The sequence below is a fragment of the Pseudomonas sp. DWP2-2 genome (assembly GCF_049897065.1).
Taxonomy (GTDB): domain Bacteria; phylum Pseudomonadota; class Gammaproteobacteria; order Pseudomonadales; family Pseudomonadaceae; genus Aquipseudomonas; species Aquipseudomonas paracarnis.
This window is the reverse complement of sequence record NZ_JAFCVN010000006.1, coordinates 285,654-341,404: the sequence shown is the minus strand read 5'-3', so window position 1 is coordinate 341,404 and position 55,751 is coordinate 285,654. Positions and strand designations below refer to the sequence as shown.

At 60.1% G+C, this 55,751-nt stretch carries 55 protein-coding genes and 2 pseudogenes (2 of these 57 cut by a window edge); 36 read left to right on the top strand and 21 right to left on the bottom strand.

What is annotated here, in order from left to right; translation table 11 throughout:
* From ACP7CZ_RS16540 to ACP7CZ_RS16525, 4 genes are all read left to right on the top strand, one after another.
* Positions 1-153 carry the final stretch of a sulfite exporter TauE/SafE family protein gene (locus ACP7CZ_RS16540; RefSeq protein ID WP_089042345.1) on the top strand. 612 nt of this gene lie to the left of the window's left edge, so only the last 153 of its 765 coding nucleotides appear in the window; its start codon lies beyond the left edge, outside the window; the stop codon is at positions 151-153.
* A gap of 42 nt (positions 154-195) precedes the next feature.
* The gene (locus ACP7CZ_RS16535; RefSeq protein ID WP_072447259.1) at positions 196-1,092 is read left to right on the top strand and encodes a LysR family transcriptional regulator; all 897 of its coding nucleotides are present in this window, start codon (positions 196-198) and stop codon (positions 1,090-1,092) included.
* A gap of 103 nt (positions 1,093-1,195) precedes the next feature.
* Positions 1,196-2,089: an NAD-dependent epimerase/dehydratase family protein gene (locus ACP7CZ_RS16530; RefSeq protein WP_072447257.1), complete on the top strand. Its 894-nt coding sequence runs from the start codon at positions 1,196-1,198 to the stop codon at positions 2,087-2,089.
* Between the two features lie 197 nt (positions 2,090-2,286).
* The gene (locus ACP7CZ_RS16525; protein ID WP_072447255.1) at positions 2,287-3,732 is read left to right on the top strand and encodes a SulP family inorganic anion transporter; all 1,446 of its coding nucleotides are present in this window, start codon (positions 2,287-2,289) and stop codon (positions 3,730-3,732) included.
* A 121-nt stretch (positions 3,733-3,853) separates the two neighbouring features.
* On the opposite strand, the gene ACP7CZ_RS16520 is transcribed toward ACP7CZ_RS16525, so the two are convergent.
* Positions 3,854-4,228, bottom strand: a complete 375-nt coding sequence (locus tag ACP7CZ_RS16520) for a lysozyme inhibitor LprI family protein (protein ID WP_294166102.1) — start codon at positions 4,226-4,228, stop codon at positions 3,854-3,856.
* A 189-nt stretch (positions 4,229-4,417) separates the two neighbouring features.
* Between ACP7CZ_RS16520 and ACP7CZ_RS16515 the strand changes: the two genes are divergently transcribed.
* The 5 genes from ACP7CZ_RS16515 (at position 4,418) to ACP7CZ_RS16495 (ending at position 11,188) form a co-directional block, all read left to right on the top strand.
* Positions 4,418-5,821 (top strand): gluconate:H+ symporter, encoded by a 1,404-nt coding sequence (locus ACP7CZ_RS16515; RefSeq protein WP_057975041.1) that lies wholly within the window; start codon positions 4,418-4,420, stop codon positions 5,819-5,821.
* Between the two features lie 20 nt (positions 5,822-5,841).
* On the top strand, positions 5,842-6,702 hold the full coding sequence (locus ACP7CZ_RS16510; RefSeq protein WP_034128758.1) for a MurR/RpiR family transcriptional regulator: 861 nt from the start codon (positions 5,842-5,844) through the stop codon (positions 6,700-6,702).
* 1 nt (position 6,703) lies between these two features.
* Complete coding sequence (locus ACP7CZ_RS16505) at positions 6,704-8,182, top strand: N-acyl-D-amino-acid deacylase family protein (RefSeq protein WP_294166109.1); 1,479 nt, start codon at positions 6,704-6,706, stop codon at positions 8,180-8,182.
* Between the two features lie 113 nt (positions 8,183-8,295).
* Entirely contained in the window at positions 8,296-10,743 is a 2,448-nt protein-coding gene (locus tag ACP7CZ_RS16500; RefSeq protein WP_054896980.1) for a dermonecrotic toxin domain-containing protein, read from the top strand.
* 76 nt (positions 10,744-10,819) lie between these two features.
* Positions 10,820-11,188 (top strand): glyoxalase superfamily protein, encoded by a 369-nt coding sequence (locus ACP7CZ_RS16495; RefSeq protein ID WP_054896979.1) that lies wholly within the window; start codon positions 10,820-10,822, stop codon positions 11,186-11,188.
* A gap of 75 nt (positions 11,189-11,263) precedes the next feature.
* Here ACP7CZ_RS16495 and ACP7CZ_RS16490 read toward each other — a convergent pair.
* Positions 11,264-11,860, bottom strand: a pseudogene (locus ACP7CZ_RS16490) (methyl-accepting chemotaxis protein); the annotation flags it as partial.
* Positions 11,861-12,166: 306 nt separating this feature from the next.
* Positions 12,167-13,183 (bottom strand): annotated as a pseudogene (locus ACP7CZ_RS16485) (methyl-accepting chemotaxis protein); the annotation flags it as partial.
* Between the two features lie 255 nt (positions 13,184-13,438).
* Here ACP7CZ_RS16485 and ACP7CZ_RS16480 point away from each other — a divergent pair.
* Entirely contained in the window at positions 13,439-14,056 is a 618-nt protein-coding gene (locus tag ACP7CZ_RS16480; protein ID WP_034128752.1) for an FKBP-type peptidyl-prolyl cis-trans isomerase, read from the top strand.
* Positions 14,057-14,116: 60 nt separating this feature from the next.
* Here ACP7CZ_RS16480 and ACP7CZ_RS16475 read toward each other — a convergent pair whose 3' ends face one another.
* The 3 genes from ACP7CZ_RS16475 to ACP7CZ_RS16465 form a co-directional block, all read right to left on the bottom strand.
* Positions 14,117-14,374 carry a hypothetical protein gene (locus tag ACP7CZ_RS16475; RefSeq protein ID WP_005791321.1) on the bottom strand — a complete coding sequence of 86 codons (258 nt, stop codon included), beginning with the start codon at positions 14,372-14,374 and terminating at the stop codon, positions 14,117-14,119.
* A gap of 160 nt (positions 14,375-14,534) precedes the next feature.
* Entirely contained in the window at positions 14,535-14,876 is a 342-nt protein-coding gene (locus tag ACP7CZ_RS16470; protein ID WP_034128750.1) for a zinc ribbon domain-containing protein YjdM, read from the bottom strand.
* Positions 14,877-15,046: 170 nt separating this feature from the next.
* Positions 15,047-16,015, bottom strand: coding sequence for a polyprenyl synthetase family protein (locus ACP7CZ_RS16465; RefSeq protein WP_003194086.1), 969 nt, complete (start codon positions 16,013-16,015; stop codon positions 15,047-15,049).
* Positions 16,016-16,254: 239 nt separating this feature from the next.
* Here ACP7CZ_RS16465 and rplU point away from each other — a divergent pair, with 239 nt between their 5' ends.
* The 7 genes from rplU (at position 16,255) to ACP7CZ_RS16430 (ending at position 21,868) form a co-directional block, all read left to right on the top strand.
* Positions 16,255-16,569 (top strand): 50S ribosomal protein L21, encoded by a 315-nt coding sequence (gene rplU / locus ACP7CZ_RS16460; RefSeq protein WP_007950961.1) that lies wholly within the window; start codon positions 16,255-16,257, stop codon positions 16,567-16,569.
* A gap of 34 nt (positions 16,570-16,603) precedes the next feature.
* Entirely contained in the window at positions 16,604-16,861 is a 258-nt protein-coding gene (gene rpmA / locus ACP7CZ_RS16455; RefSeq protein ID WP_003176049.1) for a 50S ribosomal protein L27, read from the top strand.
* A gap of 192 nt (positions 16,862-17,053) precedes the next feature.
* Complete coding sequence (gene cgtA, locus ACP7CZ_RS16450; protein WP_003194084.1) at positions 17,054-18,277, top strand: Obg family GTPase CgtA; 1,224 nt, start codon at positions 17,054-17,056, stop codon at positions 18,275-18,277.
* Positions 18,278-18,386: 109 nt separating this feature from the next.
* Positions 18,387-19,505 carry a glutamate 5-kinase gene (gene proB, locus ACP7CZ_RS16445; RefSeq protein ID WP_019817476.1) on the top strand — a complete coding sequence of 373 codons (1,119 nt, stop codon included), beginning with the start codon at positions 18,387-18,389 and terminating at the stop codon, positions 19,503-19,505.
* A 16-nt stretch (positions 19,506-19,521) separates the two neighbouring features.
* The gene (locus tag ACP7CZ_RS16440; protein WP_089042353.1) at positions 19,522-19,986 is read left to right on the top strand and encodes a CreA family protein; all 465 of its coding nucleotides are present in this window, start codon (positions 19,522-19,524) and stop codon (positions 19,984-19,986) included.
* Between the two features lie 102 nt (positions 19,987-20,088).
* The gene (locus ACP7CZ_RS16435; RefSeq protein ID WP_054896977.1) at positions 20,089-20,571 is read left to right on the top strand and encodes a glutathione peroxidase; all 483 of its coding nucleotides are present in this window, start codon (positions 20,089-20,091) and stop codon (positions 20,569-20,571) included.
* Between the two features lie 193 nt (positions 20,572-20,764).
* Entirely contained in the window at positions 20,765-21,868 is a 1,104-nt protein-coding gene (locus tag ACP7CZ_RS16430) for an NADH:flavin oxidoreductase (RefSeq protein WP_034128747.1), read from the top strand.
* Here the strand turns inward: ACP7CZ_RS16430 and ACP7CZ_RS16425 are convergent.
* Positions 21,837-23,039, bottom strand: coding sequence for a glycosyltransferase family 4 protein (locus tag ACP7CZ_RS16425; protein WP_294166299.1), 1,203 nt, complete (start codon positions 23,037-23,039; stop codon positions 21,837-21,839). The two genes, ACP7CZ_RS16430 and ACP7CZ_RS16425, sit on opposite strands and share 32 nt — an antisense overlap.
* 54 nt (positions 23,040-23,093) lie before the next feature.
* The gene (cysZ, locus tag ACP7CZ_RS16420; protein ID WP_070415418.1) at positions 23,094-23,858 is read right to left on the bottom strand and encodes a sulfate transporter CysZ; all 765 of its coding nucleotides are present in this window, start codon (positions 23,856-23,858) and stop codon (positions 23,094-23,096) included.
* Between the two features lie 294 nt (positions 23,859-24,152).
* Between cysZ and trxB the strand changes: the two genes are divergently transcribed.
* Positions 24,153-25,115, top strand: coding sequence for a thioredoxin-disulfide reductase (gene trxB / locus ACP7CZ_RS16415; protein ID WP_294166302.1), 963 nt, complete (start codon positions 24,153-24,155; stop codon positions 25,113-25,115).
* Positions 25,116-25,283: 168 nt separating this feature from the next.
* Here the strand turns inward: trxB and ACP7CZ_RS16410 are convergent, their stop codons facing one another.
* Genes ACP7CZ_RS16410 through ACP7CZ_RS16385 form a run of 6 tightly spaced genes read right to left on the bottom strand, consistent with a single transcriptional unit; the run spans position 25,284 to position 28,207 of the window.
* Positions 25,284-25,622 carry a HopJ type III effector protein gene (locus ACP7CZ_RS16410; protein ID WP_294166304.1) on the bottom strand — a complete coding sequence of 113 codons (339 nt, stop codon included), beginning with the start codon at positions 25,620-25,622 and terminating at the stop codon, positions 25,284-25,286.
* Positions 25,615-25,911 carry a DUF1244 domain-containing protein gene (locus tag ACP7CZ_RS16405; RefSeq protein ID WP_127881028.1) on the bottom strand — a complete coding sequence of 99 codons (297 nt, stop codon included), beginning with the start codon at positions 25,909-25,911 and terminating at the stop codon, positions 25,615-25,617. Before ACP7CZ_RS16405 ends, ACP7CZ_RS16410 begins: the two co-directional genes overlap by 8 nt.
* A gap of 15 nt (positions 25,912-25,926) precedes the next feature.
* Positions 25,927-26,298: a dihydroneopterin triphosphate 2'-epimerase gene (gene folX, locus ACP7CZ_RS16400; protein ID WP_003194073.1), complete on the bottom strand. Its 372-nt coding sequence runs from the start codon at positions 26,296-26,298 to the stop codon at positions 25,927-25,929.
* A 2-nt stretch (positions 26,299-26,300) separates the two neighbouring features.
* Positions 26,301-26,861, bottom strand: a complete 561-nt coding sequence (folE, locus tag ACP7CZ_RS16395) for a GTP cyclohydrolase I FolE (protein WP_003194072.1) — start codon at positions 26,859-26,861, stop codon at positions 26,301-26,303.
* Positions 26,862-26,881: 20 nt separating this feature from the next.
* Positions 26,882-27,592: a dihydromonapterin reductase gene (folM, locus tag ACP7CZ_RS16390; protein WP_294166316.1), complete on the bottom strand. Its 711-nt coding sequence runs from the start codon at positions 27,590-27,592 to the stop codon at positions 26,882-26,884.
* 57 nt (positions 27,593-27,649) lie between these two features.
* On the bottom strand, positions 27,650-28,207 hold the full coding sequence (locus tag ACP7CZ_RS16385; RefSeq protein WP_034128740.1) for an antibiotic biosynthesis monooxygenase: 558 nt from the start codon (positions 28,205-28,207) through the stop codon (positions 27,650-27,652).
* A 213-nt stretch (positions 28,208-28,420) separates the two neighbouring features.
* On the opposite strand from ACP7CZ_RS16385, the gene ACP7CZ_RS16380 reads away from it, so the two are divergent.
* Positions 28,421-29,383, top strand: a complete 963-nt coding sequence (locus ACP7CZ_RS16380; RefSeq protein ID WP_294166320.1) for a MerR family transcriptional regulator — start codon at positions 28,421-28,423, stop codon at positions 29,381-29,383.
* On the opposite strand, the gene ACP7CZ_RS16375 is transcribed toward ACP7CZ_RS16380, so the two are convergent.
* Both ACP7CZ_RS16375 and ACP7CZ_RS16370 read right to left on the bottom strand, forming a co-directional pair.
* Complete coding sequence (locus tag ACP7CZ_RS16375) at positions 29,374-29,979, bottom strand: hypothetical protein (RefSeq protein ID WP_054921549.1); 606 nt, start codon at positions 29,977-29,979, stop codon at positions 29,374-29,376. The genes ACP7CZ_RS16380 and ACP7CZ_RS16375 overlap by 10 nt on opposite strands.
* A gap of 58 nt (positions 29,980-30,037) precedes the next feature.
* Positions 30,038-30,505 carry a PAS domain-containing protein gene (locus tag ACP7CZ_RS16370; RefSeq protein ID WP_034128737.1) on the bottom strand — a complete coding sequence of 156 codons (468 nt, stop codon included), beginning with the start codon at positions 30,503-30,505 and terminating at the stop codon, positions 30,038-30,040.
* A 129-nt stretch (positions 30,506-30,634) separates the two neighbouring features.
* Between ACP7CZ_RS16370 and ACP7CZ_RS16365 the strand changes: the two genes are divergently transcribed.
* From ACP7CZ_RS16365 to ACP7CZ_RS16350, 4 genes are all read left to right on the top strand, one after another.
* On the top strand, positions 30,635-31,090 hold the full coding sequence (locus ACP7CZ_RS16365) for a flavodoxin (protein ID WP_014719876.1): 456 nt from the start codon (positions 30,635-30,637) through the stop codon (positions 31,088-31,090).
* 175 nt (positions 31,091-31,265) lie between these two features.
* Positions 31,266-32,048: a class II aldolase/adducin family protein gene (locus ACP7CZ_RS16360; RefSeq protein ID WP_294166322.1), complete on the top strand. Its 783-nt coding sequence runs from the start codon at positions 31,266-31,268 to the stop codon at positions 32,046-32,048.
* The gene (locus ACP7CZ_RS16355; RefSeq protein WP_054921550.1) at positions 32,048-32,950 is read left to right on the top strand and encodes an alpha/beta fold hydrolase; all 903 of its coding nucleotides are present in this window, start codon (positions 32,048-32,050) and stop codon (positions 32,948-32,950) included. Before ACP7CZ_RS16360 ends, ACP7CZ_RS16355 begins: the two co-directional genes overlap by 1 nt.
* Positions 32,951-33,068: 118 nt before the next feature.
* Positions 33,069-33,980: an SDR family oxidoreductase gene (locus tag ACP7CZ_RS16350; protein ID WP_034128734.1), complete on the top strand. Its 912-nt coding sequence runs from the start codon at positions 33,069-33,071 to the stop codon at positions 33,978-33,980.
* Positions 33,981-34,156: 176 nt separating this feature from the next.
* Here the strand turns inward: ACP7CZ_RS16350 and ACP7CZ_RS16345 are convergent, their stop codons facing one another.
* Positions 34,157-34,381 (bottom strand): hypothetical protein, encoded by a 225-nt coding sequence (locus ACP7CZ_RS16345; protein ID WP_143129381.1) that lies wholly within the window; start codon positions 34,379-34,381, stop codon positions 34,157-34,159.
* Positions 34,382-34,460: 79 nt separating this feature from the next.
* On the opposite strand from ACP7CZ_RS16345, the gene ACP7CZ_RS16340 reads away from it, so the two are divergent.
* From ACP7CZ_RS16340 to ACP7CZ_RS16330, 3 genes are all read left to right on the top strand, one after another.
* Positions 34,461-36,251 (top strand): DUF1302 domain-containing protein, encoded by a 1,791-nt coding sequence (locus ACP7CZ_RS16340; RefSeq protein WP_014719872.1) that lies wholly within the window; start codon positions 34,461-34,463, stop codon positions 36,249-36,251.
* Positions 36,252-36,278: 27 nt separating this feature from the next.
* A complete protein-coding gene (locus tag ACP7CZ_RS16335; protein ID WP_034128732.1) occupies positions 36,279-37,637 on the top strand; it encodes a DUF1329 domain-containing protein in 1,359 nt (452 codons plus the stop codon).
* A 697-nt stretch (positions 37,638-38,334) separates the two neighbouring features.
* Complete coding sequence (locus ACP7CZ_RS16330; RefSeq protein WP_106118438.1) at positions 38,335-40,830, top strand: LuxR C-terminal-related transcriptional regulator; 2,496 nt, start codon at positions 38,335-38,337, stop codon at positions 40,828-40,830.
* Here ACP7CZ_RS16330 and ACP7CZ_RS16325 read toward each other — a convergent pair.
* Positions 40,827-41,702: a helix-turn-helix domain-containing protein gene (locus ACP7CZ_RS16325; protein ID WP_054896966.1), complete on the bottom strand. Its 876-nt coding sequence runs from the start codon at positions 41,700-41,702 to the stop codon at positions 40,827-40,829. The genes ACP7CZ_RS16330 and ACP7CZ_RS16325 overlap by 4 nt on opposite strands.
* Positions 41,703-41,838: 136 nt before the next feature.
* On the opposite strand from ACP7CZ_RS16325, the gene ACP7CZ_RS16320 reads away from it, so the two are divergent.
* A complete protein-coding gene (locus ACP7CZ_RS16320) occupies positions 41,839-42,777 on the top strand; it encodes a DMT family transporter (RefSeq protein WP_054896965.1) in 939 nt (312 codons plus the stop codon).
* A 52-nt stretch (positions 42,778-42,829) separates the two neighbouring features.
* On the opposite strand, the gene norR is transcribed toward ACP7CZ_RS16320, so the two are convergent.
* On the bottom strand, positions 42,830-44,377 hold the full coding sequence (gene norR / locus ACP7CZ_RS16315; protein ID WP_054921562.1) for a nitric oxide reductase transcriptional regulator NorR: 1,548 nt from the start codon (positions 44,375-44,377) through the stop codon (positions 42,830-42,832).
* Positions 44,378-44,524: 147 nt separating this feature from the next.
* Between norR and hmpA the strand changes: the two genes are divergently transcribed.
* The 8 genes from hmpA to queC all read left to right on the top strand — a co-directional run bounded on the left by hmpA (position 44,525) and on the right by queC (position 52,906).
* The gene (gene hmpA / locus ACP7CZ_RS16310) at positions 44,525-45,706 is read left to right on the top strand and encodes an NO-inducible flavohemoprotein (RefSeq protein WP_054896963.1); all 1,182 of its coding nucleotides are present in this window, start codon (positions 44,525-44,527) and stop codon (positions 45,704-45,706) included.
* A gap of 222 nt (positions 45,707-45,928) precedes the next feature.
* Entirely contained in the window at positions 45,929-46,435 is a 507-nt protein-coding gene (locus ACP7CZ_RS16305) for a disulfide bond formation protein B (RefSeq protein ID WP_047711744.1), read from the top strand.
* A gap of 792 nt (positions 46,436-47,227) precedes the next feature.
* Positions 47,228-48,169 carry a ubiquinol oxidase subunit II gene (cyoA, locus tag ACP7CZ_RS16300; protein WP_054896962.1) on the top strand — a complete coding sequence of 314 codons (942 nt, stop codon included), beginning with the start codon at positions 47,228-47,230 and terminating at the stop codon, positions 48,167-48,169.
* A 3-nt stretch (positions 48,170-48,172) separates the two neighbouring features.
* Entirely contained in the window at positions 48,173-50,191 is a 2,019-nt protein-coding gene (gene cyoB, locus ACP7CZ_RS16295; RefSeq protein WP_003194053.1) for a cytochrome o ubiquinol oxidase subunit I, read from the top strand.
* 3 nt (positions 50,192-50,194) lie between these two features.
* Positions 50,195-50,821, top strand: a complete 627-nt coding sequence (locus tag ACP7CZ_RS16290; RefSeq protein WP_003194052.1) for a cytochrome o ubiquinol oxidase subunit III — start codon at positions 50,195-50,197, stop codon at positions 50,819-50,821.
* Complete coding sequence (cyoD, locus tag ACP7CZ_RS16285; RefSeq protein ID WP_003194051.1) at positions 50,821-51,156, top strand: cytochrome o ubiquinol oxidase subunit IV; 336 nt, start codon at positions 50,821-50,823, stop codon at positions 51,154-51,156. The genes ACP7CZ_RS16290 and cyoD overlap by 1 nt, the downstream gene beginning before the upstream one ends.
* A gap of 11 nt (positions 51,157-51,167) precedes the next feature.
* Positions 51,168-52,055 carry a heme o synthase gene (cyoE, locus tag ACP7CZ_RS16280; protein WP_003194050.1) on the top strand — a complete coding sequence of 296 codons (888 nt, stop codon included), beginning with the start codon at positions 51,168-51,170 and terminating at the stop codon, positions 52,053-52,055.
* A gap of 152 nt (positions 52,056-52,207) precedes the next feature.
* The gene (queC, locus tag ACP7CZ_RS16275; protein WP_044268318.1) at positions 52,208-52,906 is read left to right on the top strand and encodes a 7-cyano-7-deazaguanine synthase QueC; all 699 of its coding nucleotides are present in this window, start codon (positions 52,208-52,210) and stop codon (positions 52,904-52,906) included.
* 107 nt (positions 52,907-53,013) lie between these two features.
* Here the strand turns inward: queC and ACP7CZ_RS16270 are convergent, their stop codons facing one another.
* Positions 53,014-53,877, bottom strand: coding sequence for a queuosine precursor transporter (locus ACP7CZ_RS16270; protein ID WP_294152586.1), 864 nt, complete (start codon positions 53,875-53,877; stop codon positions 53,014-53,016).
* Complete coding sequence (locus ACP7CZ_RS16265; RefSeq protein WP_080757657.1) at positions 53,864-54,469, bottom strand: helix-turn-helix transcriptional regulator; 606 nt, start codon at positions 54,467-54,469, stop codon at positions 53,864-53,866. The genes ACP7CZ_RS16270 and ACP7CZ_RS16265 overlap by 14 nt, the downstream gene beginning before the upstream one ends.
* A gap of 211 nt (positions 54,470-54,680) precedes the next feature.
* Between ACP7CZ_RS16265 and ACP7CZ_RS16260 the strand changes: the two genes are divergently transcribed.
* Positions 54,681-55,751 carry the 5' portion of a pyridoxal phosphate-dependent aminotransferase gene (locus ACP7CZ_RS16260; RefSeq protein WP_294152587.1) on the top strand. 12 nt of this gene lie beyond the right edge of the window, so the window shows 1,071 of its 1,083 coding nt (coding positions 1-1,071); it begins with the start codon at positions 54,681-54,683; the stop codon falls past the right edge of the window.

Genomic DNA, 55,751 nt, shown 5'->3' with positions numbered 1-55,751 from the left:
GAAATGGGCGCGTCATTGCTGGCGTTGGTGCCGGCATTGCTGGGGATGTGGCTGGGTCAGGTGGTGCGCCGACGCATCAGTGCGCTGTGGTTCAAACGTGGATTTTTCACCGGCATGGCGTTGCTGGGAGGCCATTTGTTGCTGGCTGGTTAATAATGAGCGGGCACGTGTCAGCCGATAAATGAAGGACCGCCCGTGAAAGCCCGTTCCGATGAGCTACAGATCTTCGTCAGCGTGATTGAATGCGGCTCGATTTCCGCCGCCGCCGAAAAAGTCGGGCAAACGCCATCGGCAGTCAGCCGCACCTTGTCGCGCCTGGAAGCCAAGCTCGACACCACCTTGATCAACCGCACCACGCGGCGCATGGACCTGACCGAGGAGGGCAAGTACTTCTTCGAGCAGGCCAAGCTGATCCTGGCGCAGATGGATGAGCTGGAAGAGCGCCTGTCATCGCGCCAGAAAAAACCGGCCGGCCGCCTGCGTATCAATGCCGCCGTGCCGTTCATGCTGCATGGGGTCGTGCCGTATATCGCCGAATTTCGCAGCCTTTACCCGGATATCCAGTTGGAGCTCAACAGCGATGATTTGATCATCGACCTGCTGGAGCAAAGCACCGACATCGCCATTCGCATCGGCGCCCTTGCCGACTCGACCCTGCATGCGCGTTTCCTGGGCAGCACGCCGCTCCATGTTCTGGCCAGCCCCGGATACCTCAAGCAATACGGCACGCCGACGACCGTTGCCGAGTTGGCTGATCATACCTTGCTGGGCTTCACCCACACCGAGACCCTCAACCACTGGCCGCTGCGTCACGGCGAAGGTGACCGCTGGCTGATTCAGCCCGGCGTCAGCGCGTCCAGTGGCGAAACCCTGCGTCATTTGGCGCTGCAGGGGCAGGGCATTTGTTGCCTGTCGAATTTCATGACCGTCGATGACATCGACGCCGGCCGTCTGGTGCCCATATTGGAGGTATTCAACAGCGGTTATCGCCAGCCGATCCACGCGGTGTTCTATCGCAACTCGCAATTGGCACTGCGCATCCAGTGCTTCCTGGACTTTATTCAGGCCAAGCTGGCGCGGTATGCGCGCTGATTCGTGACCTGAGCGCAAGAGTGAATTGGGCCGCACGGGCTTATTCGGCAGTAGTGGGGGCTGGATACTGGGCGCATCACTTACCCAGTCAGGAGCAACCTCCATGAATGTATTCGTTACCGGTGCAGCAGGGTTTATCGGCGGTTCGATCGCCACCGGCCTGGTCAACGCCGGCCATCACGTCACCGGCCTCGTGCGCAGCGCCGAGCAAGCCGCCGAAATGACTGCCCTGGGCATCACGCCGGTGATCGGCACCCTCGACGACGCAGCGGTATTGACCGAGCAGGCGCAGAAGGCCGATGCGGTGATCAACGCCGCCAGCAGCGACCATCGCGGTGCCGTAGAAACCTTGCTGGCTGCCTTGAAAGGCTCAAACAAGCCGTTCCTGCACACCAGCGGTTCGAGCATCGTCGGCGATGCGTCGGGCGGCAAGGCCAGTGAAGTCATCTACTTTGAAGACAACCTGCCAGAGCCGACCGTCGACAAGGCCGCACGCGTGGCGATCGACAACCTGATCCTTGCGGCGGCCAATGACGGTGTGAATTCGGCGGTGATCTGCAACACCCTGATCTACGGCCACAGCCTGGGCGTAAAGCGTGACAGCGTGCAATTGCCACGCTTGCTCAAGCAGGCGCGCAAAAGCGGGGTAGTGCGCCATGTGGGCAGCGGGCAGAACATCTGGTCCAACGTGCATATTGAAGATGTGGTCGCCCTGTATCTGCTGGCGCTGACCAAAAACGTCCCGGGTACGTTCTACTTTGTGGAAAGCAGCGAAGCAGCATTCATCGACATGACCACGGCGATTGCCCAAGCGCTGAACCTGGGTAAACCACAGGATTGGTCATTGGCCGAGGCTGAGGCCGAGTGGGGGTATGAAATGGCCAACTATGGCTTGGGCTCCAATAGCCGAGTGCGCGGCAAGCACGCTCGTGAGCTGTTGGGTTGGGTGCCCAAGCGTACTTCGGTGGTGGAGTGGATTCGCGACGAGATGGTGTGATGTTCGCTTAGCACCGCGGTGCGGCCTTCGCGAGCAAGCCAGCTCCCACATTTGAATCTATTCACAGATCCAAATGTGGGAGCTGGCTTGCTCGCGAAAGGGGAGACTCGGTGTATCGGACCTGACACTTCACTAGCCCCACCCGCCGCAATTCCGTACCATCCCCCGCCTAATCCCCCGCAATTCCCTGGTACTCCATGAACCTCACCCGTCTGCGCGCCGACGCCCTGGCCGGCCTCACCACGTCTTTCGCCTTGCTGCCCGAATGCATCGCCTTTGCGCTGGTGGCTCATCTCAACCCGCTGATGGGCCTCTACGGTGCTTTCATCATTTGTACCCTCACCGCGTTGTTCGGCGGCCGCCCGGGCATGGTCTCGGGCGCCGCCGGTTCGATGGCGGTGGTGATCGTCGCGCTGGTGGTGCAACACGGCGTGGAGTATTTGCTGGCGACGGTACTGCTGGGCGGGTTGATCATGGTCGCTTTCGGCCTGCTGCGCCTGGGCAAGCTGGTGCGCATGGTGCCGCATTCGGTGATGCTCGGCTTCGTCAACGGCCTGGCGATCATCATTGCGCTGGCGCAACTGGAGCATTTCAAGAGCGGTGAAACCTGGCTCAGCGGCACGCCGCTGTACGTGATGGCCGGGCTGGTGGCGGCGACCATGGCCATTGTGTATCTGTTGCCCCGCCTGACCCGTGCCGTACCGCCAGCGCTGGTGGCGATTCTGGGTGTGGGCCTGGCGGTGTACCTGCTTGGCCTGCCGACGCGCACCTTGGGCGATATGGCGCACATCGCCGGTGGCTTGCCGACTTTCGCCCTGCCGCAGATCCCCTGGACCCTGGAAACCCTCGGCATCATCGCGCCCTACGCGTTTTTGATGGCGATGGTTGGCCTGTTGGAAACCTTGCTGACCCTCAACCTCACCGACGAAATCACCGAGACCCGTGGTTATCCTGACCGCGAAAGCGTGGCCCTGGGCGCGGCGAATATGGTCTCGGGCGTGTTTGGCGGCATGGGTGGTTGCGCGATGATCGGGCAAACCGTGATCAACCTCAGCTCCGGCGGGCGTGGGCGTTTCTCCGGGGTATTTGCCGGGGTGATGATTCTGTTGTTCATTCTGTTCCTGTCGCCACTGATCGAGCGGATCCCGCTGGCGGCGTTGGTGGGCGTGATGTTCGTGGTGTCGCAACAGACCTTCGCCTGGGCATCGTTGAGGGTGATCAACAAGGTGCCGCTCAATGATGTGCTGGTGATCATGGCGGTTACGATCATTACGGTGTTCACCGACCTGGCCACCGCCGTACTGTGCGGTATCGTCATCGCCGCGCTGAACTTCGCCTGGCAGCAGGCGCGGGAACTGTACGCCGATGAACACCTTGAGGCCGATGGCAGCAAGCTCTATCGGCTGCATGGCACGTTGTTCTTCGCCTCGACCACGCCGTTTTTGAATCAGTTCGACCCGGCCAACGACCCGGCCCAGGTCACACTGGATTGCCGTCACCTGAGCTTTGTCGACTATTCGGCGATTGCCGCCCTGATGACCCTGCGCGAGCGCTACACCAAGGCTGGCAAGCACCTGCGGGTGCTGCATTTATCCGAGCGCTGCAAAAAACTGCTCAAGCGCGCCAAGGTTCATCACGACTGATTGAGCCCCTGTGGCGAGGGAGCTTGCTCCCGCTGGCGTGCGAAGCGCGCCCAGGATTTTGGGGCCGCTGCGCAGCCCAGCGGGAGCAAGCTCCCTCGCCACAGGGGTGGAGCTGTAGCAGTTACGGGCCGACCAGGTCTTCCAGCTCCTGGGCGCGGGTCTGGGTCATGTCCAGCACGCAGCCTGAGCCGTTTACCTGATCAATCGTGCCGTCGGTGGCGCTGCCTGCGAAGGCGCAGTTGGCGTCGCGGTATTTGATCCACAGGCGCTGCACGTCTTGCAGTTGCTGTTTGCGCGGCCCTTCCTGGGCGGCGAGGGCGGTTTTGTAGGCGCGGTTCAGGCGGTCGTCCTGCACCTTGGTTTGCCGGGCGTTGCAATTGACCATGTCGGCGGTGGTATTGGCGCTGTCCATGCATTTTTTCAAGGCAGGGTTGTCGGCGGCATAAGCGCTGCTGCACAAGAGCAGGACGCTGGCGGCAATTGTGGTGCGAATCATGAGCGGGTTCCTGGGCAATGGATGCGCATTCTATGACTCAAGGGCAGCGACTGAGTTTCCGCCTTCTCTGATCTTCATGTAAGAACACCCCCCGAATTTTCATCCACCCATGTCGGGCATATCCCCAAGCGACAGCGCTTATCCGTGGGCGAAAATTACTTTCATGAAAATTGAAAATGCTCCTCGGGAATGATTTATGAGTTTCACAACCAATTCGACGTGACCCTTTCCGAGGAGTACCGCATGGCCGCATCACCGGGCTTCGGGCTGTTGGCATACGCTGCCATCGCCATCATTGCATTGATCGTGCTGATCGCACGCTACCGACTCAACCCCTTTATCGTGATTACCCTGGTGTCCATCGGCCTGGCGCTGATGGCCGGGATGCCGGCGGACACCATCATGGGCTCGTACGAGGCGGGTGTCGGCAAGACCCTGGGGCATATCGCCCTGGTGGTGGCGCTGGGCACCATGCTCGGCAAGATGATGGCCGAGTCGGGCGGCGCCGAACAGGTGGCGCGCACGCTGATCAACCGCTTCGGTGAGCGCAATGCCCACTGGGCGATGGTGTGTATTGCGTTTCTGGTGGGGCTGCCGCTGTTTTTCGAGGTCGGCTTTGTGTTGCTGGTGCCGATTGCCTTTACCGTGGCGCGGCGCGTGGGCGTGTCGATCCTGATGGTCGGGCTGCCGATGGTCGCCGGCCTGTCGGTGGTGCATGCGTTGGTGCCGCCGCACCCGGCGGCAATGATGGCGGTGCTGGCCTATAACGCCTCGGTCGGGCAGACGGTGCTGTATGCGATTTTGATTGGTATCCCCACGGCGATCATCGCGGGTCCCGTCTACGCCAAGTTCATCGTGCCGCACATCCATTTGCCGGCGCAAAACCCGCTGGAGCGCCAGTTCATCGAGCGTGAACCGCGTACACGCCTGCCCAGCTTTACGCTGACCATGGGCACCATCCTGTTGCCGGTGGTGCTGATGATGATCGGCGGCTGGGCCAACGTGATTTCTACGCCGGGCAGCGGTTTCAACCAGTTCCTGTTGTTTATCGGCAACTCGGTGATCGCCCTGTTGGTGGCGACCCTGGTGAGTTTCTGGACCTTGGGCCTGGCCCAGGGCTTCAACCGCGAGTCGATTCTCAAGTTCACCAACGAATGTCTGGCGCCGACCGCCAGCATTACCTTGCTGGTGGGCGCGGGCGGTGGTTTGAATCGCATCCTGGTGGACGCTGGTGTTACTCATGAAATCCTTGGCCTGGCCCATGCGTTCCAGTTGTCGCCGCTGGTGATGGGCTGGCTGTTCGCCGCGTTGATGCGTGTCGCCACCGGCTCGGCCACGGTGGCCATGACCACCGCGTCCGGGGTGGTCGCGCCGGTCGCCTTGGGCCTGGGTTATCCACACCCTGAATTGCTGGTGTTGGCGACCGGTGCAGGCTCGGTGATCTTTTCCCACGTGAACGACGGCGGCTTCTGGCTGATCAAGGAATACTTCAATATGACGGTCATCCAGACCTTCAAGACCTGGACCGTACTCGAGACCCTGATTTCGCTGGTCGCCTTCGGCCTGACCTACGGTCTGTCCCTTGTGTTATGAGCCTGTAACCCGGAGCCCCCATGGACATCCTCTATCAGATCCGCGCCCGCCAGGACACTTTCAGTGCCGGCGAAGGGCGTATTGCCAAGCTGATGCTTGAGGATGTGGGCTTTGCCGCGTCCGCCAGCCTGGAGGAACTGTCGCAACGGGCTGAGGTGAGTACCGCCACCTTGTCACGCTTCGCCCGCAGCGTGGGCTGCCGTGACTTGCGCGATTTGCGCCTGCAGTTGGCCCAGGCCAGCGGCGTGGGCAGCCGCTTCCTGGACCCGGCGGGCAAGCCAGAACAGTCAGCGTTTCATCGGCAGATTCTGGGGGATATCGAGGCGACGTTGCGTCAGCACCTTTCGGGCTTCAATCAGCGCAGCTTTGGCGATGCGGTCAAGCTGTTGGGCAAGGCTCGGATGATCCATGCGTTCGGCATGGGCGGGCCGTCGAGCCTGTGCAGCGATGAGTTGCAGGTGCGCCTGGTGCGTCTGGGCTATCCGATTGCCGCCAGCCACGACCCTGTGATGATGCGTGTCACGGCGGCGACCCTGGGGCCCGAACATGCCGTGATCGCCTGCTCACTCACGGGCCTGACCCCGGAGTTACTGGAGGTAGTGACGCTGGCGCGCAACTACGACGCGCGGATCATTGCCATCACCCTTGCCGATTCGCCGCTGGCGCAGTTGGCGGATGTCGTGCTGCCGCTGCAATCGGCGGAAACCAGTTTTATCTACAAGCCCACTGCGGCCCGCTACGGCATGCTGCTGGCTATCGACCTGCTCGCCACCGAGTTGGCGCTGGCCCTGCCGGACGACAACCAGGAACGCCTGCGCCGGATCAAACTGGCGCTGGACGATTACCGCGGCGGCCCTGGTAGCCTGCCGCTTGGAGATTGATATGAAGTACGACACGCTGATTCGCCAGGCGCTGATCATCGATGGCAGTAACACCCCAGGGTATGTCGCCGATGTGGGCGTGCAGGCAGGGCGCATCCGTACGATTGGCGACTTGTCCACAGCCCAGGCCGAGCAGATCATCGACGGCCATGGCCGGGTATTGGCACCGGGTTTTATCGACGTGCACACCCACGACGACACGGTAGTGATTCGCCAGCCGCAGATGCTGCCCAAGCTCAGCCAGGGCGTGACCACGGTGATTGTCGGCAACTGTGGTATCAGCGCTTCGCCGGTGAGTTTGCGCAGCGACCCGCCGGACCCGATGAACTTATTGGGCAACCGTGAGCAGTTCTGTTATCCGCGGTTCAGCGATTATCGCAACGCGGTGCAGGGCGCCCATCCGGCAGTGAACGTCGCGGCATTGATCGGTCACACGGCGCTGCGCAGCAACCATATGGACGACCTGCATCGCACCGCCACACCGTATGAAATCGCGGCCATGCGCGTGCAGTTGCAAGAGAGCCTGGAGGCCGGTGCCCTGGGGTTATCCACAGGCCTGGCCTATGCCAGCGCCTTCAACGCCAACACCGATGAAGTGCTGCAGCTCGTTGAGGAGCTGACGGCCTACGGCGCGGTGTACACCACGCATTTGCGCAGTGAGTTCGAGCCAGTGCTGGAAGCAATGGATGAGGCGTTTCTGATCGGTCGACACGCCAGGGTGCCGGTGATCATTTCCCACCTTAAATGCGCCGGTGCCGGTAACTGGGGGCGCAGCCCGCAGCTGTTGGCGGCCCTGGAAGCAGCGGCAAAAGATCATCCGGTGGGTTGTGATTGCTACCCCTATGCCGCCAGCTCCTCGACCCTGGACCTCAAGCAGGTGACTGACGCGTTTCGCATCACCATCACTTGGTCCACACCGCACCCGCAAATGGGCGGGCGTGATTTGCAGGAGATTGCCGCCGAGTGGGGCGTTTCGCTGATGGATGCCGCCCGCCGTTTGCAACCTGCGGGGGCGGTGTACTACGGCATGGATGAGGCGGATGTACGGCGCATTCTTGCGCACCCATTGTCGATGGTGGGGTCGGATGGGTTGCCTGAAGATCCGTTTCCTCATCCGCGCTTGTGGGGCGCTTTCCCACGGGTGCTAGGGCATTTCAGCCGGGATGTCGGATTGTTCCCGTTGTACACGGCGATACACAAAATGACCGGGCTGTCGGCGGCGCGTTTCGGCTTGGCCCAAAGAGGAGAAATTCGCGAGGGGCACTGGGCTGACCTGGTGCTCTTCGACCCTGCGCGGGTGCGTGACATGGCGGATTTCAAGACGCCTCAGCGTGCGGCCGAAGGGATTGAGCGTGTGTGGGTAAACGGCGTCTTGAGCTACAGCGAAGGGCAGTCGAACACACGGCGTGCGGGTCGTTTTCTGGCGCGCAGCGGTGATTTGCGCCGAGGTTTTCAGCTTGGTGCGCGGGATGCGATCTGACAGTGATCGGCCCGATAGCGTGTCTGAATATGGCCAATCAGCGCTTACAAAAAGCTAATTGATTGCAAAGGACGGCTCTCTAGCATGTGCAGGTCTTATTACGGAGAGCCTGTATGAACACTCAGCCTGTAAGCCCCAGCCAACTCGCTAACCGGGCCGGCAACGCCGTCATTTCATCTACCGTCACGTCGCCTGACGCCGCGGTGAATGAGGGCGTCGATGCGATGTCGGCGTTCCCTTTTCCGCGTGACACGATCAAAGGCTGGATCCAGGAAAAAGTCTGGAACCTGACCAATCAATGGATCGACCCCGACAAGGTATACCTGCATCAGTTTTCTCCTGCCAACAGTACCCACACTGGCAGCGCCGTGACCGGGTGGGAACATCGCGGAGTTCCCGAGTCGTCCATGACGCTGACCGATGCCGTGGCCAGTGATTTTTTCTCGGCGGAACGCTACGGCACGGCCGGCAAGGCTCAGGCGCTGGCGCATTTCGTGTCTTCGAATACCAGCCCGTTTTCGTTGCTGGACAGCGAAAGTGTGCCGGATTTTTTCAGCCGGCTGGGCAAGTTCATTTTCGACCGGACGGGGCCGGGATACCTCTACTCGAAAATTCACGATGACGTGCCCAACGCCGTGGAGACCTGGCGTGATCTGGACGCCGCCTATGGCCTGTACCTGGATGGGCCGGGAAGGGGCACCTACGACGCCGGCAACCAACTGCGCATGAAGCCCAGCGAGCTGTTGAACCTGGTGCGTGAGGGGGACCTGCAGAAAAAGGTGATGACCAGGCTGGACAATTTTTGGATGCAGCACGGCGACGAGTGGCGGATGCTGGCCAAGCAACAGTTCGTGATGGAGGCCCGGGCCGCGCGCGCCCTCAACCAACAAGACTCCAGCCAGGGCCTTAGCCCGCAGGCTTATGCCGAGGTGATGAAAGCGGCGGCGTCAGGTGTACCGCTCGAGGGGCCGATGTCCAAGGCCCAGTTACAGGCGCAGACGACGCCGGGTCCGGACACCAGGGTGTTTTGCTTCGATATCAATGGTTATAAGTCCAATGACATCCTGCGCTTCATCTCCAAGAGTGGTACCGAAACCCTCTATGTCCCCGGCGCAAAACCCGCGATCCAGACTTTCAAGGACCGAGCCGCCGTGGACCAGTGGGTGCTCGAACAAAGCAAGGACCCCGCCAAAGCCAAGGTGCTGGAGGAACATTTCTCGCTGCGTGATCGTCAGCAGGGCGTGTTTGGCGCCCTGAGTGCCAACGGCGTGGACGTCACCCTGGCCAAGCTGGGTGCAGGCACCCAGGCAGCGAATGACAGTGTTATCGATACTTTGAATTATCCAATCGGCGGGGACGTGTTTTCCTTCATGGCCAGCCAGACACGCCAACGCATCGACAATGATGCAGACACCGAAATGAAATCCAACGCCGAAGTGCGCAAGGACGACGCACTGGCTCTGTTGCAAGCCGGCAACGCAATATTCTCCATCCCCATGGCCTTGCTCGGGCCTATTGGTCTGGCGCTTGGCGCCGTCTCTTACACGGCACAGGTAGGAATGGAAATCGACCAGGCCGTGGAGGGTGACACTCAGGCCGAGCGCAAGAATGGGCTGCATTCGGCTGTGATGGACGTCGCGACGATGGCTTTTTTTCACGCCCTCGGCAAGGCCGGCCCTTCCACGGCCGATCCCGCTGTCGAGTCCGGCGCTCAACCGACGACGGCGCAAAAGCCGTTTTTCAACTATCGCCGCGTGAACGGGCAGATCGGTGTGCTGATGAGTCCGACCGAACCTGCGCGGCTACCCGAAAAACCAGCAAACGGGTTGAATCCTGCGTGGGACCCATCCATGGAGATTTACCTGCAAGGGGGGGCCAAGCGTCCCTCAGTGCAGCCCCGTTATGAGATCGTCGAGGAGGGCCCGTCTACGGCGAAGAAGCCCAAACTCGAGGACTCGGAAAACGAACTGTCGGAGAATGAGGAGTCGCCGTCTTCGGTGGTTTCCGATGCCACGTCCTCCGGGGATTACGAGCCGTACGACGATAGCAACGTGCTCAAGGTCAATCCGTTCAAGGCCGGCGTCCAGGTGCCTGATGGTGGGTATTTCAACAGTCGAGGCATGATTGAACGTACCGATATACCCAAGTTGTACCGCGTCGAAAAGGCGGATCGCGTAGAGCGTCGCGGTGATCCGGCAAATTATGGTTTTCGGGACTCAAACTTCTTTTCCGGGCCTGCAAAAATGATGGACGGCAATGTCGTGATGGCGTCTCGCTCAAAGGCGGCGGCGATACATTTTGGTGATGCTGCACTCGGCGGCAAGTACCACCTTTACGAAATCGACAGTCGCGGTGTTCCCGTCGTCTCTTTCAACGAAAATATCGAGGTAAACCCGCAGTTCGTCGAGGCTCGCCAGTGTGTGGCGCCTGGCACCATCGAGCGGATGCGCAAGTCGGGCCACTTGAATCAGTTTGAAGAAAGTTCCTATGAGTTCGATGAAGTGCATGTGGACAATAATCAACTGTCGAGCGCAAGGATCAGGGAAATTCACAACCATTGAGCGTGTTCACTTTGAGCGCTTGCTGAGCTAGGGTGGTCGCTCGCCAGCAACGAGCGACCGGCACTTGGAGAGTTAAATGCACTTAGGAAAAGTCACCCCCATCCTGCGGATTTTCGACGAGGCCAAGGCGTTGGAGTTCTACGTCGATTTCCTGGGGTTCAAGGTCGATTGGCAGCATCGCTTCGAGGCGAATTTTCCGTTGTACGTGCAAGTGTCGCTGGGGGAGTGTGTGCTGCACTTATCCGAGCATCATGGCGATGCTTCGCCAGGGGCGGCTGTGCGGGTCCAGGCCCAAGGGGTCGATGCGTATCAGCAGCAATTGCTGGGCAAGGAATACCGGTATGCCAAGCCTGGGGTGGAAGACACGCCGTGGGGGACGCGGGAGATGAGCATCAGAGACCCGTTTGGGAATCGATTGGTGTTTGTTGAGGAGAGCGAGGGCTGATTCTCCCATTGGCCTGTTCGCAGGTAAGGCCCTTGTGGCGAGGGAGCAAGCTCCCTCGCCACCATGGTTGTGGTGCTACACCCGGAAATGACTGACCATCTGCTGCAACTGGCTACCCAGGCGTGCCAGTTCAACACTCGACTTGGCTGTCTCATCACTGGCCGTAGCGGTCTGCTCAGACACGTCACGCACGTTCACGATACTGCGGCTGATCTCTTCCGCCACGGCGCTCTGTTGTTCGGCGGCTGCGGCAATCTGCTGGTTCATCGACTGGATATTCGACACGGTGCGGGTGATGTTTTCCAAGGATACCCCGGCCTTGCGCGTCAGTTCGACGCTGCTGTCGGTGAGGCTGCGGCTGTTGTTCATCACGCTGGCGACTTGTTGGGTGCCGTTCTGTAAGCCGGCCACCAGGCCTTCGATTTCCTCGGTGGACTTCTGTGTACGCTGCGCCAGGCCACGCACTTCGTCGGCGACCACGGCAAAGCCTCGACCAGCTTCCCCGGCACGCGCAGCTTCAATGGCGGCGTTAAGTGCCAGCAGGTTGGTCTGTTCGGCCACGGCCTTGATCACGTCCATCACGCTGCCGATCTTGTTGCTCTCTTGTTGCAGGTGCGTCATGGCGTCGGTGGAGCGCGCCACTTCGGCCGCCAGGCGTTCGATCTGGGCGATGGCTTCAGCCACCACTTTATCGCCTTCGCGGGCCTGGCCGTCAGCGTCGGAAGCGGCTTGGGAAGCCTGTTCGGCATTGCGCGCAACTTCCTGCACGGTGGCGGTCATTTCATGCATGGCGGTGGCGACCTGATCGGTCTCGATCTTCTGGCTGTTCACGCCGGCGCTGGTTTGCTCGGTCACGGCTGACAACTCTTCGGCGGCGCTGGCGATCTGAGTGACGCCGTCGCGAATGCCGCTGATCAGCTCGCGCAGGGTGGTGCCCATGCGCTGGATGCCTTGCTGCAACACGCCCAGTTCGTCGCGACGGGTCACCTGGATATTGTGGCTCAAGTCGCCCGAAGCGATGCGCTCCACCACGGCCAGGGTGTCCTGGATCGGGCGGGTGATCTGGCGGGTGATCACCCACGCGGCAATCACGCCGACCAACAGGGCCAGCAAGGTGCTGATCAGTTGCAGGCTGCGGGCCTGGGTGCTTTCGGCGTCGCGACGTTCCAGTTGGATGTCGTACAGCTTGTCGCTGATCGTCACGATGTCGGCGCCCTGAATGGTCATTTCGGCACGGGCGGTGACAATATTGGCATTGGCCGCCTTGTAGCTCTGCACGGCGCTGCGGTAGGCGCCTAGCGCGGTTTCCAGTGCGGACAATGCGCTTTGCTGGCCAGTACCGAAGGCAACGCTGAGGCCTTTCAAACCGGCGACAGCTTTTTCCAGCTGTGTAGCCGCACGGGCTTCGGTTTCTGCGTTGGGGCTATTGGTATAGCCGCGCACTTCGTAACGAGCCTGCATGAATTCGTTCTTGGCCTGGGTCACGGCCAGGAACTGCGTGAAGCGTTCCGGGCTGTCGGATGACTGCTGCACACTGGTTTCCAGCGCATTGATTTGCGCGTTGGCAATGTCGGCCTTGGCGCCCATGACATCGCGCGCAGCGTTGCCATTGCGGTACGCCTCGCGCATTTTGTTCAGGGACTGGCGGTAAGCGGTAATGACGGCTTTCTGCTCATTGAGCAGCTTGAGGTTTTCCGGGCTCTTGAAGCTGTCGAGCAGCTTCTGTTGCTGGGCGGCGAATGCATCGAGGCTGGTCTGCACGTTCTGCGCCACAGCTTCGTCGCCATTGGCCAGCATGTATTGCAAGCGCACGATACGCAGCTTGGTCAGCGAGGCATTGAGCTGGGTGATGTCGCTCATCCAATTGCTACGGTCGATCAAGCCTCCCAGGCTGGTCCAGCCAGTGAGTGCCAGGATCGAGGTGAGGACCAGCACCAGGCCGAAGCCCAGGCCGAGTTTGAGATTGACGCTGATGTTACCGAACCAGCTGTTCATCGAAAGCTCCTTGAAGAGTGATGTCTGTCTGCTGGACGGTGTGTTTTTGTTTGAGCCAGCCAAGATGTGTAGGGCTGTATCGGCGGGAAAGGATGATTCTGAAATACTTTTATTGTTCGTCGACGAAGGGTCGCCGGCGCGCAACCGCGATGCCGGGGTGGGGCTGATCACGGCCCGCTCATGTGTGCTAGTCTGCGGGCCCTTTTAGTTCTGGGCGGCGCGGGAAACCGTGGCGTCCTACAGCGGAGCCTCTTCATGTCCGAAGTTAATCTGTCCACCGACGAAACCCGCGTCAGCTACGGTATCGGCCGTCAGTTGGGCGACCAACTGCGCGACAACCCGCCACCGGGCGTCAGCCTGGACGCGATCCTGGCCGGCCTGACCGACGCATTCGCAGGCTCGCCAAGCCGTGTTGACCAAGAACAAATGGCGGCCAGCTTCAAGGTGATCCGCGAAATCATGCAAGCCGAAGCCGCTGCCAAGGCCGAAGCTGCAGCGGGCGCTGGCCTGGCTTTCCTGGCGGAAAACGCCAAGCGTGATGGCATCACCACCCTGGCTTCCGGCCTGCAATTTGAAGTGCTGACGGCCGGTACCGGCGCCAAGCCGACCCGTGAAGACCAAGTGCGTACTCACTACCACGGCACCCTGATCGACGGCACTGTGTTCGACAGCTCCTACGAGCGCGGCCAGCCTGCAGAATTCCCGGTGGGTGGCGTGATCGCCGGCTGGACCGAAGCCCTGCAACTGATGAATGCCGGCAGCAAATGGCGCCTCTACGTGCCGAGCGAACTGGCTTACGGCGCTCAAGGCGTTGGCAGCATCCCGCCGCACAGCGTTCTGGTATTCGACGTCGAGCTGCTCGACGTTCTGTAAGGCCTGCTGGTTACCTGTTGGGACGAACGCGTTCGCCCCAACAGGTATTTGCCAGTTTCTTCATGGATGGAACTTGCCATTCAAGTCGGTCGCCGGGCGCAACGCTCGTGCATAGCAGAACAGAAACAGATTCCTCACCACTTCCTTCAGCACACCAGGCTCACTGGAACTCAGGCCATTCACGTCCAGATCGCCCTGGTCCTGCAGCTCGTTCAGCGCTTCTTCCTCAAGCACCGCACAGACTTCACCGGTTTCCCGATGCAGGATTCGCAGGTAAGGGTGGGGGCGATCCAGCCAGGCATCTATCAAATAAGTCATGGTCGTTCTCCTTGATGGGTTTCAATGAGAATAATTCTTATTCGTAGAATAGCAAGCGTCTATTGGCAATTTCTGGGTTTTTCTGTGTGGGTATTGCGTTCGATCAACGCAGAGGGCGAAACGCCATCCCGCGGCGGGCGCGGGATGGAATGCAGCAGGTTCAGACTTTGCGCACGAACTCGGACTTGAGTTTCATCGGGCCGATCCCGTCGATCTTGCAGTCGATATCGTGGTCGCCGTCGCACAGGCGGATGTTCTTGACCTTGGTGCCGACCTTGACCACCAGGGAAGTGCCCTTGACCTTGAGGTCCTTGATCACGGTGATGGTGTCGCCATCCTGCAGGACGTTGCCCACAGAGTCTTTCTTCACGGTCTCATCGCCGACCACTTCGGCCTCGCCGTTGGCGGACCACTCATGGGCGCATTCCGGGCAGACCAGTTGGGCGCCGTCTTCGTAGGTGTATTCGGAATTGCATTTTGGGCAGGGTGGCAACGTGCTCACTAAAGCTCCTAGAAAGTCAGGGATGGCTAAAAGTCGCACATTATATAGGGTTTTAAACGCGGGTGGGGTTGGACTCGTCCTAATGTGGGAGCTGGCTTGCCTGCGATAGCGGCAGTGAATTCACTCCCGTCATCGCAGGCAAGCCAGCTCCCACATTAAACAGCGCGGAATCAGTGAGTACGGGCGACCGCAAACTCACTCAGCTCGACCAGGGCATCCCGGTATTCACTGGCCGGCAGCGCTTCCAGGCATGTGATCGCCCGCGCCACGTAGTCACGCGCCAGTTGCGCGGTGTACTCCAGGGAGCCCGAGGCTTCTACGGCGGCACGGATGGCTTCCAGGTCTTCGATCCCGCCTTTCTGGATCGCCTTGCGCACCAGGGCAGCCTGTTCCGGCGTGCCTTCGCGCATGGTGTAGATCAGCGGCAAGGTCGGCTTGCCCTCGGCCAGGTCGTCACCGACGTTCTTGCCCAGGGTTTCAGCGTCGCCCTTGTAGTCGAGCAGGTCATCCACCAGTTGGAACGCCACGCCCAGGTGATCACCGAACGTGCGCAGGGCCTCGGCCTGTTCGGCGGTGGCGCCACACAGCGCGGCTGCACTGTGGGTAGAGGCTTCGAAGAGCATCGCGGTTTTGCCGCGAATCACTTCCATATAGGTTTCTTCAGTGGTGCTGGCATCGCGGACTTTGGACAGTTGCAACACTTCGCCTTCGGCGATGATGCGTGTGGCCTGTGAAAGAATCTTCATCACGGGCATCGAGCCCAGTTCCACCATCATTTCGAACGAGCGCGAATACAGGAAGTCGCCCACCAACACGCTGGGCGCATTGCCCCACATCGCGTTTGCGGTCTCGCGACCACGGCGCATACCGGACATGTCGACCACGTCGTCATGCAGCAGGGTGGCGGTGTGCAGGAATTCGATCGTGGCGGCCAGTAGGCGCAGGTCATCGCCTTGACGGCCCAGGGCCTTGCCGCACAGCAACACTAATAAAGGACGCAGGCGTTTGCCGCCCGCCGACGTAATGTAGTCGCCAATTTTGGAGACCAGCGGCACTTTAGACGTCAGCTGCTGCTTGATGATGCCGTCGACGGCGCTAAAATCGTCCGCGACCGCGCGGTAGAAAGCTTGGGGTTGCATCAGCGACAGTCGCTCCAGAAGGGTTGCGCGGCATGCTAGGACCCTCACCCCCGGGTGTCAAGGCGCGATAGACGGCCCCTTGCAAGCCTCCCATAGCTTGCGTACAATCGCGCACCCTGAACTTCCTGGGCAGCACCTGCCTTACGCAATTGCATTCGGGACGTCCATCCCATGCAGCCATGCCAGCCAATACCTCTTCTTATAAAGCGCTGGGTGAGCAGGATTATCGGAGAAATACCATGTCGTACGCAGTAATTGTTACTGGTGGCAAGCAATACAAAGTCGCCCCAGGTGAATACCTGAAGATCGAGAAACTGGAAGTCGCTACTGGCGAATCCGTTACTTTTGATCGCGTTCTGTTGGTCGCCAATGGCGATGACGTGAACATCGGCGCTCCAGTTGTTGCTGGCGCTACCGTTGTGGCTGAAGTGATCTCCCAAGGTCGTCACGATAAAGTCCGCATCATCAAGTTCCGTCGTCGTAAGCACCACATGAAGCGTATGGGCCACCGCCAGTGGTACACCGAGATCAAAATCACCGGTATTCAGGCTTAATTTCAGCCTAATTCCTCACTAGGAGAATTGACTCATGGCACACAAAAAAGCTGGTGGTAGTACCCGTAACGGTCGCGACTCAGAAGCCAAACGCCTTGGCGTGAAGATGTATGGCGGCCAGAAAATCATTCCGGGCAACATCATCGTGCGTCAGCGCGGCACCCAATTCCACGCCGGTTACGGTGTTGGCATGGGTAAAGATCACACCCTCTTCGCTAAAATCGAAGGCGTGATCAAGTTCGAAGTAAAGGGCGCGTTCAACCGCCGTTACGTGAGCGTTGTCGCAGCTTAATTGCGAGATCGCTGGAAAAGCCCTGTCTTGCGACGGGGCTTTTTCGTTTGTGGAGTGAGTCTCTTGCAAAGCTGTTTGTGATGAGCTCAGGCGCAGGTTTGCGGTCGCTGATTGAGGTCGCTGCGCTCATTTTTGCAAGAGTCTTATGTCTTGGTTTCTTAAGCTCGTCCATGCGGCGAGAGGCGTTTTGTTATGAAGTTCGTTGATGAAGTTTCCATCCGAGTAAAAGCAGGCGACGGCGGTAACGGTTGCATGAGTTTCCGTCGCGAAAAATTCATCGAAAACGGTGGTCCAAACGGCGGTGACGGCGGTGACGGCGGTTCCATCTACATGATGGCCGACGAAAACCTCAACACCCTGGTCGACTACCGTTACACCCGGCACTTCGATGCCGAGCGTGGCTCCAACGGCGGCAGCACCGACTGCACCGGTAAAAAAGGTGAAGATCTGGTACTGCGCGTACCGGTCGGCACCACGATCATCGACTCTGCGACCCAGGAAGTGATTGGCGACCTGACCAAGGCCGGCCAGAAGCTGATGGTTGTGCAGGGCGGTTGGCACGGTCTGGGTAACACCCGATTCAAGTCCAGTACCAACCGTGCACCGCGCCAGACCACGCCGGGCAAGCCGGGCGAGCAGCGCGACCTGAAGCTGGAAATGAAAGTACTGGCGGACGTGGGCCTGCTGGGTCTGCCGAACGCGGGTAAAAGTACCTTCATTCGCTCGGTGTCGGCTGCCAAGCCGAAAGTCGCCGACTACCCGTTCACCACTCTGGTGCCAAACCTGGGTGTGGTCAGCGTCGACCGCTGGAAGAGCTTCGTGGTTGCCGACATTCCTGGCTTGATCGAAGGCGCTTCCGACGGTGCTGGCCTGGGCATCCGCTTCCTCAAGCACTTGTCCCGCACCCGTTTGCTGCTGCACCTCGTCGACATGGCGCCGCTGGATGACACCAGCGCCGCAGACGCCGCCGAAGTCATCGTCAGCGAGCTGACCAAGTTCAGCCCGGCCCTGGCCGAGCGCGATCGCTGGTTGGTACTGAACAAGTGCGACCAGATTCTTGAAGAAGAGCACGAAGAGCGCGTCAAGGAGATCGTTGATCGCCTGGAGTGGGAAGGTCCGGTCTACGTCATCTCGGCCATCGCCAAAGAAGGCACCGAGCGCCTGACCCGCGACATCATGCGTTACCTGGAAGACCGTGCCGACCGCCTGGCGGCCGACCCGGTGTACAAGGCCGAACTCGCCGAGCTCGACCAGCAGATCGAAGACGAAGCCCGCGCCCAGTTGCAGGCCCTGGACGACCAGCGTGCTCTGCGCCGCAGCGGCGTGAAGTCGGTCCACGACATCGGCGACGATGATTGGGACGAAGAAGACGTGGATGATGAAGACGGTCCGGAAATCATTTACGTGCGTGACTGATCCGTTGCGATAAACTTGAACGCCGCTCTCTGGAGCGGCGTTTTGGTATCCGGGTATAACGTTATGGGCAGCGCTGGGTCGCGCGGCCCTCACTCTAAGGTTGAAGATGATGCGGAGCAAAGTGACAGGTGCGCAGCGCTGGGTCGTGAAAATCGGCAGTGCGCTGTTGACGGCGGATGGCAAAGGTCTGGATCGCGCAGCCATGAGCGTCTGGGTCGAGCAGATGGTGGCCTTGCATGAAGCAGGCGTTGAGTTGGTGCTGGTGTCGTCCGGAGCGGTTGCCGCCGGGATGAGCCGCCTCGGCTGGACCGCGCGACCCAGCGCGATGCATGAACTGCAAGCCGCTGCCGCCATCGGCCAGATGGGCCTGGTGCAAGCCTGGGAGTCCAGCTTTGCCGAGCACGGCCGCCACACGGCGCAGGTGTTGCTGACCCACGACGACCTGTCCGACCGCAAGCGTTACCTCAACGCCCGCAGCACCTTGCGCGCGCTGGTGGAGCTCAAGGTCATCCCGGTCATCAACGAGAACGACACTGTGGTCACCGACGAAATCCGCTTCGGTGACAACGACACCCTGGCCGCCCTGGTGGCCAACCTGGTAGAGGCTGACCTGTTGGTGATCCTCACCGACCGCGATGGCATGTTCGACGCCGACCCGCGCAACAACCCCGATGCCCAGCTTATCTATGAAGCCCGCGCCGACGACCCGGCGCTGGATGCGGTCGCCGGCAGTGTCGGTGGTGCCCTGGGCCGTGGCGGCATGCAGACCAAACTGCGCGCCGCTCGCCTGGCCGCGCGTTCCGGTGCCCACACCATCATCGTCGGCGGGCGCCTGGAGCGCGTGCTCGATCGCCTCAAGGCCGGTGAGCGCATCGGTACGCTGCTGTCGCCGGAACGCGGCATGCTGGCGGCGCGCAAGCAATGGTTGGCCGGGCACCTGCAAACCCGTGGCACGCTGGTGCTGGATGCGGGGGCCGTATCGGCCTTGTCCCAAGGCAACAAGAGCTTGCTGCCGGTGGGTGTGAAGTTGGTGCAGGGCAGCTTCCGCCGTGGCGAGATGGTGGTGTGCGTTGCGCCAGACGGTCGCGAGATTGCGCGCGGCCTGGCCAATTACAGCGCCCTGGAAGCACAGAAGATTATTGGACAATCTTCCGACGCCATTGTCGGACTCTTGGGCTATATGGCGGAACCGGAACTGGTTCACCGCGACAACCTGATCCTGGTTTAACCATAGGAAATACACGATGCGCGTGATGAAGGGATTGCTCGGCCTGCTGTTGGCCATACCGCTGCTGGCTTCGGCCGAAGAAGTCGGCCAGGTGTCGACGGTGTTCAAGTTCGTCGGCCCCAACGACCGGATTGTGGTTGAAGCGTTTGACGACCCCAAGGTCGATGGCGTGACCTGCTACTTGTCGCGTGCCAAGACCGGCGGGGTAAAGGGCGGCCTGGGCCTGGCTGAAGACCGTGCCGAAGCCTCGATCGCTTGCCGCCAGGTGGGCCCGATCCACTTCAAGGGTGAGCTCAAGGACGGCGACGAAGTGTTCAAGGAGCGCACCTCGCTGGTATTCAAGACCATGCAGGTGGTGCGTTTCCTCGACAAGAAGCGCAACACCCTGGTGTATCTGGTCTATAGCGACCGTTTGATCGAAGGCAGCCCGCAGAATGCGGTGACGGCAATTCCGATTCTGCCATGGCCGACCGCTCAGTAACCTGCAGGCGAGTTTTGTCACCGGCGTCTATGATTGCAGCTTTGCCGGTTGTAAGCTCCGAAGGGCTGCAATGCAAAGAACATGGGATATCTGGAGTTCGTCATGAGTGCTTTCCACGATCTGAAACTCAAAGCCCTGGACGGACAAGCGCTACCGCTGGCGCCTTTCAAGGGCCAAGTTGTGCTGGTGGTCAATGTTGCGTCCAAATGTGGTTTGACCCCGCAATACGCGGCGTTGGAAAACCTCTATCAGCAGTACAAGGACCAAGGGTTCACAGTGCTCGGCTTGCCATGCAACCAGTTTGCAGGCCAGGAGCCGGGCACCGAGGAGCAGATTCAGCAGTTCTGCAGCCTGAACTACGGCGTGACCTTTCCACTGGGCAGCAAGATCGAGGTCAACGGGCCTGATCGGCACCAGTTGTACCGTTTGCTGGCGGGCGAGGGCGCTGAATTCCCCGGGGATATCACCTGGAACTTCGAGAAATTCCTGTTGGGTAAGGATGGCCGTGTACTTGCGCGCTTCTCACCACGCACGCCCCCGGAAGACCCCTCCATCATCCAGGCCATCGAAAAAGCCTTGAGCTGACGTCAGTGAAGGCCTGATCGTTCCTACGCTCTGCGTTGATCGTTGATCGTTCCCACGCTCTGCGTGGGAATGCCACCCTGGGCGCTCCGCGTCCCGCTTTTACTCCTTAATCATTTAGATCAATAGTGCTACTCAGCGCTGCAGGCTCTCCATATTATCCGCATCATAAATTCACTCTCCCGTGGAGCGTTCCATGCCCGTCCAAGCCTTGTTCAAACCCTTCCAGCTCGGTGCATTGCAACTGTCGACCCGCGTGGTCATGGCGCCCATGACTCGCTCGTTCTCCCCTGGCGGCGTACCCAATTCCAAAGTCATTGAGTACTACCGCCGCCGTGCCGCTGCCGGTGTGGGCTTGATCATCACTGAAGGCACCGTGGTCGGGCACCCAGCCTCCAATGGCTACCCCAACGTGCCGCATTTCTACGGTGAAGCCGCCTTGGCTGGCTGGAAGAAAGTGGTCGATGCAGTCCACGCCGAAGGCGGCAAGATTGTTCCGCAGCTGTGGCATGTGGGCAGTGTGCGCCGTATGGGCACTGAGCCTGATGCCAGCGTGCCGGCTTATGGCCCGATGGAAAAGCTCAAGGACGGCAATGTCGTTGTGCACGGCATGACCAAACAGGACATCAAGGACGTGATCAACGCCTTCGCCCAGGCCGCCAAGGATGCCCAGGCCATCGGCATGGACGGCGTGGAAATCCACGGTGCCCACGGCTACCTCGTGGACCAGTTCTTCTGGGAAGGCAGCAACCAGCGCACCGACGAATACGGTGGCAGCCTGGCCAACCGTTCGCGCTTCGCCATTGAGCTGATCCAGGCCACCCGCGCCGCTGTCGGCCCGGACTTTCCGATCATCTTGCGTTTCTCCCAGTGGAAGCAGCAGGACTACACCGCGCGCCTGGTGCAAACCCCTGAGGCGTTGGGTGAGTTTCTCAAGCCACTGTCTGACGCTGGCGTGGATATTTTCCACTGCTCCACCCGTCGTTTCTGGGAGCCGGAATTTGAAGGCTCCGACCTTAACCTCGCCGGTTGGACGCGTCAGCTAACCGGTAAGCCAACCATCACAGTAGGCAGCGTGGGCCTGGATGGCGAGTTCCTGCAGTTCATGGTCAACACCGACAAAGTTGCCCAGCCTGCCAGCCTGGAGAAACTGCTGGAGCGCCTGAACAACGATGAGTTCGACCTCGTGGCAGTGGGCCGTGCCTTGCTAGTGGACCCGGATTGGGCGGTGAAGGTGCGCGAAGGGCGCGAGAGTGACATCTTGCCCTTCAGTCGTGAGGCGTTGATGACTCTGGTGTGAGCGGTAAGAGGGCGGGCACCGGTTGGCCGTCCTCGCATACCCCGCGCAACTGGCGCTCGAACTGCTCGATAATCGCCGGCCAGCCCTGACGGCTGGCATGTTGTCGGGCGTTCAAGCGCACTCTGCGCAACGTTTCGCGCTCCTCCAGCAGCCAGATGGCCGCGTCGCAAAATGCGTCTTCATCCCCAGGCATCGACAGTGCGCCGCTATAGCCATGGCGCAGATGCTGGCTCGCGGCGGCCTGGTCGTAAGCCACCACGCCCAGGCCAGACGCCATCGCTTCAAGCACCACATTGCCGAAGGTTTCGGTCAGGCTGGGGAACAGGAACAAATCCCCTGAGGCGTAATGCCTTGCCAGCTCTTCGCCGCGCTGCGTTCCGCAGAACACTGCATCGGGCAAATCGTGTTCCATCGACGAGCGCTGGGGGCCATCACCGACCACAATCAGCTTCATCCGCCGCATTGGATAGGCAGCCTGCAAGGCATCAAAGCAGCGCTTGAGCAGCTTCAGGTTCTTCTCTTGGGCCAGGCGTCCCACATGCAGCACAGCAATATCGTGGTTCTCCAACCCCCAATTTTCACGCATGGCGTTATCGCGTTTGGCCGGGTGGAACAATTGGCTGTCGACACCCCGGGATAACATATCCAGACGCTCAAAATGCCGGCGCTCCAGCTCCAGGCGCTGGCTGGCGCTCGGTACCAGGGTCAGGCTCGAGCGGTTATGAAACCAGCGCAGGTAATGGGTGACCACGCGGCTCAACAGGCTCAAGCCATACTGGTTCGAATACTGCTGAAAGTTGGTATGAAAGCCGCTGACTACGCCGATCCCCAGGCGCCGCGCAGCGCGCAGCGCCGAGAGCCCCAGCGGCCCTTCCGTGGCGATATACAGCACATCCGGGCGTTGCCGCGTCCAGCGGCGCAGCAACTTGCGCATTGACGATTGGCCCCATTGCAAGCCTGGATAGCCCGGCAGTGGCCAGCCGCGGCACAGCAGCAGTTCATCGTCGCTGGAGCGGTTTTGGTCGGCACTCTGGCGTGGGCGTACCAGCTCGACCTGATGGCCGCGTGAACGCAAACCCTCGCACAGGCGGCCAAGGGTATTGGCCACCCCGTTGATTTCCGGCGGGAAGGTTTCGGTAATGAGGGTGATGTGAAGCGAGGCTGTCGTCATGACCCACAGTGTCTGCGTGGGCCATGTCGCCATTGTGTCAGGGCGATGATGGATTTATGACTTGGCCACCGCCGGCTGCGCCATCGCCTCGGCGCCTTGCTCCCGCACCCAGAACAACGTCGCCCCGGCCACCGCCGCTGGCATCATCAACAGGTTGACCACCGGCACCAGCAGTACCAAGTAGACAATGCCGCCAAAACTCATGCTCTGCCAGCGTTTCTGACGCAGCCACGCGAGCATTTCGTTCCAGCCCAGCTTGTGGTTGTCGGCCGGGTAGTCGATGTACTGGATCGCCATCATCCACACGCCAAACAGCAGCCACAACGGCGCCGCGATCAGGTTGACCACCGGGATGAACGACAGGATGAACAGGCCGATGGCACGTGGCAGGAAGTAACCCAGCTTGCGCATCTCCCGCGCCAGGGTGCGCGGGATCATGGCAGCCAGCTCACCCCAACTGAACGGCGGGAAGTCGTCGGTGCCACGTACCACGACCTCGACCTTCTCGGCGAGAAACCCGTTGAACGGCGCGGCGATAATATTGGCGAGCATGGTGAAGGTGAAAAACACCATCAGCACCACCAGCACGACAAACAGCGGCCACAACAGGTAATTCAAAAAGCCTAGCCAGTGGGGCAGCGTCGGCATCAAGCTGTCGACCCACAGGCTGAACTGATGGCCGGCGAAATAGATCAACCCGACGAACAGCACCAGGTTGATCGCCAACGGCAACAGCACAAACAGGCGCAGGCCTGGGCTCAACACCAGTTTGAGGCCTTCACGCAGGTATTGCGGGCCGGAAAGAGCAGGGGCGGGCATGGGGTACTCCGAGCAAAATGGCGAACGCGCCGACCTTACCGGCTTTGCACCTGATGTGAAAGCGCGGGCAGGTAGGCGACATCCAGGGTTACAAAGGTGTCGATTAGCTTGATTGCACGCATAGAGAACACCTATGAGCTGGATTGTTATTGCGTATTTCCTTAATCTTGCCCCCCTCGATACGCTGCACCCATTATTTTTCAGGACCTGGCGAGTCAAAGCCTTCCCCAAGTGCTTCGCGGTCCTTTTTTATTCCCGCCGCCCTGTGGTCCGGGCGGTCGGTAGGAGTGAGTCATGTCTGATACCCGTCATTCCCGAGTGATTATTCTCGGTTCCGGCCCTGCCGGTTACAGCGCCGCTGTCTACGCTGCCCGGGCCAATCTCAAGCCGCTGCTGATCACCGGCATGCAGGCGGGCGGTCAGTTGACCACCACTACTGAAGTCGACAACTGGCCGGGCGATGTCCATGGCTTGACTGGCCCGGTGCTCATGGAACGCATGAAAGAGCACGCCGAGCGCTTTGAAACCGAGATCGTCTTCGACCATATCAACCAGGTCGACTTCTCGAAAAAGCCTTACAGACTGACCGGTGACAGCGGTGTGTACACCTGCGATGCACTGATCATTGCCACTGGTGCCAGTGCGCGTTACCTGGGCCTGCCGTCGGAAGAAGCGTTCATGGGCAAGGGTGTTTCCGCCTGCGCCACTTGCGATGGTTTCTTCTACCGCAACAAGCCGGTTGCCGTGGTCGGCGGTGGCAACACTGCCGTGGAAGAGGCGCTGTACCTGGCCAACATCGCCAGCACCGTGACCCTGGTTCACCGCCGCGAGACCTTCCGCGCCGAGAAGATCCTGATCGACAAGCTGCACGCCCGTGTCGCTGAAGGCAAGATCATTCTCAAGCTCAACGCCACCCTGGATGAAGTCCTGGGCGACAACATGGGTGTGACCGGCGCCCGTCTGAAAAACAACGACGGCAGTTTCGACGAGCTGAAAGTCGACGGCGTGTTCATCGCTATCGGCCACACTCCGAACACCTCACTGTTCGAAGGCGTACTGGAAGCCAAGGACGGGTACCTGGTGGTGCAGGGCGGCCGTGAAGGCAATGCAACTGCGACCAACATCGAAGGTATCTTCGCTGCCGGCGACGTGGCAGACCACGTTTACCGCCAGGCCATCACCTCGGCCGGCGCCGGTTGCATGGCGGCCCTGGATGCCGAGCGTTACCTCGACGGTTTGAAGGACGCTTCGTTCTAAACCCGTTGACTCAAAAAAACCGGCGAAAGCCGGTTTTTTTATGCCTGCGATCTAACCTACACCGCTAAACAAGTGTGGGAGCTGGCTTGCCTGCGATAGCGGTGTGATAGTCACCACCGCCATCGCGGGCAAGCCCGGCTCCCACATTGAGCGGGGTTGGTTATTAAATCAGCGGCGAGTCAGAGGCTGTTCAGCAAACTTCACTGCGGCCAGTCCATGGGCAATCAACGCTCGGATATTGCCATGGTCACTGCCCTCAGGCGTCGCCACCACCGACCGGTAATGCTCACCAAACGCCAGCAGTGCTTCCTTATCACTCAACCCTTCCAGCAGCGCCAAACCCAGGGTCTTGCACGACCCTTCATTCTGCCCAGCGGCATTTTCCACACCGCCGTTGATGAAAGCTTGCGGCTGGTAGTCGTAACCCGCCGCGACGAACGCCAAGGTATCGGCAAAGACGTGTTCGCCGCTGTTGAGGCTGGAGCGCAGGGTGTTCAAATCAGTCATGACGCTTTCCTTTGGCGAACGCGGCCTGTTGGTCTGCGTTGGCTTCTTGCTGGTATTGGGCTTTCCACTCGGCGTACGGCATGCCGTACACCACTTCACGGGCGTCATCGAGGCTGACCTCGATCTGGCGTTCGTCGGCCTCGGCCTTGTACCACTTGGACAGGCAGTTGCGGCAGAAGCCGGCGAGGTTCATCAGGTCGATATTCTGCACATCCTTGCGGCTGTCCAGGTGGGCCACCAATCGGCGAAAGGCGGCGGCTTCGAGTTCGAGGCGTTGTTGGTCGTTCATAGGGCTCACTTAGTATCAGCGGCTGGCGGCCAGAGTGATCGAAACCGACTCGGCAAAGCGCAGCGCGTGGGGCTTGTCCACTTCGACTTCGGCGTATAGCACCGATTCGTTGCTCATCACCAGGTCCAGCAGTTCCTGGGTCAGGCGCTCCAGCAGGGCAAAGCGATTGCCTTCGACGTGAGCGATGATGGCCTTGGTGATGGTGCGGTAGTTCAGGGCGTGGTCGATGTCGTTGTCACGCACGGCTTCCTGGGCGGCATACAGGATGGTCAGGTTGATCAGCACATCCTGCTTGTTGAGGATTTCGTCCTCGTTGATGCCGATAAAGGTGCGCAGGCACAGGTCCTTGACCCGGATACGCGCCATGCCTGGTTGAAGTTGTGGCATTGCTACTTGCTCCGTCCAATCAGTTGCAGGAACTCCATGCGGGTGGTGTTCGACTCGCGAAAGGCGCCGAGCATCACCGAGGTGTTCATGGTTGAATTCTGTTTCTCCACGCCGCGCATCATCATGCACATGTGCTTGGCTTCGATCACCACCGCCACGCCGGCGGCCTGGGTCACATCCTGGATGGCGTCGGCGATTTGCCGCGTGAGGTTCTCCTGGATCTGCAGGCGCCGGGCGAACATGTCGACAATGCGCGCCAGTTTTGACAGGCCCAGCACCTTGCCGGTCGGAATATAGGCCACATGGGCCTTGCCGATGAAGGGCAGCAAGTGATGCTCGCACAACGAGTACAACTCGATGTCCTTGAGGATCACCATCTCGTCATTGTCTGACGCGAACAGCGCGCCGTTGACGATTTCCTCCAGATTCTGCTCATAGCCATGACACAGGTACTGCATGGCCTTGGCGGCACGCTTGGGCGTATCGAGCAGGCCCTCGCGCTGCGGGTCTTCGCCCAGGCCCTTGAGGATCTCGCGGTAGTGGTGGGGCAGGGATAAGGTCATACAACATCCTCGTAAACGGCTTACTTGATATGCCGCCCACCGTTGACGGTCAGGGTGGTACCGGTGACATAGGGATTGTCCAGCAGGTAACGCACGCTCTGGTAGATCACCTCGGGCCCGGGTTCGATGCCCAGGGCCGACTTGGCCAGGACCTTGGCGCGATAGGCCGCGTCATCGCCTTCGTTGAACATCACCATCGCCGGTGCGATACCGTTGACCTTGATCAGCGGCGCGAACTGTGCGGCAAACGATAACGTGAGGCTGTCGAGCCCGGCCTTGGTGGCGCAATAGGCGATGTGCTGCTGGCTGCCCTTGCGCACCACGTCATCGCTGATATGCACGATATCGGCGGGTGTCGAACGTTGCAGCAAAGGTGAACAATGCAGGTTGATCAGATACGGCGCAAGCATGTGCACGCTGAACATGTCGATAAAGGCACGGCTTTCGTCGCCCGGGGTTTCGGCGACCCAGGCTGAAGCGTTGTGGATGATCGCTCGCAGGCTTTGAGTATGGGTTTTCACTGCGGCGATGAAAGCCAATACGCCGGCTTCGCTGGAGAAGTCGGCAAACACGCCGATGGCGCCCCGCTCACGCAGTGCCTGCACGCCGGGACGTTCACTGCGGTAGCTGAAAATCACCGATTGGCCTTCATCCAACAGGCGCTGGGCACAATGCAGGCCGACACGCTGGCCGGCACCGGTGATCAGGATCGGAGCGTTGGTTGCATTCATGGGAGGCTCAAGTCGCTGGCAGGCTCAAACTATACCAGCGCCCCGGCCTCCCTGTACTCAAGCGGCGGCTTCAGTGACTTTGCGAGGGGGCGAAGGGTGCAGCCAGTTCGCCAGCAGATGGGTCGACAGCGGTATAAAAAGGTAAACCATTAGCGGGGTCAGGGCTGCGGTGCTGACCAGTACGCGGCTGAACAGGTCCAACTCGCTGAGCAGCGGCCCCAGGCCGAAGTTGAACAGCAACGATACCGGGAAAAAAGCCAACCAGATGGCCACCGCCTGTTTCCAGCGTGGCGGGCGGGCACCCGCTGCGCCGAACCAGCCATCGATACCGCTGACACGGTGTTCCGACGGGTTGGCAAATAGCTCGCTGCCACGGCTCAGCCACGCGCTGCGCGAAGCGGAGAACTCCCATGCGTGCAGGGTTTTTTCATCGGCGAAGCGGAAGATGATCTGGAATTCATCATCATGGGGTGGTGGCGCCAGCACGCCGGAGCCCAGGTAACCGGGGAAGTCAGTCGCCAATTGCTCGCCTTCGCGCAGCCAGGCCATCAGTTCTTCGTAGCGACCTTTGGCCACGCGGCGCGCAACCATCAAGGTGACGGGTGAGGTAGACATCGTATATCTCCAAATCAGCAAGTGCGCCGAGCCGGGTAGGCGGCGCACGAACGAAGCTGCGGGGTGGTGCAGCGACGCAAAAGAACAGGCAAGGATTATTCCGGTTTTGCCCAAATACGCCAGAAACTTCGGATGGATCGCCGTAGATCTTGAATCATGCAGTTCAATCGGCGTTAAATAGGATCCAAATTCATACAAGTTTTTTGACTGCTGATGCCTGAAATCACTGCGCCTCTTCGCGAAACGACACCCGACAGCCACACTGACTGCGAGGGCCTGTTTCCGATTCGTGAAGTGGCAAAACTCACAGGCGTGAACCCGGTAACGCTACGTGCCTGGGAGCGTCGCTACGGTTTGATCCAGCCTGTACGCACCGAAAGTGGGCACAGGCTTTACTCAAGCACCGATATCGAAACCGTGCACCGCATCCTCGACTGGATCGAGCGTGGCGTAGCGGTGAGCAAAGTCGGCAAGCTTTTGGCGCGCGACCCACAGCCCAACGAGCCGGCTACAGCGTCACGCAGCGATACCGAGCTGGAGTGGCGCCAATGGCAGGCGCAACTGCGGCAGGCCATCAGTGCCTTTGATGATCGTGAGCTCGACCGGTTGTACGGCCAGATCTTCAGCGTCTATTCGACGACCGTGGTGTTCCAGGACATTTTGGTACCGCTGTGGCAGCAATTGTTACGTCACCAAGGCCGCTTTGGCCAAGCCAGCGAGTGGCTGTTCTTCGACAATTTCCTGCGCTCGCGCGTCGCACGGTGCCTGCAAATGGCCTGTGCCTCGCCAGTGCCCAGGGTGTTGCTCTCAGCCATTGCCGGAGAGTGCCGTGAGCTGGAGTTGCTGGTGGCGGGCTTGTTGATGTCGAGCGAGAAACTGGCGGTCAAGGTCCTGGGCGTTGGCCAGCCACTGGATGAGTTGACGCTGATCTGCGAGCGCACTCGGCCGCAAGCCCTGGTGCTGTTTTCCAACCATGCCCCTGGCGCAGAGTTGGCGTCACGGCTCAATCGCCTGGCCTTCACCCTCGATTGCCCGTTGTTGCTGGCTGGTGAGGCGTCGGACCTGGCGGAACACAGCCTGGCAGGTTCGTCGATTGGTTGCCTGGGCAATGACGGACGCTGGATGCCGCGCCGCTTGCAGCAACTGCTCAGCGGCCATCTGGAGTCTCAGGCATGAACGTGAGGATGGACCAGGCGATGCTGGTGCAGGATGAACTGGCGTAACCGTTCGATCTCATCAGCATCGCTTTGGCTCAGGCGGTAGGCGAACAGGCCGCGGGCGGTTACCCGCTCCAGCGTACCGCGCAGGGCGATGCGTTCGTAGCCGGAAGGGCTGAACCACAGGGAAAACGTCTTTGGCGGTTTGACCCGGCCACGCACCTCTACCAGCACCCCTTTGAATGACACTTCGTGCACCCACAGCGCGCTGGAGTAGCCCTTGATGTTTTCCAGCGCCACCGGCGTTTCAAGCGCCAGGCGCCACGGGCGGATCATCGGCCCATCTTCAAAAATGCTCGGTACGCCCAAGCGTAAATGCACAGCATGAAACTCATCTTCCACCAAGTGCAACGGGAAGGTGAGTTGCTGGTTGTCGAACTGCGCCTGGATGGTGACCTGGTCGTGAGCCGCTAGCCGCGTGAGCAGATCGCGAATCTGTGCCCCGCCATTAACCGTCAGGCTCGACCATGCATCCCGCAGGTTGAGCTGCGGGTTGTGCTGCATGTCCTGGATAAAATCCAGCTCGTCCTGCGTCAATAGCGTGTCGCGTTGCATTGATCTGGCTCAAGGCTGAGGCATTAAAAAGCCATTATCGCTCTAAAGACCGCATTTTTTACAGTTTGTTAAATCCACTCGTCGCCTTGAGTGCGGCGAGCTCGCTCTTGAGCTCGGCCAACTGAGCTTCCAGTTGGGCGACACGCTGTTGTGCCTTGACTTGAGTGGTGACGTCTTTCTGCACACCGACGAAATAGGTTTGCTTGTCGACCTCGTTGTACACGGTCGAAAGCGATAGCTCGTTCCAGAAAGGCGTGCCGTCCTTGCGGTAGTTACGCAGGATCTCTCGGCAGGTGCCGCCGCTGTCGAGCGCATCACGAATGGCGATCAAGGCCGGTTGGTCGCGGTCGCCCGCCTGCAGGAAGCGGCAGTCCTGATAGAGGATTTCGTCCATCGTGTAGCCAGTCATCCTTTCGAAGGCCGGGTTGACGTAGATCAGTGGTTTTTCCCGGCCTTCGCGCTCGGCAACAACGATTCCGTCGTTGGACGCATTGACGACCATTTGCAGCAGTTTGGCGTTAATCATAGAGCGGTCCATGGCCTGGTTTTGACCTTGCCAGTTTATGGCAAGTCTGGAATGTTGCACGGTGCGCACTGAAATATTGGCACAGGCTGCTAATATCCCACGCTTTCACTCAACTACAGGATCAGATTGATGAAAGTCGCCATCCTCTCCGGCTCGGTCTACGGTACGGCTGAAGAAGTCGCTCGCCACGCGGAAGAAATCCTCAAGGACGCAGGTTTCAACGCCTGGCATAACGCACGTGCCACGCTGGCAGACGTGCAGGCCTTTGCTCCCGATGCATTCCTGGCAGTGACCTCGACCACCGGCATGGGCGAGCTGCCCGACAATCTGCAGCCTCTGTACTCAACCATCCGCGACCAACTGCCCGCCGCCTGGCGCGGCCTGCCGGGAGCGGTCATCGGCCTGGGCGACGCCAGCTATGGCGATACCTTCTGTGGCGGCGGTGAACAAATGCGCGAATTGTTCGCCGAACTGGGCATCCGCGAAGTGCAGCCGATGCTGCGCCTGGACGCCAGCGAAAGCGTCACTCCGGAGGCTGACGCCGAGCCTTGGCTGGCCGATTTGATCACCGCGCTACGCGGTTGAACCCCAGGGAGCGCCGTTATTGACGGCGCTTGTTTGACACGTATTTGTACTATTCTCTTGACTGACTCGCTCAGTCATCAAGCTGGCTGCCAAGGAAACTCCTTGCGCCTCGGCGTCTGACTAGACTGGCTCTCACTTTAGACACCATACGAAGTGCGCCAAGGAGGTCATTGCCATGAGCCTAGCCCCTGCACCATCGCCACAAAACGTCAAAGCCCAGGTCAGCGCCGCCGAATGGCAAACCCGCGTGGACCTCGCGGCCTGCTATCGCCTGGTGGCCATGCACGGCTGGGATGACCTGATCTTCACGCATATTTCGGCCAAGGTGCCGGGCACTGAAGATTTCCTGATCAACCCCTATGGGCTGATGTTCCATGAGATCACCGCGTCGAGCCTGGTCAAGGTTGACCAGGCCGGCAATAAGCAAATGGACAGCCCCTACGAGATCAACCCTGCAGGCTACACCATCCACAGCGCCATCCACGAAGTGCGCCACGACGTGACCTGCGTGCTGCACACCCACACCGCTGCCGGCGTGGCGGTGTGTGCGCAAAAGCAGGGTGTATTGCCCATCAGCCAGCAATCGCTGTTTGTGCTCTCCAGCCTGGGCTATCACGCCTATGAGGGCGTGGCGCTGAATCACGAGGAAAAGGCCCGCCTGCAAGCGGATCTGGGCCCGAACAGTTTCCTGATGCTGCACAACCACGGCCTGCTGACCTGCGCCGGCACCATCGCCGACACCTTCCTGATGATGTTCACCTTCCAGCGCGCCTGCGAGATTCAGGTACTGGCCCAAAGCGGCGGCACTGAGTTGATCGCCATCGAGCCGCAGATTCTCGCCGGTGCCAAGGCGATGGTGGCAGCTGTCACAAAAAGCGCCCAAGGTATGGGCGGTGCTCTGGCCTGGCCGGCACTGCTGCGCAAATTGGATAATCAGGACCCCGGGTATAAAAGCTGATGCCACTCGCCGAGATACCGCTCAGAGCCTGGCGCAAGCGCGGCCAGGACTTCGTCTTTCGTGGCCACACCGTGCGCTATTGGGTGGCCGGGCAGGGCGAGCCGTTGCTGCTGATTCATGGTTTCCCCACGGCCAGTTGGGACTGGCACTACCTGTGGCAACCCCTGGCCCAGCGCAACCTGGTGATTGCCTGCGACATGCTCGGCTTTGGCGACTCGGCCAAACCTTTGGACCACGACTATTGCCTGTTGGAACAGGCCGATCTGCAACAGGCGTTGCTTGAGCACCTGCGCGTAGAGCAGCCGGTGCATGTGTTGGCTCATGACTACGGCGACAGTGTCGCCCAGGAATTATTGGCCCGGCATTACGAGGGGCGGTTCCAGATGGCGAGTTGTGTATTTCTCAACGGCGGGCTGTTTCCGGAAACCCATCGGCCGGCGCTGGTGCAAAAGCTGCTGCTCAGCCCGTTGGGCTGGATGATCGGTCGGGCCTTTGGGCGCAATGCCTTGGCCAGCAGTTTCAACCAGATCTTCGGCCCCCAGACGCGGCCCAGTGAAAGCGTGCTGGATGATTTCTGGAGTTTGATCAGTTGCAACGACGGCCCGCGTATCCTGCACAAACTGATCGCCTACATCCCCCAGCGCCGTCGTCTGCGCGAGCGCTGGCTCACGGCCATGCAGCGAGGCGAAGTACCTTTACGGGTGATCGACGGCGAGGTGGACCCGATTTCCGGGGCTCATATGGTCGAGCGCTATCGCCAACTGGTGCCCCAGCCCGACACGATAAGACTGGCCAATATCGGCCATTACCCCCAGATCGAGGCGCCGGTCCAGGTGCTCAAGCATTACCAGGCGTTTCGTGAGCGCATCAGCCAGCCTTCACCGCGCGCGGCCTATTCCTGAGCCTGCGCATCATCCCGCTGCCTTATCAAGCACCATTCAGCCCTGGCCGTCTTTATTGTGACCAAAGGCTGCTTGCGTGACACTCTGCCTATTCCCATTGTCGCCAGCGGAGTTCGGTATGAGTGAGTCAGTGCAGTTCCAGGATAAGGTGGTGATCGTCACCGGCGCCGGTGGTGGCTTGGGCCAGGCCCATGCGCTGCTGTTCGCCAGGCACGGGGCCAAAGTGCTGGTCAACGACCTGGGGGGGTCAACCCAAGGCGAGGGCGCCAACGCCTCGGCGGCCGACCGGGTGGTGGCGCAGATCCGCGCGGCGGGCGGCATTGCCGAAGCCAACCATGACTCCGTCACCGACGGCGACAAGATCGTACAGAACGCCCTGGATGTCTTCGGCCGGGTCGACGTGGTGGTCAACAACGCCGGCATCCTGCGCGACAAGACCTTCCATAAAATGGATGACAGCGACTGGGACCTGGTTTACCGGGTGCACGTCGAAGGCGCCTACAAAGTCACCCGCGCCGCCTGGCCGCATTTGCGCGAGCAGGGTTATGGCCGGGTGATCTTCACGGCGTCGACGTCCGGTATCTACGGCAACTTCGGCCAGTCCAACTACGGCATGGCCAAGTTGGGCCTGTATGGTTTGACGCGTACCCTGGCGCTGGAAGGGCGTAAGAACAACATCCTGGTCAACGCGATTGCCCCCACCGGTGGCACACGCATGACCGAAGGGCTGATCCCGCCGCAGGTGTTCGAGCGCCTCAAGCCGGAACTGGTCAGCCCACTGGTGGTGTATCTGGGCAGTGACGCCTGTGAGGAAACCGCAGGCTTGTTTGAAGTGGGTGGCGGCTGGATCGGCAAGACACGTTGGGAGCGCAGCCTGGGTGTGGGTTTTGATCCCGAGGCCGGTTTTTCGCCGGAGGATGTGGCCGCGCACTGGCAGCAGATCTGCGATTTCGAAGGGGCTGCGCACCCCAAGGACAATATTGAGGCGCTGAAGGAAATGATGGCCAACTTGCAGAAGTTCAGCCTCTGATCATTGCCGGTAAATCAATGAATCCCACGGGGCGTCGATGACGCCCCGTTTTATTGCAGGCATAAAAAAGGCCGCTGCATAGGCAGCGGCCGAAGTAAGACGTTGGATCAAGGAGCGACAAATCAACGTCAGTGAACACCGGGAACAGACTGATTACAGGATCAATCCGTTATAAATCAGCTTTTCTCCCCAATGCGGGAGCGGGCCGTTTGCCCTGAAAGCCAGGCAAGAATAATCGGTTGTAACAGAATGAGTAATAGCAGTTCGGGACAAGGACTGTTACCAAATCGACAATAATTGCCCGGCACCATCGATGCCTCTGATAAGCCTTCATCCATCGCATGCATGGCCCGGTCCAGCGCCCGGCCAGAGAACCCCGTCATCCTTTCGAGCGACAACACGAATACCTCCTTGGTGCGCTTATCGCCCCTCAAGGGCGGCAGTAGGGTGGAGCCTTCTGTCACTCACCGGGGAAGACGCATGACAAAAACAATAATGCGCGCCATCTTCACGCCACAGGCGCTGGCCACTGCGGTTGCGCTGGGCTGCTGTGCCCAGGCGCAGGCTGTTTCGTTCAACATCGGCGAGATCGAAGGGCAATTCGACTCCTCGCTGTCGGTCGGCGCCAGTTGGGGCATGCGCGATGCCGACAAAAGCCTGGTCGGCACGGTCAATGGCGGGACGGGCCAGGCGTCCACTGGAGATGACGGGCGCCTCAACTTCAAGAAGGGCGAGACCTTCTCCAAGATCTTCAAGGGCCTGCACGACCTTGAGTTGAAGTACGGCGACACCGGGGTATTCGTGCGTGGCAAGTATTGGTACGACTTCGAGCTCAAGGACGAAGACCGCGAGTTCAAGCCCATCAGCGACCACAACCGCAAGGAAGGCGCCAAGTCCAGCGGTGCGCAGATCCTCGATGCCTTCGTCTACCACAACTACTCCCTGGGCGACCTGCCCGGCACCGTGCGCGCCGGCAAGCAGGTGGTCAGTTGGGGCGAAAGTACCTTCATCGGTAACTCCATCAACAGCATCAACCCGATCGACGTGTCGGCGTTCCGCAGGCCCGGTGCCGAGATCAAGGAAGGCTTGATCCCGGTGAACATGCTGTTTGCCTCCCAGAGCCTGACCAATCAACTGACCGTGGAAGGTTTCTATCAACTGGAATGGGACCAGACGGTGCTCGACAACTGCGGCACCTTCTTCGGCGGGGACGTGGCGGCGGATGGCTGCACCAATAACTACACCGTGGGCAGCCCGGCGATCCGACCGCTACAACCGGTGGCGGCTGCCTTTGGCCAAGGGTTTGGCGTGACCAATGAAGGCGTGATCGTGCGGCGTGCCGGTGACCGCGATGCGCGTGACTCCGGCCAGTTCGGCGCGGCCCTGCGTTGGCTGGGTGATGACACTGAATACGGCCTGTACTTCATGAACTACCACAGTCGCACACCGACCGTCGGCACCCTGACCGCCAATACCAACCTGGCCACCATCGGGCGCATCATCAACACCGCCAACGCCCTGGCGCCCGGTTCCGGGGGCGGTTTGGCGCAAAGCACCATGCTCGGCCGCGGCCAGTACTACCTGGATTACCCGGAAGACATCCGCCTGTTCGGCGCCAGTTTCTCCACCACCTTGCCCACGGGCACGGCGTGGACCGGCGAAATCAGCTATCGGCCCAATGCACCGGTGCAGCTCAACACCACCGACCTGACCCTGGCCCTGGTCAACCCCATTGCGGGCCAACTCGCCTCACCCATCCGCAGCAATTTCGGCGATGACAACAAAGGCTATCGCCGCAAGGAAATCACCCAGATCCAGAGCACCATGACCCAGTTCTTCGACCAGGTACTGGGCGCCGAGCGCCTGACCCTGGTGGGCGAAGCCGCGGTGGTGCACGTCGCCGGCCTGGAAGACAAAACCAAACTGCGTTACGGCCGAGACTCGGTGTACGGCGCCTACGGTTTTCAAGGTGACACCGACGGTTTTGTCACCTCCACCTCCTGGGGCTACCGGGCGCGGGCGATCCTTGACTACAACAACGCGATTGCCGGTGTGAACCTCAAGCCCAACCTGTCCTGGTCCCATGACGTCGCGGGCTACGGCCCCAACGGCCTGTTCAACAAAGGCGCCAAGGCCATCAGCGTCGGCGTGGATGCGGACTATCGCAGCACCTACACCGCAAGCCTGAGCTACACCGACTTTTTTGGCGGTGACTACAACACCCTGACCGACCGCGACTTCCTCGCCCTCAGCTTCGGCGTGAACTTCTGATCTGGCTTAAAAGAAGGACAAGACCCTATGCGTAAGATGATTGCAGTGTTGGCCCTGAGCGTATTGGCCGCCAACGTAATGGCGGCGGTATCGCCCGAAGAAGCAGCCAAGCTCGGCACTTCCCTGACCCCGGTCGGCGCCGAAAAAGCCGGCAATGCCGATGGCTCGATCCCCGCCTGGACCGGTGGCATCCCCAAAAACGCCGGCACGGTGGACAGCAAGGGCTTCCTCTCCGACCCCTTCGCTAACGAAAAACCGCTGTTCGTGATCACCGCCGCCACGGTGGACAAGTACAAGGACAAGCTCTCCGACGGCCAGGTGGCGATGTTCAAGCGCTACCCCGAGACCTACAAGATCCCGGTGTACCCCAGCCACCGCACGGTCAACTTGCCGGCGGACATTTACGAGTCGATCAAGCGCAGCGCCGTGAATGTGAAGGCGATCAACGATGGCAACGGCCTGGAGAACTTCACCGGCAACCGTTACTACGCGTTTCCTATCCCCAAGAATGGCGTGGAGGTGCTGTGGAATCACATCACCCGTTACCACGGCGGCAACCTGCGGCGCATCATCACCCAGGCCACGCCCCAGACCAATGGCAGCTACACGCCGATCCGTTTCGAAGAAGAAGTAGCGGTGCCGCAAGCCATCCCGGATATCGACCCGGCCAAGGCCGCCAACGTGCTCAGCTATTTCAAGCAGTCGGTCACCGCGCCGGCGCGGCTGGCGGGCAACGTGCTGCTGGTGCATGAAACCCTCGACCAGGTGAAGGAACCGCGCCTGGCCTGGATCTACAACGCCGGCCAGCGCCGTGTGCGGCGTGCACCGCAGGTGTCTTACGACGGCCCGGGTACCGCCTCCGACGGCCTGCGCACTACCGACAACTTCGACATGTTCTCCGGCGCACCCGACCGTTATGACTGGAAACTGGTGGGCAAGAAGGAGATGTACATCCCTTACAACAGCTACAAGCTCGATTCGCCGAGCCTCAAGTACGACGACATCATCAAGGCCGGCCATATCAACCAGGACCTGACCCGTTACGAGTTGCACCGCGTGTGGGAAGTGGTCGGCACCGTCAAGCCCAGCGAGCGGCACATCTATGCCAAACGCCATATGTTCATCGACGAAGACAGCTGGCAAGTCGCCCTGGTGGACCACTACGACGGCCGCGGCCAACTGTGGCGCGTTGCCGAAGGCCATGCGCAGTTCTATTACGACCACCAGGTGCCGGCCTACACCGTGGAAACCCTGTACGACCTGATTGCAGGGCGCTACATCGCGCTGGGCATGAAGAACGAGGAGAAGAGCAGCTTCGTGTTCGGCTTCGCGGCCAAGGCGGCGGACTACACCCCGGCTGCACTGAGATCGGAGGGCGTTCGCTGATTCCACACCTAAGTGAGGTTGAAAATGTGTGGCTTGCCTGCGATGGCCATAGGTATCTACACAACTTTGGGGCGACGCTGGACCTGTGGCGAGGGAGCTTGCTCCCGTGACGGCCTGACAGCAGACGCATCTCTACCTGACACCCCAGGATCCAAATGTGGGAGCTGGCTTGCCTGCGATGACGGCCTTCCAGCCGACACAGCTATACCGAGTACATATCCATTCCTGCGGTAACGGCCACTTAGGGTTCCGCTTTTACAGCGGCTCACTTTTGAAAAGCGCAAAAGTAAGCAAAACGCTCTTGCCCCACCACTCGGCACCTCGCTTAGGCTCGGTGTGCCCGTAATCCGCCAGTGATTTGGGGGGCCGCCGCCACGCGCCATCCATGGCGCGGGGCGGCTAAACCGGCATCCCTGCCGGTTTACCCCCCCAAATCACTGTCGAATTCCGGCCAGCGTGGTTTAACGGGGCGCCTAAGATCAAAAGCAGATCAAGAGCGGCTCGCTTCGCATCGTGGTTACCGTTGAGCTTACAGAGTTATGTAGATACCTATGACCATCGCAGGCAAGCCAGCTCCCACACTGAAGGGCGTATACCTTGGTTTTTATGGTCTTCAATCAACCCGCTGAATACTTCTTCAACAACCGCCAACCACAGGTCTAGGGTGACGCAACAATAAAAACAGCAGGATGCAGCAATGACCGCCATGACCCGCTGCCTGGACCGTCCTGGATTTATGCCACGGCTGTCCGCCCACCATGCGTTGCGTGCGCGGCTGACTGTGCCTCTGCTGACGGCGCAGGCGCGGGTAAGGTTGCTGTGCGCACCGGGAGGCAGTGGCAAGAGCGCGTTGCTCGCCGAGTGTGCGCTGCAGGCGCCGAAGGGCTGTCAGGTGGTGTGGATGCCACTCAACGGTGCCGCGCTCAGCCCCTTGGAATTCTGCGCACGGCTGGCGCAGCAGCTTGGCTTGCCGTTTGTGGATGAAGCCACGTTATTGCTCGACTTGGGCCGTTGGCCACACACCACGTGGTTGTTTCTGGATGATTTCTGTCGCTCGCCTGCGCCTGAGCTGGATGCGCTGCTGGACCGTTTGCTCGCCGCTGGCAGCCCGCAGTTGACCTGGTGGCTGGGCGCGCGACGGCGCCCGTTGTGCAATTGGCCACGCCTGTTGCTCGACGATGAGTTGCTGGAGTGCAGCGAGTTGTTTTTCAGCGCTGAGGAAGTCGAGCAACTGCTCGCCCCGGGGCATAGCGTCGACAGCGTGATGCAGTTCAGCGCCGGTTGGTGCGCCGGTGTGCGTATCGCCTTGTTGGGCGACGGCCACCCCGACAAGACCCTGCTCGATTACCTGCAGCATGAGCTGTTCAACACCTTGTCGGCGCCATTGGCTGAGGCTTGGCGCGTGCTGGCCCATCTGCCGCGTTTCAACCTGAACCTGTGTGAGTACTTGTTCGGTGGTGGTGACGGCGCTGAGCATTTGCGCGAATTGCAGGCACTGGGTGCGTTTATCCAGCCCTGGGAAGACACCAGCGACTGGCTCCACATTTTCCCACCGTTGGCGCGACTGCTGCGCGACGAACCCTGGCCGGCCAAACGCTCCTGGCACCGACGCGCGTGCCAATGGTTCAGCGCCGAGGGTGACTGGCAGGCCGCGTTCGAGCAGGCGTTGCTGGCGCAGGAATATGAAGTGGCGGTGAGCCTGTTGCAGCACTTCAGTTTCGAGGATTTGTTTCGCCAGCAGAACGCCGTGCTGCTGTTGCGCCTGCATGAACAGCAGGGCGATGAATTGATGTTGGGGTCGGCGCAACTGGTGGGGCTGCTCACGGCCGCGTTGTTGTTTGCCGGACGCTTCGAACAGGCGGCCTTGTGTATCGACCAACTGGCCCGGTTCGCCCCGCAACCGACGCCTGCCGCGCAGCGCTATCTGCTGGCGCGCTGGCAGGCGCAGTGGGGCTGGTTGCTGCATTTGAGCGGCGACGCCGAACGCTCCCGCGAGCACTTTCTCGAAGCCCTGCAAGCGTTGCCCGACAGCGCCTGGACATCGCGCCTGATGTGCCTCTCGGGCCTGACCCAGCAAGCCTTGCTGCGCGGTGAGTTGGAGGCCGCCCAACGCTTGAACCGTGAAGCGCTGTGCCTGGCCCGGGTCCACGGTTCGCTGGTATTGGAGGCCCTGCTGGAGTTGGACCACGCCCAATTGCTGGAGCAGCGTGGCGCGCCGTACCGGGCGCAAAGCCTGTTGGAAACGGTGCAAGCGATGTTGGCCGGGCAACGGCTCAACGCCGGGCCGTTGGTGGGGCGTATTGTTCTGCGCCGCGGGCATCTGGCCTTGCGTCAGGGCCAGGACGGCCTGGCCGCCGAATGTTTCGAGGCCGGCTTGAGCATGTGCCTGCAGAGCCAGGACAAGCGCGTTCTGTACGGCTTTCTGGGCCTGGCGCTATTGGCGGCCAATCGTGGCGACTACGCCCAGGCCTTCATTCAATTACGCGACGCCGAACGCCTGATGCAGCAGCGCCATGTGCCCGACACGGTGTACCGTGCGGTACTGCTGTTGGTCAGTGGGCACTTCTGGTTGCAGCAAGGCCGCGCCGAATTGACGGTGCAAGCCGTGCGCCGGGTGTTGCGCCACTTTCGCGGGCCTTGCGCCAAGCAGGCACCGCCGGCCACCTTGGAGCTGATCCCGCGCCTGGAATATTTGCTGGTACTGGCCGAGGTCAAGCTGGGCTGTGCCGAGCAACCTATCGCACGGCTCAATGCCTTGCTCGACACCTCACGGCAACGCGGCATGCTTTGCCTGGAAACCGAATTGCACCTGGTGCTGGGTGAAGTGACCTGGCAGCTTGGCGACCCGGCGTTGGCGCGTCGGTCGCTGCAAGCTGGCTTGGCGCTGGCAGAGCGTTGCCAGGTGCAGCAGGCGGTCCGCGAGTTGCGTTTACGCGCTCCGGGACTTTTGAGTGAGCTGGGCCTGGAGCCCCAGGCCGCGCCTGCCGGGGCGGCGCAGAACCCGCTGAGCCAGCGTGAGCTGGAGGTGCTGCAACTGATCGCCCTGGGCAACTCCAACCTGGAAATCGCTGATCGCCTGTATATCTCCCTGCATACCGTCAAGACGCATGCGCGGCGTATCCACAGCAAACTCGGGGTAGAGCGACGCACCCAGGCGGTGGCCAAGGCGAAGACGTTGGGCTTGATGGTCTAGGCGCAGAATGCTTGGCGGTATTGGCCCGGCGTGGCGCCCATGGCGTGGCGAAAGCGCTGGTTGAAATGACTGGCGCTGGAAAAACCGCACAGCAAGGCCAGCTCACTGATCGGCAAAACGCTGCTGCGCAGCAGGTTTTTCGCTCGCGCCAGACGCCGTGCCAGCAGGTATTGATGGGGCGGCACGCCGAAGCTTTGGCGGAACATTCGGGCGAAATGGTATTCGGACAGCGCGCACATGGCGGCCAACTGGCCGAGGCTGATGGCGTCTTCCATATGTTGATCGATGTATTCCACCAACCGCCGCCGTTGGTGCGCGGCCAACCCGCCTTTCAAGCGCAAGCCTTCGCGGGCGCCGACCTGGTTGAGCAAGGTATGGCTGAGCAGTTCGTGGGCCAGGCTGCTGGTCAGCAGGCGCTCGCCGGGCTCGTGCCAGTTGAGGCTGACCAACTGGCGAAAACGCTGGGCCTGGAATGGGTCTTCAAGGAAGGTGCCCTCGCGCAAGTGCAACTCCCGTGGCTCCCGGTCCAGCAGGGTGACGCAGCCGAGGGCAAATTGTTCCGGGCTGAAATACAGGTGGGCCAGGCGAATATCGCCATTGATCACCCAGGCCGACTGATGCTCGGCCGGCAGGATGCACAGTTTGTCGGGGCCGCCCTTGAGGCCCGGCTGATCACGCCGAAAGGTGCCCGTGCCACCCCCGATGTAGCAGGACAAGGTGTGATGGCTGGGGGCCTGGTAATCCTGGGCGTCATGGTGGTTGCTCCACACGGCAGCAGCCAACCCGTCACCGAGCTCGGCGCAGGCTTGCAGGCGTGCGTGGGGCGAGCGGTTGAGGGCTTGGAAGACGTGCAGCGATTGCAGCTCTGGCATGGTGTGTTCTCCGACACCCCGCATCCTACGCTCCACGGCTGGCGCTGTGAGCCCATCGCCCGACAAAAGCGCAAGAATGTGCAAGAGCCTGCACGGGGTTGAAGGCCACACTGTGGCTCAATCGACGGAGCCGGCTATGAATCTTTTCCTGTATCTACTCACGGTACTCATCTGGGGCACCACTTGGATCGCCCTCAAATGGCAGTTGGGCGTGGTCGCGATTCCTGTGTCGATTGTCTATCGCTTCGGCCTGGCCGCTCTGGTGCTGTTCGTGCTGTTGCTGCTCAGCCGCAAGTTGCAGGTGATGAACCGGCGCGGGCACATGATCTGCCTGGCGCAGGGGCTGTGCCTGTTCTGCGTCAACTTCATGTGCTTTCTCACCGCCAGCCAATGGATCCCCAGTGGCCTGGTGGCGGTGGTGTTCTCCACGGCGACCTTGTGGAACGCGCTCAATGCCCGGGTGTTTTTCGGCCAGCGGGTGGCGCGTAACGTGCTGATGGGCGGGGCGCTTGGGTTGTTGGGGCTGGGCTTTTTATTCTGGCCGGAGCTGGTTGGGCATACCGCCAGCCCGCAAACCTTGTTGGGCCTGGGCTTGGCCCTGCTGGGCACCCTGTGCTTCTCGGCGGGCAACCTGTTATCGAGCCTGCAACAGAAGGCCGGGCTCAAGCCGCTGACCACCAACGCCTGGGGCATGGCCTATGGGGCGGCGATGCTGGCGACCTATTGCGCACTACGTGGTATTCCCTTCGAGATGGACTGGAGTGCGCGGTATATCGGCGCGCTGTGGTACCTGGTAATCCCAGGCTCGGTGATTGGTTTTACCGCGTACCTCACCCTGGTGGGCCGCATGGGGCCGGAGAAAGCGGCGTATTGCACGGTGCTGTTTCCGGTGGTGGCGCTGAATGTGTCGGCCGTGGCCGAGGGTTACCAGTGGACGGCGCCGGCGTTGATGGGGCTAGTGCTGGTGATGCTGGGGAATGTGCTGGTGTTTCGTAAGGCCCGTGCGCTCGATTGTTCCCACGCTCTGCGTGGGAATACCGCTCGGGACGCTCCGCGTCCGCTCTCGAGGCCATGATGCGGAGCGTCGGGTGAGGCATTCCCACGCGGAGCGTGGGAACGATCACCGATCACTTGAGGCCTAGCCGCTTGGCCATGCGCCCCAGGTTGGCGCGGTCCAGGCCCAGTTCGCGGGCGGCGCTGGCCCAGTTGTGCTGATGGCGTTCCAGGCAGGCGCTGATGAGTTGGCGCTGGTAATGCTCGGTGGCCTGGCGCAGGTCGCCGCTGACCACCGGGAGGGCAGGGGCCGGTGCCTCTTCGGCCGCAGCCGCAGTCACGTCGGGCAAGTCCAGGTCCAGGGCGCTCAGGCTGAGAATCTTGGGGCGCTCGCGGCAGTTGCCCAGGGCTTTCAACGCGCTGCGTCCGATCAAGTGCTCCAGCTCGCGCACATTGCCGGGCCAGTTGTAGGCCGTTAGGGCCGCCTGGGCATCTCCGGTCAGGCGCAGGCTGCCCAGGCCCATGCGTGAGCGGTTCTGTTCGAGGAAGAACCCCGCCAATAGCAGCACATCACGCCCGCGCTCGCGCAGCGCTGGCACTTGCAGTGGGTAGACGCTCAAACGGTGGTAGAAGTCGGCACGGTAGCGGCCATTGCGCACCTCTTCGGCAAGGTCGCGGTTGGTGGCAGCAACCAGGCGCACATCCACCTGGTGCTCCTTGTCCGACCCCAGGCGCTGCAACTGGCCGCTTTGCAGCACGCGCAGCAACTTGGCCTGCACGGTCAACGACAACTCACCCACTTCATCCAGGAACAAGGTACCGCCATTGGCCAGTTCGAACTTGCCCCGGCGCTCGTTCGACGCGCCAGTAAAGGCGCCGCGCACATGCCCGAACAGTTCGCTCTCTACCAAGGTCTCGGGCAGGGCGGCGCAGTTGAGGCTGATCAGCGGTTTGTCGGCGCGGGAGGAGGCGGCGTGGATCGCCTGGGCCACCAATTCCTTGCCGACCCCGGTTTCGCCGGTAATCAGCACGGTCAAGTCACTGCCGCCGACCAGGTTGATTTCCTCGACCAGGCGCTTGTGCGCTTTGCTCTGGCCGATCATTTCCTTGGGCTGCTGGCCACTGGCCTGGCGATAGATCTCGGCGCGCTGGTGCTCGTCTTCGGCCCGCAGCGCCAGGCGCTCGATGCGTTCAGCCACGTTGACGGTGGCCGCGGCGAGGCTGGCGAAGGCTTGCAGGGCGTCCAGCTCGACCCGTTCAAAGCGCTCGGTATCGAGGGCGTCCAGGGTCAGCAGCCCCCAGGGCTGGTCGTCGATAAACAGCGGGCAGCCCATGCAGTCGTGGACTTCCAACTGGCCGTGCAAACCGGCGACCAAGCCGTCATAGGGGTCGGGCAATTGGCTGTCACTGTCGAAGCGGGTAGGGCCGGGGCTGCTCAGCAGGATCTCGAAGCGCGGATGTTCGCTGACCTTGAAGCGTCGCCCCAAGGTATCGGCGCTCAAGCCGTCCACGGCCAGCGGCACCAACCACTCGCCGTCCAGGCGTAACAACGCGGCGGCGTCGCAGGGCAGCAGTGCACGCATGGCTTGCAGCAGGCGCCGGTAGCGCTCGCCTTCGGGCAAGTCCCGGGACAGGTCAGCGACCAGCGGCAGCAAGGTGGTGAGCAGGGGTTGTGCAGTCATAATGACTCCTTGTAGTCCTTATGACTATAAAGTGTAGGAGGTCATACTGACTACAAAATATTTAACTTGTTGAAAATAAAGGATTTATAAGTTGGCATGATTACTGACTGTTATAAGGCAATCAGTAAGAAGACCCAGGAGTCTCCCATGCTTAGTGCCCAAGACCGTGCAATCATCAAATCTACCGTGCCCCTGCTGGAAAGCGGCGGCGAAGCGCTGATTACGCATTTCTATCGCATGATGCTGTCCGAGTATCCCGAAGTCCGCCCACTGTTCAACCAGGCCCACCAGGCCAGTGGTGACCAGCCTCGCGCCCTGGCCAATGGCGTGCTGATGTACGCGCGGCATATCGACCAGTTGGACCAACTGGGCGACCTGGTGGCCAAGATCATCAACAAACACGTGGCGTTGCAGATTCTGCCGGAGCATTACCCCATTGTTGGCGCCTGCCTGCTGCGGGCTATTTCCGAAGTGCTGGGCAGCGAGATTGCCACCCCCGAGGTCATGAGCGCCTGGGGCGCGGCCTACGGCCAGTTGGCGGACATTCTGATCGGCGCCGAAGCGGCCATCTACGACGAAAAAGCCCAGGCGCCCGGCGGCTGGCGGGGGGCGCGGGCGTTCCTGTTGGTCAAGCGCGTGGAGGAGAGCGACGAGATCATCTCCTTCTACTTCGCGCCGGTGGACAACGGCCCGATCCTGGCCGCAGCGCCCGGCCAGTACATCGGCCTGAAACTGGTGCTCGATGGCGAGGAAGTGCGTCGCAACTATTCCCTGTCGGCCCTCACCGACACCGGGCTGTACCGCATCAGCGTCAAGCGCGAAGCGGGCGGGCGGGTCTCCAATTACCTGCACGACCAGATGCATGTCGGCGCGACCATTGACCTGTTCCCGCCGTCGGGCGAGTTCACCCTGGCCGCCAGTGATAAACCGCTGGTGCTGATCAGCGGCGGGGTAGGCATTACGCCCACGCTGCCGATGCTCGAAGCCGCCCTGGCAACCGAGCGCCCGGTGCATTTCATCCATTGTGCCCGTAACGGCGGGGTGCATGCGTTCCGTGACTGGGTGGACACCCTGGCGGCCAAGCATCCGCAGCTCAAGCGTTTCTACTGCTACGCCGAGGATGACGGCATCAGCCCGGCGGCAGACAAGGTCGGGATGCTCAACCAGGAGCAACTGGCGGCCTGGTTGCCTGAGCAGCGTGATATTGATGCTTACTTCTTGGGCCCCAAGGGCTTCATGGCGGCGATCAAGCGGCATCTCAAGGCGCTGGGTGTGCCGGAGAAGCAGGCGCGCTATGAGTTCTTTGGCCCGGCGGCGGCGCTGGAATAGAATTTGGCCAATTGACCCTATCGGCATTATCGCGGGCAAGCCCGGCTCCCACAGAGGATCGCATTCCAATGTGGGAGCCGGGCTTGCCCGCGATGGCGTCCGCACAATCACTACATTTGCCACGATTAATCCGCTGTTAACCCCCCTCTGTTTTAACCACTGCCTGTGTGTAAACTTGTTGCCATCAGGCACAACCATAATCAGAGAAAGGGAAAGACGGGGATGATTGACGACATGCGTTTAGGCAGGGAGCGGCGCTTTCTGGTGTTGCTGGGCATCATCTGCCTGGCGCTGATTGGCGGGGCGCTGTACATGCAAGTGGTACTGGGCGAAGCACCGTGCCCGCTGTGCATTCTGCAACGCTACGCCTTGCTGCTGATTGCGCTCTTCGCGTTCATCGGCGCGGCCATGCGCACCAAGGGCGCGCTGACGTTCTTCGAAGGGTTGGTGGTGCTCAGCGCCTTGGGTGGCGTGGCTGCGGCCGGCCACCATGTGTACACCCAGTTCTTTCCCCAGGTCAGTTGCGGCATCGATGTGTTGCAGCCGATCGTTGACGACCTGCCCCTGGCCAAGGTGTTTCCCCTGGGCTTCCAGGTCGACGGCTTTTGCAGCACCCCCTACCCACCGGTCCTCGGCCTGTCCCTGGCCCAATGGGCGCTGGTTGCATTCGTGCTGACGGCGATCCTGGTGCCCCTGTGCATCTATCGCAACCGTCATCCCAAAGCCTGAACCGCCGCGCCTGCCGAACGCTCCGTTGCTTCTGAATGAAGGCGGAGCGTTTTGTTTGTAGGGATTTGTGAAAGCACCGTGACGAGGGGCAACGGAAGGTGCGCGCAGCGTGCGACATGTTGTCACATGAACGTTGTCGCAGGACGTTTCTGACCCGCCAAATCGGCCCTTGGATTTGCACCCCACGTACAAATTGTGCTGTCAGTTCGTGGTTCCCACGGCGGCCCGATTCGTGTGCGGCCCCAATCCCTGAAGCATCTATGAATGCCTTGTTTTATGGGCACTTGGATACCCTTGGCATGCCCTTACAGGCCGTAAGGGAAGTGGCACTGTGCCCAATAACACGGCAATTTTTGTGGTTTTTGTTGAGAATCGAACGCGATAAGATCGCGAATCTTTGCAACTTTGGTGAAGGATTGTTGCTGGAATCGATAAAAATTATTTCTCTATAAGACATGGTTTATACATCGCTAGCTAACTACAATCGCCCGCACTGAATGTCCGGTGCTGTTCAATATTTGAGCATTGGAGCGGTCGAGGAGCAGATGGAAGGCTCAATGCGACCCCAGGTTCCGGCAGCCTTTCAACTATCCGCACCAAATGGAATTGGTCTGTAACAAGGCCTTTAGCCACGAAATCGAATAAGAACTCACTGCAGGTCCGTGAAACGTACAGTCATGACGTGTCGGGCAGGCTCTTATTCAATCGAAGAGAAATGCCAACCCTTGGCAGGGTGAAGTGTTGGCGATCAAAACCCAACTGCATTGCGCAAGCTGCTTTAGAGGTCGTGAGATGAGTAAAAACAGGTACCCCCGATTACTAGGCTTTTTGCCGCTGCTTGGCATGATGTTAATGCTGGGAGGCTGCAAGTGGACCTTGCTCGACCCAAAAGGACAGGTCGGTCTGGATGAACGAAACCTGATCATCACCGCTACCCTGCTGATGCTGCTGGTTGTGGTGCCTGTGATCGTGATGACCTTCGCCTTCGCCTGGAAATACCGCGCGTCCAACACCAGCGCCACCTATGCGCCGAAGTGGTCGCACTCCACCAAGATCGAGATCGCGGTGTGGTTGGTTCCGATCCTCATCATCATCGCCCTGGGTTACGTCACCTATAAGTCGACCCACGCGCTGGACCCGTATCGTCCGCTGGAGTCCGACGTCAAGCCTGTGAACATCCAGGTGGTCGCGCTGGATTGGAAGTGGCTGTTCATCTACCCGGACCTGGGTATCGCCACTGTCAACGAGATCCGCTTCCCGGAGCACACCCCGCTTAATTTCCGGATCACCTCCGACGCCGTGATGAACTCGTTCTTCATCCCTGCACTGGGTGGCCAGATATACGCGATGGCAGGCATGCAGACCCGCCTGCACCTGATCGCCAACCAGAAAGCTGAAATGGAAGGCATCTCCGCCAACTACAGCGGCGCTGGCTTCACCGGCATGAAATTCAAAGCGATCTCGACAAGCCAGGAAGATTTCGACGCCTGGGTAGCTGCAGTCAAGGCCGCACCTAAACAGCTTGATCAAGCTGAATACGACGCTCTGACCAAACCGAGCCAGAACAACCCTGTCGCCTTGTACTCCGCGTATGAGCCGGACCTGTTTCAGAAAATCGTCGACAAGTACGAAGGTATGAAGCCAGGCAAGCCGGTCAAGCACGAGAAGAAAGAAGTGGCCGTGGTTGAAGGTTCTGATACGGGCGCGCATTCAACTGCTGGGGCAGAGGAGTAAACGATGTTTGGTAAATTAAGTTGGGACGCGGTCCCATTCCACGAGCCGATCGTAATGGTGACTATCGCCATGATCGCGCTGGGTGGTTTGGCGCTGGTTGCGGGTATCACCTATTTCAAGAAGTGGTCCTACCTGTGGACCGAGTGGTTGACCTCGGTTGACCACAAGAAAATCGGCGTCATGTACGTCATCGTTGCCATGGTCATGCTGCTGCGTGGTTTTGCCGACGCCATCATGATGCGTACCCAGTTGGCCATGGCCACCGAGGGTTCGCCTGGCTACCTGCCACCTGAACACTATGACCAGATCTTCACCGCCCACGGTGTGATCATGATCATCTTCATGGCGATGCCTTTCTTCACCGGCTTGATGAACCTTGCCTTGCCGCTGCAGATTGGTGCGCGTGACGTTGCCTACCCGTTCCTGAACTCCCTGAGCTTCTGGCTGCTGGTGTCCGGCGTGGTGCTGATCAACGTTTCCCTGGGCGTCGGCGAATTCGCCAAGACCGGTTGGGTTGCGTATCCGCCATTGTCGGGGCTGCAATACAGTCCGGGCGTGGGTGTGGACTACTACATCTGGGCGCTACAGTTATCAGGGCTCGGGACGACATTGACGGGGGTCAACTTCCTGGCCACCGTCCTGAAAATGCGCGCCCCTGGCATGAAACTGATGGACATGCCGATCTTCACCTGGACCTGCACCTGGGCAAACGTGCTGATCGTGGCTTCGTTCCCGATCCTGGCCGCTACCATGGCGCTGCTGTCGCTTGACCGTTACCTGGATTTCCACATTTTCACCAATGAACTTGGTGGCAATCCAATGATGTACGTGAACCTGTTCTGGGCATGGGGTCACCCTGAGGTGTACATCCTGATCCTGCCAGCGTTCGGTATTTTCTCCGAAGTGATCTCGACCTTTACCGGCAAGCGCCTGTTCGGTCACCACTCGATGGTCTACGCCTCTGGCGCGATCTCCGTACTGGGCTTCATGGTGTGGCTGCACCACTTCTTCACCATGGGTTCGGGGGCCAGCGTCAACGCCTTCTTCGGCCTGGCGACGATGCTGATTTCCATCCCGACGGGGGTGAAGCTATTCAACTGGCTGTTCACCATCTACCACGGTCGTCTGCGCATGACCAGCCAGGTCCTGTGGACCCTGGGCTTCATGGTGACCTTCGCCATCGGCGGCATGACCGGCGTACTGCTGGCCATCCCGGGTGCTGACTTCGTGCTGCACAACAGCCTGTTCGTGATCGCCCACTTCCACAACGTGATCATCGGTGGTGCTGTATTCGGCTACATCGCTGGTTTCAGCTTCTACTTCCCGAAAGCGTTCGGCTTCAAGCTGCACGAAGGCTGGGGCAAGGCTGCGTTCTGGTTCTGGATCTCGGGCTTCTTCGTCGCGTTCATGCCGCTCTATGCACTGGGCTTCATGGGCATGACCCGTCGTCTGAACGCCACCACCAACCCTGAGTGGGTACCGTACCTGTACGTTGCCATGTTCGGTGCGGTGATGATCGCTGTGGGTATCGCCTGCCAGCTGATCCAGCTGTACGTCAGCGTGCGTGATCGCAAGCAGAACATGTGCGAATCCGGCGACCCATGGAACGGCCACACCCTGGAATGGTCGACCTCGTCGCCACCACCGTTCTACAACTTCGCCGTGATCCCTACTGCGAACACCATTGATGCGTTCACCGAAGCCAAGGAAGACGGTACTGCGTACCAGAAGCCCAAGCACTACGAGCCGATCCACATGCCAAACAACACCGCCACTGGCGTGGTGATGGGTGCGCTGTTGACCGTGTTCGGTTTCGCGATGATCTGGCACATCTGGTGGCTGGCAATCGCGAGCCTGGTGGGCACTATCGGTTACTTCATCATTCACGCTGCCCGTGATGATCAAGGCTACATGGTGCCGGTCGAAACGATCGAACGCATCGAAGCCGAGCAACACGCTCGCCTGGTAGCCGAGAAGAAGATCCCGGCCAACCGTGTAGAAACCTCGTTGGAACAGGCTTAAACCATGTCGAACTTAGTGACCAATGCTGGACACGCCCATGTCGATGACCATGGGCACGATGACCACCACCACGACTCGGGGCCGATAACCGTCTACGGTTTCTGGCTCTACCTGATGACCGACTGCATCTTGTTTGCGTCGATCTTCGCGGTGTACGCGGTACTGGTAAACAACGTAGCGGGTGGCCCGTCGGGCCACGACATCTTCGAACTGCCTTACGTGCTCGGCGAAACCGCCTTGCTGTTGTTCAGTTCGATCACCTACGGCTTCGCCATGTTGGCCTTCTACAAGGGCAACAAGAAGGGCGTACTGAGCTGGCTGGGCCTGACCTTCCTGTTCGGCCTGGGCTTCATCGGCATGGAGATCAACGAGTTCCACCTGCTGATCTCCGAAGGCTACGGCCCGCACCGTTCCGGTTTCCTGTCGGCGTTCTTCACGCTGGTCGGCACCCACGGTCTGCACGTATCCGCTGGCCTGCTGTGGATGGCAGTGATGATGTATCAGGTCAATAAGCACGGCCTGACCAACACCAACAAGACCCGCCTGAGCTGCCTGAGCCTGTTCTGGCACTTCCTGGACGTGGTCTGGATCTGCGTATTCACCGTCGTTTACTTGATGGGGACTCTGTAATGGCTAATGCACACTCCCATGACAGCCACGATTCGAGCCACGGCAGCGTAAAGTCTTACGCCATCGGCTTCATCCTGTCGGTCATCCTGACCCTGATCCCGTTCGGCCTGGTGATGTACCCAACCTTGCCGAAGTCGATCACCTTGATGATCGTCCTGGCGTTCGCGGTGATTCAGGTTCTGGTTCACCTGGTGTACTTCCTGCATCTGGACCGCTCCAAAGAGCAGCGCGAGAACGTGATCGCGTTTGTGTTCGCAGGCCTGGTGATCGTTCTGCTGGTTGGTCTGTCGCTGTGGATCATGTTCAGCATCCACACCTACATGATGGCGAAGTGAGGTAAGACCCGATGTCGCTTAAGCACTTTATCCAAATCACCAAACCGGGGATCATTTTCGGTAACGTGCTTTCTGTGGCGGGCGGTTTCTTCCTGGCCTCCAAGGGACATGTCGATCTGGCCATCTTCCTGGCTGCAATGATCGGTACGTCCCTGGTGGTTGCTTCCGGTTGCGTATTCAACAACTGCATCGACCGTGACATCGACATCAAGATGGAGCGCACCAAGAATCGCGTGCTGGTCCAGGGCCTCATCTCCCTGAAGCTGGCACTGATCTATGCGACCGTCCTGGGTGTTGCCGGTGTGGCCCTGTTGTACAAGGTGGCCAACCCGTTGGCGGCGCTGTTTGCCGTGATCGGTTTTGTCATCTACGTCGGCCTCTACAGCCTGTACCTCAAGCGCAAGTCGGTTCACGGCACGCTAGTGGGCAGTCTGTCGGGGGCAATGCCGCCGGTGATTGGTTATGTAGCTGTGACCAATAGCTTCGACATGGCCGCGCTGACGCTGCTGGTGATGTTCAGCCTGTGGCAGATGCCGCATTCCTACGCCATCGCGATTTTCCGCTTCAATGACTACCTGGCTGCGTCGATTCCGGTATTGCCGGTCAAGCGTGGCATCCAGGTGGCCAAGAAACACATCCTGCTCTACATCCTGGCCTTCCTCGTGGCGACCTTGATGTTGACCTTCAGTGGCTACGCCGGCATGAGCTACCTCGCCGTCGCCGCCGCGATGGGTATGTACTGGTTGTACATGGCCTGGACCGGCTACAAGGCGGTGGATGACACCGTCTGGGCGCGCAAGCTGTTCGTGTTCTCGATTTTCACCATCACCGCGCTCAGCGTGATGATGTCCCTGGATTTCCAAGTGCCGAAAGAGCTGTTGCTGACCTACGCCCACTGAGTGGTCTTGCAGTAAAAAAGCCCCGCCTTCGAAAGTCGCGCGGGGTTTTTTATTGAGCGCTGCGCTAAACCGGATACGCTGCGTTATCGTTGACGTTTTTCGCGAGCGAGCTCGCTCCTACCCCCCATTCTACAAATGCAGGAAGCAATGCAATGAGTAAAAAAGCCGTGATGGTCTTCAGTGGCGGGCAGGATTCGACCACCTGTCTGATCCAGGCCCTGCCGCTGTATGACGAAGTGCACTGCATTACCTTTGATTACGGCCAGCGCCATGTGGCAGAAATCGAAGTGGCCCAGAAATTGGCCAAGCAGTTGGGTGCCACTGTGCACAAAGTGATGGATGTGTCCCTGCTCAATGAGCTGGCGATCAGTAGCCTGACGCGCGACAACATCCCGGTGCCGACCGTGAACAGCTCGGGTGAAAGCCTGCCGAGCACCTTTGTGCCGGGGCGCAACATCCTGTTTCTGACCCTGGCTGCGATCTACGCCTATCAAGTGAAGGCCGAGACCGTCATCACCGGTGTGTGCGAAACCGACTTCTCAGGCTACCCCGATTGCCGGGATGAGTTTGTCAAAGCACTCAACCAGGCCCTCAAGCTGGGCATGGAATACGACGTGCGCCTGGACACGCCGTTGATGTGGCTGAACAAGGCCGAGACCTGGGCCCTGGCCGATTACCACGGGCAACTGGAGCTGGTGCGCGAGCAGACGCTGACTTGCTACAACGGCATCATCGGTACCGGCTGTGGCGAGTGTGACGCGTGCAACCTGCGCGCTCGGGGCTTGAATGACTACCTGCAGAACAAGACACCTGTCATGCAGAGCCTCAAGCACAAGTTGCAACTCAAATAACCCTTGTAGGAGCGAGCTTGCTCGCGAAAAACCTGAGAGCGCCGCGTTCCACCAGATGCGCTGCGTGATCGTTGACGTTCTTCGCGAGCAAGCTCGCTCCTACAGGATTATTGATAGCGTTTGAACAATGAGCGTGCGCCATAGGCGGGCAGGATATTGAAGAACGCGAAGCCGACTTTGATCGCGATCTGTACATAGATCATGCTGAGGATGTCGCTGGTCTGCATCGCCCCGTAGAAGGCGATAAAGCAGAACAGGAAGCTGTCGATAATCACCGCAAAGAACGTACTGAGGAATATCCGCAGGTATAGATACCTGGAGTTGGTCAGCTCCTTGATCTTGCACAGCAAGTAGGAATTTATATTCTCCGACATCAGGAACGAGACCGAAGAGGCCACCAGCACCGACGACACTTGCAGGATCACGTCGGTATAAGGCCCATCCAGCTTCCAGCCCGGTAGCCCCGGCAGGAACGTGGAGCCATACAGCAGGATGATGATCATCGCGTTGCTGGCAAACGCAAACAGAATGGCTCGCCTGGCCAGGCGCAAGCCAAAATTCTCGTTGAGCAAGTCAACGATCAAGAAGGTCAGCGGGTACAGGAACGTGCCCGGCGTAACGATGATGCCCAACGACTCCAGGTAAATCGGTTTGGTCGCGGCAATGCTGGTGAAGATATAGAAGGTGAACAGCAGCAAGTTCAGGATGATGTAGATCATCCAAGAGTTTTCATTGCGGTCGTTTATATCGTAGGCGGTCAGCGTTCCGCCTTGGGAGTAGAACTTCTTGTACAGGTTCTTGATTTCCATCTTGTTGAAGTTGTCCATCATTTCACTGCTGAGCACTTCACTCAGCTTGATCTTGAGGACCTTGCCCGTGGCGATCACCATGATCACCGCCAGGCGCTTGTCGTTTTCAAAGCCCAGCAACTTGTATTTGCTGTTTTCCACGGCGCCTTCAGACGTTGTCATTGAAGCGCTCCTCAAGGATGTCGCCGATGACACACAAACGCTCTGAGTTCCCGCAGGGTTCGAGGGTGATGAACAGCTTCTTGGTGGCGCGGTCGTACACCAGTTTTTCTTTATCGTCGCTCGACGAGCCTTTCTGCACGATCAGCAGGTCCCCCGGTTCATTAAGGCCGGGAATTCCGTGCTCCAGGCGCACGCCGATCAGGTTGCAGGCGCTGCCAAAGTAGTAGGTCAGCGGATGAAGCGTGGCCAGCTCACCGATGCGCTTGCCCAGGCTTTGCATGAGCAGGCTTTCCTTGAGCACAGGCACTGCCGCCGGGTTCTTGTTACCCAGTGGGGAAACATTGCTCTCGATGACTTCCTTGGCTTCAAAACTGATCGTCTCGATTTCTTCGTAGGAGACGCCAAAGAAGTCAGAAATCTTGCGTATCGTCGACTGCTGTACGTTAACGACCTTGCCTTCCAGGATGTTGTAGATAGTGGTCCTGGTCAGGCCGGCGGCACTGCTTAACGAAAGCTGGGTTTCGCCACGACTCTTGATCAAGTACTTGATGTTGCTCTTCAAGTGCTCGGTTTTTTCCCGTCTGTGTATCAAGTGCTCACCACTTCCATTTAGTCATCAGTCCATGCCGGCAGAACCCGTTCTTGACGGTTCGCGGCAGTGAAAGTGTTGCATGCGCCCGCTACAACAATAAAGTACTGAGTGCAGGGATACGCCTCGGTGGTAAATCAGGCAACGGCTTTCTCGTCATACTCTTCTGAACGGCCAGCGCGAATCCCTCGCGCTTCTACAAGGAGTAGTCACCATGGTGCGTGTCAGTCGTCGATCCCTTCTCGCCCTGGGCGCGGCCCTGCCTGTATTGGGGCAGCTCAATTGGGCGTTCGCCAGCCCGGCGCCGACGAAATCTGACAAGGTGCTACTCAATTACAACGAAAGCCCCTACGGCCCTTCAGACGCGGCTCGCCAGGCGATGCAGCGCGCGATTGCAGCCTCCGGGCGTTACCCTTACCCGGACATGTATGCATTGGCCGCGCTGTTTGCCGAGCAACAAGGCATCGCCGAAGAAAACATCGGGGTATTCGCCGGCTCGATGGCTGCCCTGCGTTACGCGGTGCTGGCGTTCGCCAGCCAGACCCGCGGCCTGGTGATGGCTACGCCGTCCTACGAAGTACCGCGCCAGGCGGCCGAATCGATCAAGGCGCCGGTGCATGAAGTTAACCTCGACGCCCAGCATGCCCACGATGTGCACGCCATGCTCGCCGCGGACCCACAGGCCGGCATGCTGTACCTGTGCAACCCCAACAACCCGACCGGTACGCTCACCTCGACCGAGGCTATCCGCCACGCTCTGGTGAATAAACCCAAGGGCAGCGTGCTGGTGGTGGACGAGGCTTATATCGACTTCTGCGACGCCCCCAGTTGCGTAAGTTGGGTCAAGGAACACCACGACCTGCTGGTACTGCGTACCTTCTCGAAGATCTACGGCATGGCCGGTGCGCGCCTGGGCCTGGCGATCGGCCACCCGGCGCTACTGGAGCGGTTGGCCGTGTTCGGCGGCGACAACGTCCCGGCCGGCGCCAGCTTGCTGGCCGCCCGTGCGAGCCTGGAAGACGCGCAACTGGTGGGCCAACGCAGAGCGCTCAATGCCAGGTTGCGCGATGAGACGATCGCCTGGCTCGAGGGCCGGGGCTTTACCTGCACCGTTTCCCACAGCAACTGCTTCATGATCGACGTGAAGCGCCCGGCAGAGCAGGTGATTGAGCAGTTGGCGGCACGGAATGTACTGGTCGGGCGGGTGTGGAAGGACTGGCCGCAGTGGGTGCGGGTGACGGTGGGCAATGAGCAGGAGATGGAGCGCTTTCGCGAGGCGTTCGCG

Coding starts and splice junctions, on each gene's coding strand:
- ACP7CZ_RS16530 (WP_072447257.1), top strand. CDS start 1,196: ATGAATGTATTCGTTACCGGTGCAGCAGGGTTTATCGGCGGTTCGATC.
- ACP7CZ_RS16525 (WP_072447255.1), top strand. CDS start 2,287: ATGAACCTCACCCGTCTGCGCGCCGACGCCCTGGCCGGCCTCACCACG.
- ACP7CZ_RS16520 (WP_294166102.1), bottom strand. CDS start 4,228: ATGATTCGCACCACAATTGCCGCCAGCGTCCTGCTCTTGTGCAGCAGC.
- ACP7CZ_RS16515 (WP_057975041.1), top strand. CDS start 4,418: ATGATTTATGAGTTTCACAACCAATTCGACGTGACCCTTTCCGAGGAG.
- ACP7CZ_RS16510 (WP_034128758.1), top strand. CDS start 5,842: ATGGACATCCTCTATCAGATCCGCGCCCGCCAGGACACTTTCAGTGCC.
- ACP7CZ_RS16505 (WP_294166109.1), top strand. CDS start 6,704: ATGAAGTACGACACGCTGATTCGCCAGGCGCTGATCATCGATGGCAGT.
- ACP7CZ_RS16500 (WP_054896980.1), top strand. CDS start 8,296: ATGAACACTCAGCCTGTAAGCCCCAGCCAACTCGCTAACCGGGCCGGC.
- ACP7CZ_RS16495 (WP_054896979.1), top strand. CDS start 10,820: ATGCACTTAGGAAAAGTCACCCCCATCCTGCGGATTTTCGACGAGGCC.
- ACP7CZ_RS16480 (WP_034128752.1), top strand. CDS start 13,439: ATGTCCGAAGTTAATCTGTCCACCGACGAAACCCGCGTCAGCTACGGT.
- ACP7CZ_RS16475 (WP_005791321.1), bottom strand. CDS start 14,374: ATGACTTATTTGATAGATGCCTGGCTGGATCGCCCCCACCCTTACCTG.
- ACP7CZ_RS16465 (WP_003194086.1), bottom strand. CDS start 16,015: ATGCAACCCCAAGCTTTCTACCGCGCGGTCGCGGACGATTTTAGCGCC.
- rplU (WP_007950961.1), top strand. CDS start 16,255: ATGTCGTACGCAGTAATTGTTACTGGTGGCAAGCAATACAAAGTCGCC.
- rpmA (WP_003176049.1), top strand. CDS start 16,604: ATGGCACACAAAAAAGCTGGTGGTAGTACCCGTAACGGTCGCGACTCA.
- cgtA (WP_003194084.1), top strand. CDS start 17,054: ATGAAGTTCGTTGATGAAGTTTCCATCCGAGTAAAAGCAGGCGACGGC.
- proB (WP_019817476.1), top strand. CDS start 18,387: ATGCGGAGCAAAGTGACAGGTGCGCAGCGCTGGGTCGTGAAAATCGGC.
- ACP7CZ_RS16440 (WP_089042353.1), top strand. CDS start 19,522: ATGCGCGTGATGAAGGGATTGCTCGGCCTGCTGTTGGCCATACCGCTG.
- ACP7CZ_RS16435 (WP_054896977.1), top strand. CDS start 20,089: ATGAGTGCTTTCCACGATCTGAAACTCAAAGCCCTGGACGGACAAGCG.
- ACP7CZ_RS16430 (WP_034128747.1), top strand. CDS start 20,765: ATGCCCGTCCAAGCCTTGTTCAAACCCTTCCAGCTCGGTGCATTGCAA.
- ACP7CZ_RS16425 (WP_294166299.1), bottom strand. CDS start 23,039: ATGACGACAGCCTCGCTTCACATCACCCTCATTACCGAAACCTTCCCG.
- cysZ (WP_070415418.1), bottom strand. CDS start 23,858: ATGCCCGCCCCTGCTCTTTCCGGCCCGCAATACCTGCGTGAAGGCCTC.
- trxB (WP_294166302.1), top strand. CDS start 24,153: ATGTCTGATACCCGTCATTCCCGAGTGATTATTCTCGGTTCCGGCCCT.
- ACP7CZ_RS16410 (WP_294166304.1), bottom strand. CDS start 25,622: ATGACTGATTTGAACACCCTGCGCTCCAGCCTCAACAGCGGCGAACAC.
- ACP7CZ_RS16405 (WP_127881028.1), bottom strand. CDS start 25,911: ATGAACGACCAACAACGCCTCGAACTCGAAGCCGCCGCCTTTCGCCGA.
- folX (WP_003194073.1), bottom strand. CDS start 26,298: ATGCCACAACTTCAACCAGGCATGGCGCGTATCCGGGTCAAGGACCTG.
- folE (WP_003194072.1), bottom strand. CDS start 26,861: ATGACCTTATCCCTGCCCCACCACTACCGCGAGATCCTCAAGGGCCTG.
- folM (WP_294166316.1), bottom strand. CDS start 27,592: ATGAATGCAACCAACGCTCCGATCCTGATCACCGGTGCCGGCCAGCGT.
- ACP7CZ_RS16385 (WP_034128740.1), bottom strand. CDS start 28,207: ATGTCTACCTCACCCGTCACCTTGATGGTTGCGCGCCGCGTGGCCAAA.
- ACP7CZ_RS16380 (WP_294166320.1), top strand. CDS start 28,421: ATGCCTGAAATCACTGCGCCTCTTCGCGAAACGACACCCGACAGCCAC.
- ACP7CZ_RS16375 (WP_054921549.1), bottom strand. CDS start 29,979: ATGCAACGCGACACGCTATTGACGCAGGACGAGCTGGATTTTATCCAG.
- ACP7CZ_RS16370 (WP_034128737.1), bottom strand. CDS start 30,505: ATGATTAACGCCAAACTGCTGCAAATGGTCGTCAATGCGTCCAACGAC.
- ACP7CZ_RS16365 (WP_014719876.1), top strand. CDS start 30,635: ATGAAAGTCGCCATCCTCTCCGGCTCGGTCTACGGTACGGCTGAAGAA.
- ACP7CZ_RS16360 (WP_294166322.1), top strand. CDS start 31,266: ATGAGCCTAGCCCCTGCACCATCGCCACAAAACGTCAAAGCCCAGGTC.
- ACP7CZ_RS16355 (WP_054921550.1), top strand. CDS start 32,048: ATGCCACTCGCCGAGATACCGCTCAGAGCCTGGCGCAAGCGCGGCCAG.
- ACP7CZ_RS16350 (WP_034128734.1), top strand. CDS start 33,069: ATGAGTGAGTCAGTGCAGTTCCAGGATAAGGTGGTGATCGTCACCGGC.
- ACP7CZ_RS16340 (WP_014719872.1), top strand. CDS start 34,461: ATGACAAAAACAATAATGCGCGCCATCTTCACGCCACAGGCGCTGGCC.
- ACP7CZ_RS16335 (WP_034128732.1), top strand. CDS start 36,279: ATGCGTAAGATGATTGCAGTGTTGGCCCTGAGCGTATTGGCCGCCAAC.
- ACP7CZ_RS16330 (WP_106118438.1), top strand. CDS start 38,335: ATGACCGCCATGACCCGCTGCCTGGACCGTCCTGGATTTATGCCACGG.
- ACP7CZ_RS16325 (WP_054896966.1), bottom strand. CDS start 41,702: ATGCCAGAGCTGCAATCGCTGCACGTCTTCCAAGCCCTCAACCGCTCG.
- ACP7CZ_RS16320 (WP_054896965.1), top strand. CDS start 41,839: ATGAATCTTTTCCTGTATCTACTCACGGTACTCATCTGGGGCACCACT.
- norR (WP_054921562.1), bottom strand. CDS start 44,377: ATGACTGCACAACCCCTGCTCACCACCTTGCTGCCGCTGGTCGCTGAC.
- hmpA (WP_054896963.1), top strand. CDS start 44,525: ATGCTTAGTGCCCAAGACCGTGCAATCATCAAATCTACCGTGCCCCTG.
- ACP7CZ_RS16305 (WP_047711744.1), top strand. CDS start 45,929: ATGATTGACGACATGCGTTTAGGCAGGGAGCGGCGCTTTCTGGTGTTG.
- cyoA (WP_054896962.1), top strand. CDS start 47,228: ATGAGTAAAAACAGGTACCCCCGATTACTAGGCTTTTTGCCGCTGCTT.
- cyoB (WP_003194053.1), top strand. CDS start 48,173: ATGTTTGGTAAATTAAGTTGGGACGCGGTCCCATTCCACGAGCCGATC.
- ACP7CZ_RS16290 (WP_003194052.1), top strand. CDS start 50,195: ATGTCGAACTTAGTGACCAATGCTGGACACGCCCATGTCGATGACCAT.
- cyoD (WP_003194051.1), top strand. CDS start 50,821: ATGGCTAATGCACACTCCCATGACAGCCACGATTCGAGCCACGGCAGC.
- cyoE (WP_003194050.1), top strand. CDS start 51,168: ATGTCGCTTAAGCACTTTATCCAAATCACCAAACCGGGGATCATTTTC.
- queC (WP_044268318.1), top strand. CDS start 52,208: ATGAGTAAAAAAGCCGTGATGGTCTTCAGTGGCGGGCAGGATTCGACC.
- ACP7CZ_RS16270 (WP_294152586.1), bottom strand. CDS start 53,877: ATGACAACGTCTGAAGGCGCCGTGGAAAACAGCAAATACAAGTTGCTG.